This is a genomic window from Bacillus sp. T33-2, assembly GCF_002860205.1.
Taxonomy (GTDB): Bacteria; Bacillota; Bacilli; order Bacillales; family Cytobacillaceae; genus T33-2.
In genome coordinates, this window is record NZ_PGVB01000002.1 from 1 (window position 1) to 53,536 (window position 53,536).

At 33.3% G+C, this 53,536-nt stretch carries 88 protein-coding genes; 1 reads left to right on the forward strand and 87 read right to left on the reverse strand.

Annotated elements, in window-relative coordinates; all coding sequences use genetic code 11:
- Window positions 1–124: 124 nt before the first annotated feature.
- The 83 genes from CVD19_RS24325 to CVD19_RS00355 all read right to left on the reverse strand — a co-directional run bounded on the left by CVD19_RS24325 (window position 125) and on the right by CVD19_RS00355 (window position 48,926).
- Window positions 125–265: a hypothetical protein gene (locus tag CVD19_RS24325; protein WP_180953432.1), complete on the reverse strand. Its 141-nt coding sequence runs from the start codon at window positions 263–265 to the stop codon at window positions 125–127.
- Window positions 266–310: 45 nt separating this feature from the next.
- Window positions 311–850, reverse strand: coding sequence for a hypothetical protein (locus CVD19_RS00010; RefSeq protein WP_101579817.1), 540 nt, complete (start codon window positions 848–850; stop codon window positions 311–313).
- Window positions 851–1,087 carry a hypothetical protein gene (locus tag CVD19_RS00015; protein ID WP_101579818.1) on the reverse strand — a complete coding sequence of 79 codons (237 nt, stop codon included), beginning with the start codon at window positions 1,085–1,087 and terminating at the stop codon, window positions 851–853.
- Window positions 1,088–1,112: 25 nt separating this feature from the next.
- Entirely contained in the window at window positions 1,113–1,310 is a 198-nt protein-coding gene (locus CVD19_RS00020; RefSeq protein WP_101579819.1) for a hypothetical protein, read from the reverse strand.
- Between the two features lie 45 nt (window positions 1,311–1,355).
- The gene (locus CVD19_RS00025) at window positions 1,356–1,547 is read right to left on the reverse strand and encodes a hypothetical protein (protein WP_101579820.1); all 192 of its coding nucleotides are present in this window, start codon (window positions 1,545–1,547) and stop codon (window positions 1,356–1,358) included.
- Window positions 1,548–1,738: 191 nt separating this feature from the next.
- Window positions 1,739–3,082, reverse strand: coding sequence for an RNA-guided endonuclease InsQ/TnpB family protein (locus tag CVD19_RS25230; protein WP_101579821.1), 1,344 nt, complete (start codon window positions 3,080–3,082; stop codon window positions 1,739–1,741).
- Window positions 3,083–4,101: 1,019 nt separating this feature from the next.
- On the reverse strand, window positions 4,102–4,290 hold the full coding sequence (locus CVD19_RS00035; protein WP_101579822.1) for a hypothetical protein: 189 nt from the start codon (window positions 4,288–4,290) through the stop codon (window positions 4,102–4,104).
- Window positions 4,291–4,307: 17 nt separating this feature from the next.
- Window positions 4,308–4,478 carry a hypothetical protein gene (locus CVD19_RS24330; RefSeq protein WP_219620070.1) on the reverse strand — a complete coding sequence of 57 codons (171 nt, stop codon included), beginning with the start codon at window positions 4,476–4,478 and terminating at the stop codon, window positions 4,308–4,310.
- A 36-nt stretch (window positions 4,479–4,514) separates the two neighbouring features.
- Window positions 4,515–4,736, reverse strand: a complete 222-nt coding sequence (locus tag CVD19_RS00040) for a hypothetical protein (protein ID WP_101579823.1) — start codon at window positions 4,734–4,736, stop codon at window positions 4,515–4,517.
- 27 nt (window positions 4,737–4,763) lie between these two features.
- Window positions 4,764–5,591, reverse strand: coding sequence for a GIY-YIG nuclease family protein (locus CVD19_RS00045; RefSeq protein ID WP_180953434.1), 828 nt, complete (start codon window positions 5,589–5,591; stop codon window positions 4,764–4,766).
- 39 nt (window positions 5,592–5,630) lie between these two features.
- The gene (locus tag CVD19_RS00050; RefSeq protein ID WP_101579825.1) at window positions 5,631–6,209 is read right to left on the reverse strand and encodes a macro domain-containing protein; all 579 of its coding nucleotides are present in this window, start codon (window positions 6,207–6,209) and stop codon (window positions 5,631–5,633) included.
- A 21-nt stretch (window positions 6,210–6,230) separates the two neighbouring features.
- Entirely contained in the window at window positions 6,231–6,431 is a 201-nt protein-coding gene (locus CVD19_RS00055; protein ID WP_101579826.1) for a hypothetical protein, read from the reverse strand.
- 107 nt (window positions 6,432–6,538) lie between these two features.
- Window positions 6,539–7,384, reverse strand: a complete 846-nt coding sequence (thyA, locus tag CVD19_RS00060; RefSeq protein WP_101579827.1) for a thymidylate synthase — start codon at window positions 7,382–7,384, stop codon at window positions 6,539–6,541.
- Between the two features lie 75 nt (window positions 7,385–7,459).
- Complete coding sequence (locus CVD19_RS00065; protein WP_101579828.1) at window positions 7,460–7,984, reverse strand: HAD family hydrolase; 525 nt, start codon at window positions 7,982–7,984, stop codon at window positions 7,460–7,462.
- A gap of 11 nt (window positions 7,985–7,995) precedes the next feature.
- Window positions 7,996–8,967: a class 1b ribonucleoside-diphosphate reductase subunit beta gene (nrdF, locus tag CVD19_RS00070; RefSeq protein WP_101579829.1), complete on the reverse strand. Its 972-nt coding sequence runs from the start codon at window positions 8,965–8,967 to the stop codon at window positions 7,996–7,998.
- Window positions 8,955–11,048 carry a class 1b ribonucleoside-diphosphate reductase subunit alpha gene (nrdE, locus tag CVD19_RS00075; protein ID WP_101579830.1) on the reverse strand — a complete coding sequence of 698 codons (2,094 nt, stop codon included), beginning with the start codon at window positions 11,046–11,048 and terminating at the stop codon, window positions 8,955–8,957. The genes nrdF and nrdE overlap by 13 nt, the downstream gene beginning before the upstream one ends.
- Before the next feature lie 6 nt (window positions 11,049–11,054).
- Window positions 11,055–11,420, reverse strand: a complete 366-nt coding sequence (nrdI, locus tag CVD19_RS00080; protein WP_101579831.1) for a class Ib ribonucleoside-diphosphate reductase assembly flavoprotein NrdI — start codon at window positions 11,418–11,420, stop codon at window positions 11,055–11,057.
- On the reverse strand, window positions 11,417–11,641 hold the full coding sequence (locus CVD19_RS00085) for a glutaredoxin family protein (protein ID WP_101579832.1): 225 nt from the start codon (window positions 11,639–11,641) through the stop codon (window positions 11,417–11,419). The genes nrdI and CVD19_RS00085 overlap by 4 nt, the downstream gene beginning before the upstream one ends.
- 36 nt (window positions 11,642–11,677) lie before the next feature.
- Window positions 11,678–11,992: a hypothetical protein gene (locus CVD19_RS00090; RefSeq protein ID WP_101579833.1), complete on the reverse strand. Its 315-nt coding sequence runs from the start codon at window positions 11,990–11,992 to the stop codon at window positions 11,678–11,680.
- 17 nt (window positions 11,993–12,009) lie between these two features.
- Window positions 12,010–12,231 (reverse strand): hypothetical protein, encoded by a 222-nt coding sequence (locus tag CVD19_RS00095; protein WP_101579834.1) that lies wholly within the window; start codon window positions 12,229–12,231, stop codon window positions 12,010–12,012.
- 184 nt (window positions 12,232–12,415) lie between these two features.
- Complete coding sequence (locus CVD19_RS25235; RefSeq protein WP_257984977.1) at window positions 12,416–12,544, reverse strand: hypothetical protein; 129 nt, start codon at window positions 12,542–12,544, stop codon at window positions 12,416–12,418.
- A gap of 390 nt (window positions 12,545–12,934) precedes the next feature.
- Entirely contained in the window at window positions 12,935–13,141 is a 207-nt protein-coding gene (locus CVD19_RS00100; RefSeq protein WP_101579835.1) for a hypothetical protein, read from the reverse strand.
- Complete coding sequence (locus tag CVD19_RS00105) at window positions 13,134–13,448, reverse strand: hypothetical protein (RefSeq protein WP_101579836.1); 315 nt, start codon at window positions 13,446–13,448, stop codon at window positions 13,134–13,136. Before CVD19_RS00105 ends, CVD19_RS00100 begins: the two co-directional genes overlap by 8 nt.
- A 12-nt stretch (window positions 13,449–13,460) precedes the next feature.
- Window positions 13,461–13,817 (reverse strand): hypothetical protein, encoded by a 357-nt coding sequence (locus CVD19_RS00110; protein ID WP_101579837.1) that lies wholly within the window; start codon window positions 13,815–13,817, stop codon window positions 13,461–13,463.
- A 188-nt stretch (window positions 13,818–14,005) separates the two neighbouring features.
- Window positions 14,006–14,206: a hypothetical protein gene (locus tag CVD19_RS00115; protein ID WP_101579838.1), complete on the reverse strand. Its 201-nt coding sequence runs from the start codon at window positions 14,204–14,206 to the stop codon at window positions 14,006–14,008.
- Window positions 14,207–14,210: 4 nt separating this feature from the next.
- On the reverse strand, window positions 14,211–14,534 hold the full coding sequence (locus CVD19_RS00120; protein ID WP_101579839.1) for a hypothetical protein: 324 nt from the start codon (window positions 14,532–14,534) through the stop codon (window positions 14,211–14,213).
- 176 nt (window positions 14,535–14,710) lie between these two features.
- Entirely contained in the window at window positions 14,711–14,887 is a 177-nt protein-coding gene (locus CVD19_RS24335) for a hypothetical protein (protein ID WP_180953435.1), read from the reverse strand.
- A gap of 60 nt (window positions 14,888–14,947) precedes the next feature.
- The gene (locus CVD19_RS00125; RefSeq protein ID WP_101579840.1) at window positions 14,948–15,751 is read right to left on the reverse strand and encodes a DNA adenine methylase; all 804 of its coding nucleotides are present in this window, start codon (window positions 15,749–15,751) and stop codon (window positions 14,948–14,950) included.
- Window positions 15,748–15,900 (reverse strand): hypothetical protein, encoded by a 153-nt coding sequence (locus tag CVD19_RS24340; protein ID WP_180953436.1) that lies wholly within the window; start codon window positions 15,898–15,900, stop codon window positions 15,748–15,750. The genes CVD19_RS00125 and CVD19_RS24340 overlap by 4 nt, the downstream gene beginning before the upstream one ends.
- 140 nt (window positions 15,901–16,040) lie before the next feature.
- Window positions 16,041–17,267, reverse strand: coding sequence for a hypothetical protein (locus CVD19_RS00130; protein ID WP_219620071.1), 1,227 nt, complete (start codon window positions 17,265–17,267; stop codon window positions 16,041–16,043).
- 76 nt (window positions 17,268–17,343) lie between these two features.
- Window positions 17,344–17,865, reverse strand: coding sequence for a sugar-phospahte nucleotidyltransferase (locus tag CVD19_RS00135; RefSeq protein WP_101579842.1), 522 nt, complete (start codon window positions 17,863–17,865; stop codon window positions 17,344–17,346).
- A 78-nt stretch (window positions 17,866–17,943) separates the two neighbouring features.
- Window positions 17,944–18,249, reverse strand: coding sequence for a DUF3850 domain-containing protein (locus CVD19_RS00140; RefSeq protein WP_257984978.1), 306 nt, complete (start codon window positions 18,247–18,249; stop codon window positions 17,944–17,946).
- 111 nt (window positions 18,250–18,360) lie between these two features.
- Window positions 18,361–18,660, reverse strand: coding sequence for a hypothetical protein (locus CVD19_RS00145; protein ID WP_101579843.1), 300 nt, complete (start codon window positions 18,658–18,660; stop codon window positions 18,361–18,363).
- A 252-nt stretch (window positions 18,661–18,912) separates the two neighbouring features.
- Window positions 18,913–19,629: a metallophosphoesterase family protein gene (locus CVD19_RS00155; RefSeq protein ID WP_101579845.1), complete on the reverse strand. Its 717-nt coding sequence runs from the start codon at window positions 19,627–19,629 to the stop codon at window positions 18,913–18,915.
- Window positions 19,630–19,633: 4 nt separating this feature from the next.
- Window positions 19,634–19,843: a hypothetical protein gene (locus tag CVD19_RS00160; RefSeq protein WP_101579846.1), complete on the reverse strand. Its 210-nt coding sequence runs from the start codon at window positions 19,841–19,843 to the stop codon at window positions 19,634–19,636.
- A 1-nt stretch (window position 19,844) separates the two neighbouring features.
- Window positions 19,845–20,009 (reverse strand): hypothetical protein, encoded by a 165-nt coding sequence (locus CVD19_RS24345; RefSeq protein WP_180953437.1) that lies wholly within the window; start codon window positions 20,007–20,009, stop codon window positions 19,845–19,847.
- Window positions 20,006–20,278, reverse strand: coding sequence for a hypothetical protein (locus CVD19_RS00165; protein ID WP_101579847.1), 273 nt, complete (start codon window positions 20,276–20,278; stop codon window positions 20,006–20,008). The genes CVD19_RS24345 and CVD19_RS00165 overlap by 4 nt, the downstream gene beginning before the upstream one ends.
- A complete protein-coding gene (locus CVD19_RS00170) occupies window positions 20,275–20,571 on the reverse strand; it encodes a hypothetical protein (protein WP_101579848.1) in 297 nt (98 codons plus the stop codon). The genes CVD19_RS00165 and CVD19_RS00170 overlap by 4 nt, the downstream gene beginning before the upstream one ends.
- Window positions 20,572–20,701: 130 nt before the next feature.
- Entirely contained in the window at window positions 20,702–21,151 is a 450-nt protein-coding gene (locus CVD19_RS00175) for a hypothetical protein (protein WP_101579849.1), read from the reverse strand.
- Window positions 21,152–21,349: 198 nt separating this feature from the next.
- Window positions 21,350–21,970, reverse strand: a complete 621-nt coding sequence (locus CVD19_RS00180) for a Mom family adenine methylcarbamoylation protein (protein ID WP_101579850.1) — start codon at window positions 21,968–21,970, stop codon at window positions 21,350–21,352.
- Window positions 21,971–22,023: 53 nt separating this feature from the next.
- Window positions 22,024–22,257 carry a hypothetical protein gene (locus CVD19_RS00185; protein ID WP_101579851.1) on the reverse strand — a complete coding sequence of 78 codons (234 nt, stop codon included), beginning with the start codon at window positions 22,255–22,257 and terminating at the stop codon, window positions 22,024–22,026.
- Window positions 22,258–22,313: 56 nt separating this feature from the next.
- Window positions 22,314–23,009 carry a hypothetical protein gene (locus tag CVD19_RS00190; protein ID WP_101579852.1) on the reverse strand — a complete coding sequence of 232 codons (696 nt, stop codon included), beginning with the start codon at window positions 23,007–23,009 and terminating at the stop codon, window positions 22,314–22,316.
- Between the two features lie 12 nt (window positions 23,010–23,021).
- A complete protein-coding gene (locus tag CVD19_RS00195) occupies window positions 23,022–23,594 on the reverse strand; it encodes a 3D domain-containing protein (RefSeq protein WP_101579853.1) in 573 nt (190 codons plus the stop codon).
- Between the two features lie 201 nt (window positions 23,595–23,795).
- On the reverse strand, window positions 23,796–27,095 hold the full coding sequence (gene dnaE / locus CVD19_RS00200) for a DNA polymerase III subunit alpha (protein WP_180953438.1): 3,300 nt from the start codon (window positions 27,093–27,095) through the stop codon (window positions 23,796–23,798).
- Between the two features lie 33 nt (window positions 27,096–27,128).
- Entirely contained in the window at window positions 27,129–28,811 is a 1,683-nt protein-coding gene (locus CVD19_RS00205) for a DHH family phosphoesterase (RefSeq protein WP_101579855.1), read from the reverse strand.
- The gene (locus CVD19_RS00210; RefSeq protein WP_101579856.1) at window positions 28,812–29,858 is read right to left on the reverse strand and encodes a toprim domain-containing protein; all 1,047 of its coding nucleotides are present in this window, start codon (window positions 29,856–29,858) and stop codon (window positions 28,812–28,814) included.
- Window positions 29,859–29,866: 8 nt separating this feature from the next.
- Window positions 29,867–31,282: a DnaB-like helicase C-terminal domain-containing protein gene (locus CVD19_RS00215; RefSeq protein WP_101579857.1), complete on the reverse strand. Its 1,416-nt coding sequence runs from the start codon at window positions 31,280–31,282 to the stop codon at window positions 29,867–29,869.
- 13 nt (window positions 31,283–31,295) lie between these two features.
- The gene (locus CVD19_RS00220; RefSeq protein WP_101579858.1) at window positions 31,296–31,952 is read right to left on the reverse strand and encodes a hypothetical protein; all 657 of its coding nucleotides are present in this window, start codon (window positions 31,950–31,952) and stop codon (window positions 31,296–31,298) included.
- 69 nt (window positions 31,953–32,021) lie between these two features.
- Entirely contained in the window at window positions 32,022–33,164 is a 1,143-nt protein-coding gene (locus CVD19_RS00225) for a hypothetical protein (RefSeq protein WP_101579859.1), read from the reverse strand.
- 53 nt (window positions 33,165–33,217) lie between these two features.
- The gene (locus tag CVD19_RS00230) at window positions 33,218–34,252 is read right to left on the reverse strand and encodes a hypothetical protein (RefSeq protein WP_101579860.1); all 1,035 of its coding nucleotides are present in this window, start codon (window positions 34,250–34,252) and stop codon (window positions 33,218–33,220) included.
- 68 nt (window positions 34,253–34,320) lie between these two features.
- Window positions 34,321–34,494: a hypothetical protein gene (locus CVD19_RS24350; RefSeq protein WP_180953439.1), complete on the reverse strand. Its 174-nt coding sequence runs from the start codon at window positions 34,492–34,494 to the stop codon at window positions 34,321–34,323.
- Window positions 34,495–34,515: 21 nt separating this feature from the next.
- On the reverse strand, window positions 34,516–34,854 hold the full coding sequence (locus CVD19_RS00235; RefSeq protein ID WP_101579861.1) for a hypothetical protein: 339 nt from the start codon (window positions 34,852–34,854) through the stop codon (window positions 34,516–34,518).
- Between the two features lie 89 nt (window positions 34,855–34,943).
- The gene (locus CVD19_RS00240; RefSeq protein WP_101579862.1) at window positions 34,944–35,465 is read right to left on the reverse strand and encodes a 5' nucleotidase, NT5C type; all 522 of its coding nucleotides are present in this window, start codon (window positions 35,463–35,465) and stop codon (window positions 34,944–34,946) included.
- Complete coding sequence (locus CVD19_RS00245; protein WP_101579863.1) at window positions 35,462–36,001, reverse strand: guanylate kinase; 540 nt, start codon at window positions 35,999–36,001, stop codon at window positions 35,462–35,464. The genes CVD19_RS00240 and CVD19_RS00245 overlap by 4 nt, the downstream gene beginning before the upstream one ends.
- 33 nt (window positions 36,002–36,034) lie before the next feature.
- The gene (locus CVD19_RS00250; protein WP_101579864.1) at window positions 36,035–36,412 is read right to left on the reverse strand and encodes a DUF6915 family protein; all 378 of its coding nucleotides are present in this window, start codon (window positions 36,410–36,412) and stop codon (window positions 36,035–36,037) included.
- 12 nt (window positions 36,413–36,424) lie between these two features.
- On the reverse strand, window positions 36,425–36,835 hold the full coding sequence (locus CVD19_RS00255) for a hypothetical protein (RefSeq protein WP_101579865.1): 411 nt from the start codon (window positions 36,833–36,835) through the stop codon (window positions 36,425–36,427).
- A 27-nt stretch (window positions 36,836–36,862) separates the two neighbouring features.
- Window positions 36,863–37,216, reverse strand: a complete 354-nt coding sequence (locus CVD19_RS00260) for a hypothetical protein (protein ID WP_101579866.1) — start codon at window positions 37,214–37,216, stop codon at window positions 36,863–36,865.
- A gap of 45 nt (window positions 37,217–37,261) precedes the next feature.
- Window positions 37,262–38,035 (reverse strand): DNA-methyltransferase, encoded by a 774-nt coding sequence (locus CVD19_RS00265; protein ID WP_180953440.1) that lies wholly within the window; start codon window positions 38,033–38,035, stop codon window positions 37,262–37,264.
- The gene (locus CVD19_RS25240; protein WP_257984979.1) at window positions 38,032–38,163 is read right to left on the reverse strand and encodes a hypothetical protein; all 132 of its coding nucleotides are present in this window, start codon (window positions 38,161–38,163) and stop codon (window positions 38,032–38,034) included. Before CVD19_RS25240 ends, CVD19_RS00265 begins: the two co-directional genes overlap by 4 nt.
- A gap of 38 nt (window positions 38,164–38,201) precedes the next feature.
- Window positions 38,202–38,417, reverse strand: a complete 216-nt coding sequence (locus CVD19_RS24355) for a hypothetical protein (protein WP_219620072.1) — start codon at window positions 38,415–38,417, stop codon at window positions 38,202–38,204.
- Window positions 38,418–38,445: 28 nt separating this feature from the next.
- Window positions 38,446–38,700, reverse strand: coding sequence for a hypothetical protein (locus tag CVD19_RS00270; RefSeq protein ID WP_101579868.1), 255 nt, complete (start codon window positions 38,698–38,700; stop codon window positions 38,446–38,448).
- Between the two features lie 33 nt (window positions 38,701–38,733).
- Window positions 38,734–38,970 carry a hypothetical protein gene (locus CVD19_RS00275; RefSeq protein ID WP_101579869.1) on the reverse strand — a complete coding sequence of 79 codons (237 nt, stop codon included), beginning with the start codon at window positions 38,968–38,970 and terminating at the stop codon, window positions 38,734–38,736.
- Window positions 38,971–38,982: 12 nt separating this feature from the next.
- Window positions 38,983–39,138 carry a hypothetical protein gene (locus CVD19_RS24360; protein WP_180953442.1) on the reverse strand — a complete coding sequence of 52 codons (156 nt, stop codon included), beginning with the start codon at window positions 39,136–39,138 and terminating at the stop codon, window positions 38,983–38,985.
- A gap of 49 nt (window positions 39,139–39,187) precedes the next feature.
- Window positions 39,188–39,361 carry a hypothetical protein gene (locus CVD19_RS24365; protein ID WP_180953443.1) on the reverse strand — a complete coding sequence of 58 codons (174 nt, stop codon included), beginning with the start codon at window positions 39,359–39,361 and terminating at the stop codon, window positions 39,188–39,190.
- Between the two features lie 88 nt (window positions 39,362–39,449).
- Window positions 39,450–39,695, reverse strand: coding sequence for a hypothetical protein (locus CVD19_RS00280; protein WP_101579870.1), 246 nt, complete (start codon window positions 39,693–39,695; stop codon window positions 39,450–39,452).
- Between the two features lie 42 nt (window positions 39,696–39,737).
- A complete protein-coding gene (locus CVD19_RS00285) occupies window positions 39,738–40,334 on the reverse strand; it encodes a hypothetical protein (RefSeq protein ID WP_101579871.1) in 597 nt (198 codons plus the stop codon).
- A gap of 30 nt (window positions 40,335–40,364) precedes the next feature.
- Window positions 40,365–40,928 carry a hypothetical protein gene (locus tag CVD19_RS00290; RefSeq protein ID WP_101579872.1) on the reverse strand — a complete coding sequence of 188 codons (564 nt, stop codon included), beginning with the start codon at window positions 40,926–40,928 and terminating at the stop codon, window positions 40,365–40,367.
- 20 nt (window positions 40,929–40,948) lie between these two features.
- Complete coding sequence (locus CVD19_RS00295; protein ID WP_101579873.1) at window positions 40,949–41,128, reverse strand: hypothetical protein; 180 nt, start codon at window positions 41,126–41,128, stop codon at window positions 40,949–40,951.
- 33 nt (window positions 41,129–41,161) lie between these two features.
- Entirely contained in the window at window positions 41,162–41,404 is a 243-nt protein-coding gene (locus CVD19_RS00300; protein ID WP_180953444.1) for a helix-turn-helix domain-containing protein, read from the reverse strand.
- Between the two features lie 62 nt (window positions 41,405–41,466).
- Complete coding sequence (locus CVD19_RS00305) at window positions 41,467–41,787, reverse strand: hypothetical protein (RefSeq protein ID WP_101579875.1); 321 nt, start codon at window positions 41,785–41,787, stop codon at window positions 41,467–41,469.
- A gap of 524 nt (window positions 41,788–42,311) precedes the next feature.
- Window positions 42,312–42,581, reverse strand: coding sequence for a hypothetical protein (locus CVD19_RS00315; protein WP_142383488.1), 270 nt, complete (start codon window positions 42,579–42,581; stop codon window positions 42,312–42,314).
- Window positions 42,582–42,625: 44 nt separating this feature from the next.
- On the reverse strand, window positions 42,626–42,769 hold the full coding sequence (locus tag CVD19_RS24370) for a hypothetical protein (protein WP_180953445.1): 144 nt from the start codon (window positions 42,767–42,769) through the stop codon (window positions 42,626–42,628).
- A gap of 36 nt (window positions 42,770–42,805) precedes the next feature.
- The gene (locus CVD19_RS00320) at window positions 42,806–43,087 is read right to left on the reverse strand and encodes a hypothetical protein (RefSeq protein ID WP_101579878.1); all 282 of its coding nucleotides are present in this window, start codon (window positions 43,085–43,087) and stop codon (window positions 42,806–42,808) included.
- A gap of 41 nt (window positions 43,088–43,128) precedes the next feature.
- Window positions 43,129–44,214, reverse strand: a complete 1,086-nt coding sequence (locus tag CVD19_RS00325; RefSeq protein WP_101579879.1) for a hypothetical protein — start codon at window positions 44,212–44,214, stop codon at window positions 43,129–43,131.
- 76 nt (window positions 44,215–44,290) lie between these two features.
- A complete protein-coding gene (locus CVD19_RS00330) occupies window positions 44,291–44,626 on the reverse strand; it encodes a hypothetical protein (RefSeq protein WP_101579880.1) in 336 nt (111 codons plus the stop codon).
- Window positions 44,627–44,774: 148 nt separating this feature from the next.
- Complete coding sequence (locus CVD19_RS00335) at window positions 44,775–45,806, reverse strand: hypothetical protein (protein ID WP_101579881.1); 1,032 nt, start codon at window positions 45,804–45,806, stop codon at window positions 44,775–44,777.
- A 46-nt stretch (window positions 45,807–45,852) separates the two neighbouring features.
- Complete coding sequence (locus CVD19_RS00340; protein ID WP_101579882.1) at window positions 45,853–46,248, reverse strand: hypothetical protein; 396 nt, start codon at window positions 46,246–46,248, stop codon at window positions 45,853–45,855.
- Window positions 46,249–46,275: 27 nt separating this feature from the next.
- Complete coding sequence (locus CVD19_RS24375) at window positions 46,276–46,434, reverse strand: hypothetical protein (protein ID WP_180953446.1); 159 nt, start codon at window positions 46,432–46,434, stop codon at window positions 46,276–46,278.
- A 61-nt stretch (window positions 46,435–46,495) separates the two neighbouring features.
- On the reverse strand, window positions 46,496–46,618 hold the full coding sequence (locus tag CVD19_RS25245) for a hypothetical protein (RefSeq protein WP_257984980.1): 123 nt from the start codon (window positions 46,616–46,618) through the stop codon (window positions 46,496–46,498).
- 69 nt (window positions 46,619–46,687) lie between these two features.
- Window positions 46,688–47,257, reverse strand: a complete 570-nt coding sequence (gene yyaC, locus CVD19_RS00345; protein WP_101579883.1) for a spore protease YyaC — start codon at window positions 47,255–47,257, stop codon at window positions 46,688–46,690.
- 1 nt (window position 47,258) lies between these two features.
- Entirely contained in the window at window positions 47,259–48,032 is a 774-nt protein-coding gene (locus CVD19_RS00350) for a DUF3603 family protein (RefSeq protein WP_101579884.1), read from the reverse strand.
- 257 nt (window positions 48,033–48,289) lie between these two features.
- A complete protein-coding gene (locus CVD19_RS24380; protein WP_180953447.1) occupies window positions 48,290–48,454 on the reverse strand; it encodes a hypothetical protein in 165 nt (54 codons plus the stop codon).
- 226 nt (window positions 48,455–48,680) lie between these two features.
- Window positions 48,681–48,926 carry a hypothetical protein gene (locus CVD19_RS00355; protein ID WP_101579885.1) on the reverse strand — a complete coding sequence of 82 codons (246 nt, stop codon included), beginning with the start codon at window positions 48,924–48,926 and terminating at the stop codon, window positions 48,681–48,683.
- A gap of 242 nt (window positions 48,927–49,168) precedes the next feature.
- Here CVD19_RS00355 and CVD19_RS00360 point away from each other — a divergent pair, with 242 nt between their 5' ends.
- Window positions 49,169–49,390, forward strand: a complete 222-nt coding sequence (locus tag CVD19_RS00360) for a helix-turn-helix domain-containing protein (RefSeq protein WP_101579886.1) — start codon at window positions 49,169–49,171, stop codon at window positions 49,388–49,390.
- 294 nt (window positions 49,391–49,684) lie between these two features.
- On the opposite strand, the gene CVD19_RS00365 is transcribed toward CVD19_RS00360, so the two are convergent.
- The 4 genes from CVD19_RS00365 to CVD19_RS25250 form a co-directional block, all read right to left on the reverse strand.
- Window positions 49,685–50,674 (reverse strand): phage lytic cycle repressor MrpR family protein, encoded by a 990-nt coding sequence (locus CVD19_RS00365; protein WP_101579887.1) that lies wholly within the window; start codon window positions 50,672–50,674, stop codon window positions 49,685–49,687.
- 35 nt (window positions 50,675–50,709) lie between these two features.
- Complete coding sequence (locus tag CVD19_RS00370) at window positions 50,710–52,044, reverse strand: DNA sulfur modification protein DndB (protein ID WP_101579888.1); 1,335 nt, start codon at window positions 52,042–52,044, stop codon at window positions 50,710–50,712.
- Window positions 52,045–52,147: 103 nt separating this feature from the next.
- Window positions 52,148–53,227 carry a tyrosine-type recombinase/integrase gene (locus tag CVD19_RS00375; RefSeq protein ID WP_101579889.1) on the reverse strand — a complete coding sequence of 360 codons (1,080 nt, stop codon included), beginning with the start codon at window positions 53,225–53,227 and terminating at the stop codon, window positions 52,148–52,150.
- Between the two features lies 1 nt (window position 53,228).
- Window positions 53,229–53,363, reverse strand: coding sequence for a hypothetical protein (locus CVD19_RS25250; protein ID WP_257984981.1), 135 nt, complete (start codon window positions 53,361–53,363; stop codon window positions 53,229–53,231).
- Between the last annotated feature and the right edge of the window lie 173 nt (window positions 53,364–53,536).

Below are 53,536 nucleotides of genomic sequence, written 5' to 3' on the forward strand. Positions count from 1 at the left end.
GGAGCAGCCTTAATCATGGCTGCTCCGTTTTTACTATGATTGCTGAGTGTAATAAACTTCCTCAACAGGTTATAAACATATACAACGATATATAGGTAAAAATTTAGAGTAGGAATTATCCTACTCATTTTAACATTAATTTAATAATTGCTTTATTTTTTTCCATATAGACTGCTTCGCTCTCTACAGTTTCGTTAATATATATGTGGACTTTGCACCTTCCAACTATTAGTGTTTCAATTGGTTTTGTCTCCGTTTTTTCCATTACTCCTCTCACCTCAATATGTATGTATGTTTATTTATGTTTGTCCTATGTCCTGTATTTTTCAATCAGCTCATCCAACAACTGATTTATGTAATATGTGTACCTGACTTTCTTTTTAAAGTTCTTAATTTCAATTCCAATCTCTTTACAAATATCCAAAGAAATACTACTTTTATTAACTTTTGATATATAGTTATGTCTAGTTATTTTATTTTGAGCAACGTACTTATAATCAAGAAAATCATTTATATGTACAAATACAGTGAAATTTTCGTAATTGCGGAAGTTGAAAATAAATCCGGCAATCAAACCGTCATATTCGACTGCTTCTTTCAGTGCTTGAATCTGATGCTTCTTAATGATTTTCTCGCTGAATGAAAATGATTTCTGTGCAGTCGATTTAAGTTCAACTGGAAATAAATTAGGTTTCCTATATATGAAACTATCGAAATCATTTTTTGATACTCTAGCATCCGGTTTTAACATCATTGGGCTAACGTCTTTTATCCTGTAGAAGAAGATGTTTTGATCCTTTGCCGATTTCTTTAAATCTTCTTCAAATTCTTTACCTGGGTTTTTAGCCAATCAATCACCTCTTTCAGATAGACTTTTGTTCAACTCTTCCATAAAACGTTTGGCAGAATTTTGATGTTTGAGATCATTTAGTTCTTTTTCCAGTTTTTCAATTCTGTCTTCTAAGCCAGCAAGATAGTTTACAAATTCATCTGCAGGATTATCTGTCACTACTCTGTCCACATAAATTCCATTGTCATTTAAAATTACTTGACCATCTTTCCTTGTAGTTTCAATACCTTTTTTCATTTATATATACCACCCTTAAATTAATTTATATTGTAACACCTTTTGTTCTTAATCCTTTTTCCAATGACTTATATATTTCTTCTGCATTTTCAGCATTCGTATTGGCAGCAACATTAATCGTTGTGTTCGTGATGGTTTGTTCTTTTATCGCTTTCAACTCATGTAAAATTTCATGTAAAGCTTCTACTACTAAAACTTCAAAACATTTATTCTCTTGACTCATATTATCACCTCCTTAATGTTTGGTCGTTACCCTAAGTTTAATTTATTAGTTTTGAATTGGCTCGATTGATACTTTTACTGTTAACGGCTTACTTCCATTTTCTAATTTTAGTTTCCCAAGTGTAAATTCATGCTGACAATCTTGCATTACAGCCTTTAGTACAGAGTCATCAAATCTTAGTCCTACATTATTATGTACACCACATTCACAGGTTGCAGTTAATTGCTCCTGACTCACTTTCATCACCTCCCTTCAAGCATATGAAACTACCGTTTTAATTTAATTTCATTACTACCTTATTTCCTCTTCCACCACGAACTTCTGTATGTTTATTGAATAACTTTTTTAGAAATTTCATCATATTCTTCACCTCCTTCCAGTTTAACAGCGTGACATTACGTTACTCAATTGTATATGTATAATTAATTTTACATAGCATATTTCATATTATGTTTTAACTCTTTTTCCTGACTTTCTAACTGTTCTTTAATTATGTTCTCAATATCCTTTGTTGCAATATTCTTAGCTGCGTTCCAGTCTGCATTAACATAGAACTTGCTGCCGTATCCACAATTAACACAAATAAACTTATCTTGACCGTTCTTTTCTACATCCCGATTTTCCTTTGAAATATGCCCACAACACGAGCATCTTTGTGATGTGTAATTTGGTTTGATGAACACCACATTAATTCCTTTTTCCTCAGCTTTATATTTAATCTTTTGCTGCAGATCATAATATGTCCAGGTCTTTAAAAATGTATTTTCTTCTGCAATTCCCGATAAGTCTTCCATCTGAATAATCCCGCAATTATGTTTAACTGCTTGGTCAACTATGTATCTACTCCAATTATGATTCTTTGTATCTTTGAATCTCTTAATCTTGCCTGACAATACTTCTAACGGTTTAATTCTTGTTTTTGTACCGTGACCAATGCTACCTTCACCACACCATTTACGCTGTTTTTGGAGTTTCCGCTTACGTGATTCAACTTGTTTTTGAAAATTACTAATCTCTGTTACATCCCCAACTGCTTCTCTATAGTATTTATTATCAGATATAGCTAACATTGCTGGAATATTAATACCCAAGTCAATTCCCATAATTCTATTTTCATCCAATGTTTCAACTTTGTCTGATTCAAAACTATATGTAATGAGTAAATAGAATTTATTTTTATTTTTGGTGATTCGACTATCACACAGTTTATAACTACCTTCAATAATCCTGTCTAAGATTTCATATGCTCCTTTTCCCGTTCGTAACTCTACGTCCATTTGACCATTTTTCATTTCACGTTCTTTTGCGCCTTCTCTAGATAATAGTGATAATTTACATGTATATGTTTTACTGTTAATTTTGGTTAAATGATTAATTTGTTGTGATCTAATAGGGAAGCTTCCGTCACGCTTATATCTCATTATTGATATTTCACCTTTTAATATTTTTGACTTATCGCTTGTAAATTTTTCAACTGCTTCTTTAACTGATGAAGCAACAGTAGCAGAAGATACAAATTTAGCTTGCACTTCTCTTAATTCACCTAAAATATCATTTGTCAAGGTTACGCCTGATAATTCTTTTATTTTTGGGTATTCGCCAAATCTACTGTGATATGAGAATGAAAAGTTTTGCCAATCATATGCAATTGATGTTGCTTTATTTTTTAACATGAATACTTCGAATTGAATGTCACTAAGTAGATTGTAAAGTGCTTTTTCAAATCTAATTTCATATTTCATAGTTTTTGTTGTCATTTTATTTTTTGTCATTTTACTTTTCTACCTTTCAGTTTATTTTGTTTTAGTGCGAATGAATCCGGGATTTCGTGATTGCTTATGGTTCGCACTGTTCTTTTTGTACGTATGTAGATTGTCTACATTTTATTGAGAGTAATCCAATGCTGGGATGGTTCTCCCTATTCATATACATATGTAGATCGTTCCTTACTGCGTAAGTATCAAGAGGTGGCGTTGATCTCCCTATTCATACACGTATGTAAATTATTACTGCCAGAATAGAGTTGCATATGAATATTTTATTTTTACCGAGTGTTGTGAGTGTCTATATCGAATACTCACACTTCTACGACATCTTATTGATGTACTGGTATAGCTGGCGGAGAGTCGCCACAGGTAGTTTCTGTTGTTGCCAAATCGGATGAATCGGACATATCCGAAGACTAGATAGGATGTGCTGGATTTTATCTTACAATTTATACACCCATATAAGTTGTACGTTTTTTACCATACACCTTACAACGTTGTTTGCTTACAATTCATGCACCTATATAAGTTGTTTATTTTTTGCTGACAATCTTAACCCGTCTGACGAGACCTTACAATTCATATACCTATATAAGTTGTTACAAGTCGTGTTCAAAGCGGGCGATCGTCGGTTCGTCTTACAATTCATATACCTATATAAGTTGTTACGGCGATAGTAACTTGAATTGCCTAGTCGGTATTTGTGACTAGGGTTTCACCTAACTAATGTTAGGAAATTCTCTTTCGAGAAATACCTTATCGAGTGTTTAAATCGTGCCATTATTACTTATGTACTGACTTCACTTTCTCGATATTAGGACACCCATATGCAATATGCACTTAGGGTTCAGTTCAACTGATCTAAGTCGCCCTTTTAGTTTTAGGAGGAAAGGTGATCCTCCTTATTTATTATTATATTAAATTATTTTATATTAATCAACTGTTTTATTTAATTATTTTATTTTAGATGGTCAGGGAGGCTGCGCAGCACTTACACAACGTTATGTTCCTAATTTTGTATTTGATTATTTATTTTTAATGGTTTCAGCATTCTTCAATGCCTTTTTCAAATGAGCAGCTCTTTCTTCTAGATTAAACCCTTTATTGTCCTCTTCAATTAATTCAAGTATCTGTTCATATGTAACATTATTTTTCTTCATACTTTTCTGTATCCTGTCTCTCATTCTAGTAAAGGGATTTCCTTCTTTTTTCATTTCAAGCTCCTTTCAAATCAACGTTTTAATTGGAAAATCTGCTGTTCTAGTTTAATTATTTGTTGTTTCTGATCTTCAACTATTTGCAACAAACAATTAAACTCGGAAATTCTCGGTGCGTATGTTCCTTGTAATTCTCTGTCAAGCTTTCTATTTTTAATTATTTCTAAATTCAATTTCTCCAACATTATTATCTCCTTATGAAAGACATGTTTTATTTTCAACTATTCTTCATTTTCATCTTTATCGTACTTCCACCACTCTCGAACTTTGTTAAAGTCTATCTTGGAAGATGCACTTCCCATGTGGCTTTTTAAGATTTCTTTCTTTTCTCTTGTTAAACCTTGTATTGTTCCCTCTCTAGCCTCCATTGTTTTCTTATTTACAATCTGAAGCATTTCTTCTGTAGCGTTTTCTAATAGATTGGTTCTCTTTTTATTTGTCATTTTTATCCTCCTTATAAAAGATGTGTTTTATGCTGTTTCTAAATCATTATGTATTACATTGTATTTTGGATTCAAAGTTTTAATAATATCTTTTTCGATATCATTGACTTCTTCATCATACTTCTCCATATACAACAATGAAAATGCGAAAAATTCTTTGTAAATATCTCTAGTGTGAGTTGCACCAGTTAAGTGGGAAGTTATCCTTGATCTTAAATCTTTTGCTTTTCCGATATAGCATATTTCTGAGTCTTCGTTGTAAAATAAATATATTCCAGATTTATTCTTAGGTACTTTTGATTTTTCATTTAGTGTGTAAAAGTCTTGAAAGTCATAGATATTATGAATATTAGCTATTTGTTTTGCATCTATCCCACTAGAGTTAATCCTATCCTCTATTAAAGTTTGTTTTTTAGATACTCGTAGGCTATCTTCTTTCCTTCTTCCGACACCTTTTGATTCATATTCACCTATTTTTTGAAACCTTTCCCACACTACCGTCTTAGGGACACCAGATAAGTCTGAAATTTCCTTCATTGAAACATTGTTTTCTTTATAGTAGTTGTAAAGGGAATAGAAATCTATGTAAAAAAATTTACTGCGATTCTGATATACGCCCCCTTTTTCATTTGAATAACGCAATTCATAGTTAACATCTGCCAACCTATTAATCTCTGAATAATCTGTGGTCAAGCCCATATTAATTCCTGTTATATGTTTATATACTTCTTTAATGTTTTTCTTGAGTTCACTATATTTGTGTAACTCTTCCTTTACTTTTCTTAAATTTAGAATTCCAAATTCAAGAAGTTTATTTTCCCATTCTTCTTTCCACGATTTTTCAATAGCCTCCACTTTATTTAACCCACTCCCTTTTACGATAAATGTGAACATTTATTTCAATATTTCATAATCCCTGAACCTTGCAAAGTTCCAATCTATTGTCTTGGGTGGATTCTCAAAATGCTTAAACGCTAAAGACATTTGATAAGCAACATCTACCGGATGAACTTGACCACACCCTGCACCAAAAGCTGGAAAAGCTACTGTATCAATTTTTTCTTTAAACTTGTCAATTGCAATTAAGGTTGCCTTTGTAGCCATATATACATTGTCGGTATTCTTAATAATTTTTGGTATCCTCATAGTAGGGCTGTGTGCTAAATATTTGATTCTTTCATTATTCGTTTCAACGATGAATGACGTTCCAATTGGCTGTTCTCCGTAGTACTCATTTATAATGTGTTCTTGCACTCTTTTTTGTAACTGATCCCCGAAGTAGTTAGTTATAGCAGCGTCCATTCCTCCATCCATTAATCCAAATGAATTGGCAGGACTAACTAGACAATCGATTTGTTCTAGTTGTTCAAATATGCCAAGATGGACTTTCACATTATCGAACCTGTGAAACGCATTGGTAAAGCATTCATAAAGATATGTATTTGTTGCCAATAGCACATAGTTTCGTTTCATTTTAAACCTCCTAATGCTGTACTATGTATGCTTAACCAAACCTTGCTGCCACTCTATGATTTCATTGCTGTACCATTGCTCCAGCTCTACTCGTCTCGCAAAATCGTAAACTTCTCCAAGTAAATTTTTTTCGTGGTCAGTCAACTCTCTCTGCCACAGTTGTTCCATATGCAAGATAGCTTCATTTTTCCAAATTTGATCATGCTTATGAATTGTTCTCATTGCTTTACTCACCTCCTTATGAAAAAAGAAACAGATATTTTTCTATCTGTTTCCATTGTATTAAATTATTTTATTTTGGTCAATACTTTATATTTAATTATTTTGTATTAAATTGCAACTTCCAACTTCATCTGTGGATGAGGATTATATCCCTCTAATTTGAAATGTTCTGGTTTAAATCTATAGAAATGTTTAATTGTATCATCAATGATTAATTTAGGTACTGGTCTAGGTTCACGTTTAATTATTTCTTTCGCCTGATCTACATGTCTTGTATAGATATGACAGTTGTTTATGTAATGTATAAACTCACCAACCTCTAAGCCAACACTTTGAGCAATCATATGTTGTAACAAGGCATATTGTGTAGCATTTATATTTCCGGCTACAAGATAATCTGAACTTCTTTGAGTTAATGTCATATTCAATTTACCTTCTCTTACATCAAACATGGTCATAAATGCACAAGGATAAAGTGTCATGTCATGTAAGTCGTGATGATTGTATAGGTTTAATATTAATCTTCTTGATGAAGGATTCGTTTTTAAATCATAAATCAGTTTATCAATTTGACTCATGTATCCTACTTTTTCCCCATACCAATGAACTTGCCTCATCTGATACCCGTAAGCTCGACCAAGATTGCTATCCTGATTAGCCCATGCATCCCACCAGTGGATATTATACTTGTCTTTAAGTAGTTGGACATTGTTACTCTTGTCTTGGTATATCCATAAGATCTCTTTTAATCCTGAATAAAATGCAGTTGGTCTAAGAGTGATGATAGGAAATTCTTCTTGAAGATTGTATCTGTTTACTACTCCGAAAACACTTAATGTATGTGCTGGAGCACCATCTTTCCATACTGTTCTGACTTGTTGCTCTTCATCTGAAACTCCTTCATCTAGTATCCGTTGGAGAGTTTCTTTGAAAACTAAATCTGCTTTACTCATTTCACACTACCTTTCATATAAAATCAGGAAGAGTTTTCACCCTTCCCGTGTAAATATTCTAATCAAATGACTCTTTTACTGTCCTTCTGATTGTCGTTTTATTTCTGCAGCCAATCTTGGTTCAGGAGCGAAATCTCTTTCCCAATTTTCCGGTTTCATTATCTTACCATCACTTTCACGGTATTTAGGAACGCCATTATGTAATTTTCCCATGTTAGCTTGTTGAACGATTTCAAATAACTCGAATGGTGTAATTCCCATTTGCACAAATGAGCCGAAGATGAAATACAATTGATCAGTTAATGCGTCTGCTTGAGCTACTACCTTGTCACTAACTGGCTTTTTCTCAGTGATCATTTTGTTAAATGCCTTGTCTAAACCAGATAAGAACAGGTCATACACCTTTGAAAATTCCTCTTCGTCACCTTCTACAGTTGCATATAGTGACTCAATTATTTCTTCACCAGTCCATACTCCTCTGTTTAATGCAGTTTGGACAGACAAAGCAGTTGGTCTATCTGAAACTGGATGCTTGAATGCAGAGTGAAATTGTTGAACCATGTAGTACATTTCATTTTGTAGTTTCTTATTTTCTGTCATTTAAAATCTCCTTAGTTTATATTGTCGAATTTAAAAGTGTCATCAGTGATGGGTTTTACCTTCGCAATCGTATATGAGTTCCCTTTCTGTGAAAAGAAATCATGTGTAACACTGTCAGTACGGATGCCGTTCATTACGATAGGATCAATTACCTCGTCATCAAACATCTTATCTAACCCTAAATTCATAAGTGCTTTGTTAGCATTATACCTTACATATTTTTTCACTTCTGAAGATAAACCAATATCACTATAAAGTTCCTCAGTATATTTCATTTCGTTTTCGTATAAATCGTAAAGAAACTCAAATGCCCATATTTTTAATTTGTTCTGAGTTTCAGCATCAAAGCTTTTCAAGAGATTTTGAGAAAAATATCCAACAGCAACTCCGTGTAAAGCTTCATCCCTAAGAATAAGAGAAATTACCTCTGCGCTATTCTTCATCATTCCGTGACCAGCAAGGTATAGAGGATAGAAAAACCCACTATAGAACAAGAAAGATTCAAGTAGCACAGAAGAGTACATTGCCTTCCACAATGATTCCTTATCAGTAATACTTTGATATTGCTCACTAATTTTGCTGGCTTTGTATTGCAAATGTTTATTTTGTTTAACCCAATCGAATACTTCATCAATCTCTTGGTTTGAGCAAAGAGTGGTAAATATATAACTGTAACTCCTTGCATGAATAGCTTCCATTGCACCAAATAATGAAAGTACAGCCTTTTCTTGCAGATCATCAATGTGCTTAGATATTTCATTCATTCCAATATTGGTTTGGATAGTATCTAGAAGTGTTAATCCCCCAAGGACTTTCTTATATACATCCTGATGTTCGAACGATTTCCATTTTAGAATATCTTTCGAAACTGGCACTTCTGTTTCCAGCCAATATTGTTTTGTTTGTTGCTTCCAAAATACATCTGCCAATTCACTTGTAGGTCTATTCCAGTTGACTGCTTCATAGTGTTTTAAATTGAACATGCTACACATTCCTCCAACGTCCTCATTCTTTGGCGAACATAGTAAGTTGTTTTAATGCCTTTTTTCCAAGCATAGTAATACAACCGTGTAAGCATCTCAGTATCCCATTCGTCAGTAATGTAAAGTGTCATTGATAAACCTTGATCAACATGTTTTTGTGCAGTTGCATATAGATCAACCATTTTGTACATATCCATTTCATATGCTTCCTGATATAGATTGACGTTATCTTTTGTTAGAAATGGCATGGGATAAATTGTGCGACTATCTCCATAATCTCGTACCTCAACACGTTCTGTAATTGGTGATAGTGATGCTGTTGCTGATCTTACGTAAGATATGCTGCCTGTTGGAGCAACGCACAGTCTGTATGAATGATAAAGCCCATATTTCATTACATCTTCTTTTAATTCTTTCCATTGTTCAACGGTAATTGGTTTAACATTTCCCAATGCTTTCCTTGTCTTTTCATATTTAATATCAATTGGGTTATTTATGTACCAGTCGAAATATTCTCCGGTTGCATAATCAGATTTCTCAAATCCCTTAAATACTTTTCCTTTTTCTTTTGCAATTTTGTTGGAGGATTTAAGGGAGTGATAATTGAATGCTGAGAAAAAGACATCTACAAAATTAAGAGATTCTTGTTCTCCATATATAATGGAATTTGCCATCAAATGACCATGTAAATTCATTACACCAAGTCCTACCGAATGCATCTCTTTGTTACCCTTTGACACAGAAGGTACATTGGATATATCAGTTGCATCGGAGACTGAAGTTAATAATTGCATAGAGGTTTCAATTAAGTCACCAAAGTCTTTTACCTTCACTGCATTGTGTATATCTGTTGATCCTAAGTTACAAGATACATCCTGACCAATGATATCAATTTCATCATAGTCGTTAATTTCTGATGTTTCCTGCAGCTGGAGCACCTCGGTACAGAGATTGGAAATTTTAACCTTACCTACACTCTTTAAAGGATTTCCTTTTCTCACGTTGTCCTCAAACATTTCAAATGGATAACCTGACTCAATCTGAGTCTTCTTAACTTCTGTGTATAATTTCCTTGCACTTATCTTCTTTATTTTACGAACATTTGGATCATCGAGGAGTTCATAATAAACCTCGGACATATTTATTTCAGACATTCTCTTACCATATTTCTTTTTAATGTCATATGGACTAAATAAGAAAATATCCTTATCTTCTTCCATGAGTTTAAAGAAAATGTCAGGAACAACTATACCCGTAGACAATGTTGCCAGTCGTATTTTTTCATCAGCATTTGGCTTTTTTGCTGATAAAAAATCAATAATATCACCGTGAAAAATATGTAACCAAACCACTCCTGAACCTGCTCTTGCTCCTAATTGATTTGCATAACTAAAACTATTTTCAAGTAGTTTGGCAACTGGCATTACTCCGCTGGCTCTATTATCAATTTCTTTGATTGGATCTCCTGCACATCTCAAATCAATTAATGAGACTCCCACGCCCCCACCGAGTTTTGACAATTGGAGAGCATTTCCAATGTTGTGTGAGATACTGTTCATTGAATCATCAACCATTAGCTTAAAGCAGGAAACAAATTCTCCTCGTGCTTTTTTACCGCAATTCAAGATGGTTGGAGTAGCTGGCTGATAAGACTCTATCATATGTTTAACAGACTTCTCAGCAAGTTGTTCATTACCATCAGCCAGGTATAATGCACAAACAACTATACGATCTTCATACCGCTCCAGGTAGTTTTGTCCGTCTCGTGTTTTTAGTGCGTAGTTATTATAAAATTTGAATGCACTCATGAATGAAGGAAAACGGAATTTATAGCTATACGCCAAGTTGAACATTTTCTTGATAAAACGGAACTCATACTTTTTCAAAAATTCCTCTTCGTAATAGCCTTCCTCAACCAGATAATCCAGTTTTTCTTTTAGATTGTGGAAGAAGACTGTTTGCTTATTAATTTCATCCAAGAAATATCTTCTTGCTGCTTCCCTATCCTTTTCTCGATCAATTTGCTTTGTAAGTGTGTATGTGTTTAAAACCTCATTATTAAGTTTCAGGTATTCTTTCATCTAATACTATTCACCCTCAATATATTTTTTATATTGGTCTTTAATTGCTTGAATGTCTTCCTTTGTTCCACGTAAGTCTATCTTTCTGATAATGGGAATATTAAATTTCTTACTGATTGATTCTGCCGGTTTACAGAAGTATTCTCCAAAATTGATATTTCCAGTTACAATTACCCCTACTATGTGTTGTTGGTTTTCCTGAAATAATAAAAACTCATCTACTTGTTTGGGTATTTCACCTAAACCATCTGTATAAGTAAACAAGAAATAGGGCTGATACAAAACCAAGCCCTTCACTATTTCCGAACTTGGTAAACTCAATTCTTGTATGATTGATCTAACATTCCCTGTTCTTGATGTGTAAACAATCATTTCAAATTAATAAGTAAGTCTTCAAACTCACCCATATTTGTGTAAAAATTGTTTTCATGTTCAACTACTGGAACAGACATGAATCCTAAATCGACCAATTTTTGTTTCGCTTGATCATCATGTTCAATGTTTACAATGTCAAACTGTACATCATTACCTTCAAAAAATGCTTTTGCTGCAATACATTTAGGACAAATTGTTTTTGTATATATTGTTACCATCCATAAACACAACCTTTAGTATTAATATATTTTGTTTTATAACGCCTTGTTTGGTTCAAATATGTAATTCTCATCTTTCTCATTTGATTCTTTTACTAACTGTCCCATCTCAGCATAACCCTTCATCATCTCATCGAGATTGACTTTCTTTTTCGGTTTAGCTTCAATCTGTTCGACCGGGACATAATATTCGTTAAATCGTGTTTCTCTTTCCACAAATGTATTTCCATCTAAATCCGTTAAAATCATATCCCCAGGAAACACAGGTATGCTTCCACTATAAGTTTCTAAAACACCTTTTTCTTTCACACGATTAACCGTCACTAAAAACTTTCGATGAGCATACTGCATTTCCCCACCCCGATTTTTTAATTTTTTATACTACCCACCATTAACACTTTCCCTTGATCCTTCCGAGCTTCCCTTTCAATATCCCGTATAACTGCACTTCTTACTCTACCTTCAGCCCTGTACAATTTTTCTACTCCATCCACTTCGACTATCGCATACCATTGTCGGTTAGGATTAAATTGCTTCTCGTGAGTGTTATCGAATACTGTCCTTACTTCCTTCTGATTCCTATATTTCATCTACTATTCTCCTTGTTTTGTATTTTAATATGAGGGTGTTTCTGAGTGGTTACATTTTGTCCACCGCCTTTACTAATATAATCCTATTATATTAAATTATTTTATTTTAAACAATAGGTATATTTAATTATTTAGTTTTAGAATGAAAGTGCAATTTGATTCGCTTTATATTTCGAACTGCGCATTACTTCTTACTATTGTGTTCTATTTGTTCCATAAATCGAAGGACACCATGTTTGTTTAATTCTCCGTAAGAAGGTGTTAAACTGACCATTTTGTCCTTTAATTCTTTCCACATTTTTTCATAGTCCATCTTTAGTCCTCCTTCGCATTTTGTGTCAAATATTCACGATATAATAGAACTTTGATTCGCTTATTTAATCAAACTTCTTTAAACTTCGACTATATAAACAAACTTTTTTTAAAATGACGGTTTTATGGTAAATAGTTTGTGAAATGATGGTTAGAAACGTTGATATATTAACCTTTTCATTTTCAGTTTTTCACAAACTTTTATGATTTTTGCACCATATTCTCGTACTACGCAATAACTTTTATCTCTTGTTGACCATTGCATTCGTCGCATTCAACTAGTTTTTCTTTTCCCAACGCCATTGTTTCATCATGATATTCTCCCATTCCATCATTTGGGACATTTAATGTAATCAGTCATTTATATACCTCCTTTCCTGTCGCTTTTGTGTCAACTTTGTACCAATCCTATTTCCTCCAACACCTTTTTTACAGGCAGTTTCTTTAAGTCTGGTAAGTTCTTAATCTTTTTATGTAAATCAGTAATACAGTCTTCGTGACCATTAATCATCACAGATTGTTTATCATCGGCAATCTTTAGAACATGATTATGTCCTATATTAAATTCATTGCAAATATCACAAAATCTTTCACTCATTGTCTTTGTCCTTTACAACCAATTTGATGTTCTCTCTTTTTACTACACTCTCAATATGTTTACTTAATTCGTTTAATTTGTCAACCAGTCGTGAAACATCGCAATTTTCTTCTGACCGGATTGATTCAGTGACATACCGTTTTAGCGCATGATTTAGATTTGTGCCAAAAAATCCAACTGTCTTCCATGTGTACTTGCCCGTTGGTTCTTTTGATTGACGATCAACGACTTCATCATAATGTTCTAGTATGAAATTCAGTTTGTCAGTTATAATCCTAAATTTATCATCCAATTGTAGTTCAAGCATCTCTTCACCTCCTTAAAGATATTTACTCATTCTTTGTTTAAGTTTATATCTAATGGCGTGTCGCCAGTAACGCATTGTACCTTCTTTATATCCACCATTCACCTTCTGGTAATAAGGGTACTCTACAAATTCCTTGTCATCGTCCTCTACAACGTCAAATATTTTAATTCCGTTTTTTACAAGGTAATCCTGTGTCTGTTTGCGTTGCTTGATAGTGTTCTGAATTAGATTATCAAGATGTTTTGAAAATCCTTCGTTGCCTTGTTTTTCTGCTTCATTCATTTTCTTCGTAAGTACGTGGAGTTCTAAATCCAAATAAATTCTTTCGTCTATTGCATTTATTAATTCATTAGAAATATTCGCTCTCAATGTTCATCACCCAGGATGATTATATCAGTTATCCAGTTGTTTCTCCATCTCCTCATCTAACACTTTATCACCTCACTTATGTAAAAGAGTGACTGTTTTTGTTTCAGCCACTCTTTAGTTTTGATAGTTTTATATTAAATTATTTTATATTAAAGGTCAAGTATAATTTTGGAATTGTTTAAATTATTTTATGTATAGGAAACTTCTTCTTTTAGTTTGTTCAATAACTGATACAATCCATTAATTGCCGTTTCGTATTTATGCCAGTCATAAGTTTCAATGTCGTGGTTGTTTTCCAATTTTGCAGAAACTTCTCCGACACCTTCTTCAAGTTGACTGATCAGCTGCAAAAGCAATTCCCGTTTACCTTCTGACATTACCGGACGCATAACATCACCCATCTTTATATTTTTTCTTTTCGTTATTTAACCTGTTCACTTCATCATATTTCTTCTCACCTAAGTTGACATCAATCATTAGATTCAAAAGTCCTTGTTCAAATTTATCATCAAATGAATATCTCTCCAATGACTCAATCTGATCACCGTTGTACCATGCGGTTTGATATGATCCAAAATTAACACTATATGTAATCGTTTCTCTTACTTGTCCTTGATATTTATATGTTTCTAGTTTCTGTCCGTTTATTTCCCCTACTTTTCCATTGGCTTTGACCTTCACCTTCTCATCCATGATAAATTTAAATTTGCTGCTCACATTGATTCTCCTTTTAGGGTTATTTAGGATTCATATGAAAGTTATCTTTTATCCAGCATGGTCGTACAATTTATCAGTTTTTTTCATCTGGATTACACACTGGACAAGGTACTCGCCCGTCACCAATCCAACCGTCATCATCGCAATACTCACACTCGTACATATGCAATACTCCTCTATGCGTTAATACCTTCAATGCTTTCATTCAAAATACATAATGTTTTTCTGATAGCCTGCATAGCACCTGAATTAATGTCCATCATAGATTTATCCTTTAATTCAGTATGTTTTTTGTACGCATTAGAACAGTCTTGATAGTACGTTAATATTTGTTTCTTCTGTTCATCTGTCATAAATACTCACCTTTTCTCCATGAATGGCAGGGTCTACTGTTCATTTAATAAAATTTATAATTATTTTGCTATGTATAAAAGTTCTTTTACTTTACCTCTTTTTTCACTATCTTGGTTTACTACGCCTCTCCGGTTTAATTCAAGAGGCGCAATGTTATTAAATGTTTTCCTCACAAATTCAGTATCAGAATTGCATATGTATAAAACCACTTCTTTATCAATCGAATTTACAGCTTCATTCAATCTTTGTAAATCCTTTTGGTTCCATCCTTCTTGTGTATAATTGCTTTCAGTTGAATCATATGGTGGATCAATAAATACCCAATCTCCTTCATTTAAATAATTTTTTATTATTGAAATCGCATTTTCATTTCTTATCTCAACATTCTGTAATCGATCTCTTATTTCTTGAAAGTGCTCAAACGTAATATCCTTAAAACCAATCCCCCATCCATCAAGAGGTCTACCATAAGGAGTATTGACTTTACCTTTCTTATTCACTCTCCATAGACCGTTAAAGCCACATCTATTTATATAGAAGAACCATTTAGCTTTGTCTAAGTTAGTAGTTAATTCGTTTTGCTTACTCCGATAATCGTAAAATTCTTCTTTAGTGAAACTATGTGAGAAAAACCATTCAATGAATTCCTGGATATCATTATCTGTAAATTTTTTCACAGTGTTATAAAAATTAATAAGATATGGATTACTATCATTATTTAAAGCTGGTATATTGCTATCTAATGAAATTGCTGCCCCTCCACAAAATGGCTCTACAATTCTGTTTTTTGGCTCCCAACCTAAGTTTTTATAGTGATGTAGCATATTTCTCTTGCCGCCTACCCATCTAATTATTGGTTTCAAGATGTCACTCCACTACTATATGAATTTAATTGATTTTGATTCATTACTTGATAAATAATTCCACCACTCGAAAATGTAACTTTTACTCTGGATAATTTTTCTTTGGTGTGGAAGTGTACAAACGAGCGTTCTACTTCATACTTTGTCATTGCTTCTCTCCTTATAAAATTGAAGTTTTATCTGAATTTAAATCAATATGTAGTATCGTTTCTTTAATAACTCAAATATATAAATAGTATGCCATTTGATTATTTTTGTTTAATTCAGAAGCAAACACATAAATCAGTGTCTACTTCTGAATTGATAAAGCATATTCTGCATTGCTATCAACAATATTAATCCTTTGTTCCAATCTAACGACATATCCTAAAAACTGAATGCTTTCTTGACTGCCAAGTTTAAATGAGTTTATTACGTTCTTGATAGTTTCTTTTTGTTCAGATGTAAGCTCGTCAATAATAAGCATAATTCTCAATTGTGAATTAAAAGCATCGAGCAACATCTTACTAAACTCATATGATATTTTTTGCTCATTAATGTTAGGATGTATTGTCTTAATCCACCTAGAAACTTTTGTAGATATGTCATTATCTTCATAAACAAAATCATTCATAATTTTATCAGCCCAAGATTTAACTGTGCTTTCTCTAATTCTAGTGTCTGTAACAACACTAAAGGCTGAAGCAAATCTCATTAACTGTGGAATAATATGTCCATTTAGATAGTTAAATTTATCCATTGGTTTTAACCGTTTTTCTCCATAGCACTCATATTCAACGAGATTAATCTGCAAGGGAATTTTTCTTGATTTATTAAAGCTAATTAATAGTGCGTCTGGTATTCCACTAATACCATTTATATTTTTGTTGGTCACTTCATCTGGAATAGTGGAAGTAGAGAACTTCCTATTATCTGTAATTAATATTGTGTTCTCTGGCTTAAACTCTTCAAATAAATTATAAAAGTTTCTATTTACTAATGTTTCTAATCCTCTAGCTTTATGTTGTTCGCTATGGAATTTAACAGTTAGAAAAGTACCCATTATATCAAGTTCATCGCTATCCTGAATCTCAGGACTATCAATTTCTTCTGATTCTTCTATATTTACTTCGTTTAAGAAGCTATGAAAAGCATTTGATATATTTTTGGTAAATTCGTCATTAAGCAACATAGTAGCTCTTGTATCTTTTATTGCTTTGGAAGCTTGAGTGTACTTAATACCCCATGACTTGCCACCGACAGTAGATAAAATACTAATGTCAAACGGATCACAGTACTCAACATTTTCAATATTAAATGCTTGAACATATAATTCCGAGTTATCCCAAGGCTTGTAATCCGTTGCTTCTCCAACAATTGCTCTTGCTCCACAATATGCAACCTTTTCATTTCTTACGACGAGGTAAATTAAATCTCCAGTATGAGCTACTCTTTTAGAAAATCCTATGACTTTCTCATTAATACATATATTATAATTTTCTATTGATTTACCGCAATGTAGAATCCTTATATTCATTATGTTAGACTCCCTAATTCATTTTATATAAGAATTCTACATTGTTACTTTATTTCCTTTTATATGTATAATCTATTTAACTTACTTTATTAATTTCTTCAAATATGATTTGTTTTGGTAACATTCCTTTGCATAAATACACACTTGAAAACGGAGGATTGAGTGACGGCTTTTGTTCATTAATATCTTTAAAGTATGCAACTCGTCTGTTCATATAAAGAATTTCAAACTCGTTATCTCTGAACATCTCGAAACGTTTCTGGCTCTCAAACAGCCCAACTACACCAATCAACATAGCAAATGGTATATTAAGATCAAACAAACGTTGTAAGACTTCTCCTTTTTTAGAATACGGCGGATTACTGATAATGTAGTCGCACTCTATATTAGTTTCAAAGAAATCTAGTCCTTGATTTATATGAGTTGCTATTACATCGTGTCCTGCTTCTCTTAACATTCTTACAAAATGACTATCCTCTGTATCAAATGGACACCATACAATTGATTTAGGCTTTAAATATTTCATGATTGGCTTGACAGCATACTCCGGTGTGTAAAATTCATCATTTCCACTTCCTGCTACTTTATCCATTTTCATTATATAAACATCCCCTTGCATATTAATATATTAAATTATTTATTTTTTACAATTATTAGATAAAAACCAGATTATATTCTAAAATGGTATTGCAATGACATCATCAACCATGCCTAATATTACATATCCTTCCGGCACATATGGCTGATCAGTCAGCATGTATGTAATTCTTCTAGTAACTCTTTTACCTAATTGATTAGTTTCAGGGTTATAATGCACTAAGTCCAGAAAATCACCTATTTGATAATCTCTATCAAACTTTCTAACTTCGAATGTCTTATCTCCTCTTACTACTGCTGCAAAATAAGGCTCTACTGTTTTAAGTTGATGCATACGGTAATTCTTTTCATCGGTATAAATTATAATAGGCTCTTCTTTTTTCATATCTAAACACTCCATTCGAATCAAATCTTGATTTTATAGTATTTCAAATCAATATATAGTGGTATATCAACCTAACACACCACTATATATTGATTGATATTTGTATATTTTTTACTCTTCGTCCTCTGCTTCGTATTCTTCACTGTCCTTATCCATAAAAACATCTTCAATTATTACTTCCATATCATATCTGTCTAAATGATCACTTAATGTTCTAACAGTGTCCTCAAATGTTTCATATGCCAGTTCTTCAACATTTAGCTCCTGTGTCTGCTCAACCAATTGCTTTGCTACTTCTAATCCTTGAATAAAGTAATGGACTTCTTGTTCTGATAATTTGTGATTACTTGGGTTTAACTTTTTATGATGTTCGATTGTAGCGTTAATACTGTCAAGAATAGATTGATACATTTTTCTTCATCCCCTTATAATTTTTTGATTTTACAGTAAACCATTCTTCCTCATCTTCTTAATACTTCTATTGCAGAGTGCTACATACTGCCACCAAAACAAATATCCGGCTATATGGAATTGATAATATAACCAACCTTCGCCTTCTTTACCTTTGCATTTTATGTATTGACTAATAAATACTTTTTGCTGATAGATGCCTAGTTTAGCAAGAAACCGAATCAATCTCACCTCCTAATTGCCAAGATTAACTTATTTCATTTTACTTACCTGAAATTGTTTAAACTCACCGTCTTTAATCTCCAGGCAATTTAACTGACCACCATAAGCACACGCTCCATCAATTCCAATTTTCTTATTACCAAAATAAATATCATGCTTCTTATGTAAGTATGTTGCAGGTGTATGTCCATGAATAATAGTCTGTTTATGATTGTGGTCGTTATGAAGGAATTGATCCCTAATCCAAATAAAATCATTATTTTCTGTGTATTTCCAGTCTCTTAAATAAGGATTAATCCCTGCATGAACAAAAATGTAGTGTTCTGTTTCATGATAGTATGGTAAGTTACTTAGAAAACTAACGTGTTCTGAATAATTCTTTAAAATGAATTGTTTTGCCTTACCCATTAAAACTTCATCGTATCCTTCATCAAACCAGTTATAACCTACGTAACTCGTAACTGTGGAAAATCCACCATTTCTAAAGAAGTTGACTGCAGATATATAATCATCTGATGTTAACCAATCAAGAAACATTTCGTCATGATTGCCTCTGAGAGCAATAGCACCATTGTTAACAAGTTCAATCACTTTATATAGTACGTCCTTACTTTTCATTCCCCTGTCTACATAATCTCCTACAAGAATTAACTGGTCAGAAGATAATTTGTAATCGACAAGCTCTAGTAGTTTCTTAAACTCATCGTAGCAGCCGTGTATGTCACTTATAGCAAGAATTCTTTTCATGTATTCACCTCACTTTAACCTGATCAAATAATTCATTAATTTCCTTCGTATATGTATCTACCTGTCTAACAATAGATAGTGTGTAATCCAGCAAATCATGATACTGTTCATATGTAACTGGCTTTCCATTCTGCTTTTGCTCATTCATGATTAACCCGATGTTTTGGAGATTCATCATTGCTTCTTCCATTGAGCCTTTTTCAACTTGAAACAATTTAATCCCTCCTTGCCTCGTTGATAATGCCCTTGAAATAAGCATCAAGCTCATCGAGAGTCATATTCTCCAGGTCTTTAACTGTGGTTGGTTGCCAATCAAATAGCACGTTACCTTCTTGGTCTACAACAGTTAACGGATTGTTTTTATCAATGATTACTTTCATAATGGTGAATACTCCTCTCTAAAATTCTCCTGGTATTCAGCTCTTTTTTCTTTTACCTCTTCCGGCACAACTATTTCCCCTGCTGTCACCAACCGTCTGAATGCTCTGCAGATTGCTTCTGGTGATGAGCATCTACCCGTGTCATCAAACCCCTTCGCTCCCTCAACATGCTGCCAATAATATGAAACTAAAAGATTATAATTCTCAACCAGGAATGGGAAACGGTCTACTAACTGCTTAACTAATTTTTGTCGTTGTGATGATCTCATTTATTTTTTTCCTCTAATTCATTTCGCTTACCATCCCAATCGCTATTGTCTACCTTGATTAACAACCACATATTGTCTTTTCCACCCCAAGCGTCAGGAAGTGAAGTTCCAATGAATTCTTCTGGCATTAGGAAAGTTGCTTCTCCTAACTTGATTCCATCTGGGTTCTTTTTCGTTGATTTAACTTTCGTAGTTGCTTTGATGTTTTTTAATAATTGCTTTGCATTAAATACTGATGCTTTTCCTTCCGTCCACAATTCAGCCAAGATATTGGCATTTGTTACTTCACTCATATGTGATACCATCCTTTTAATTAATTTAGTTTAAAAGACAAATTTTATAGGAAAAAGATTGTGAATTCGTGTTTTAAAACGTTGGTTTAAAGCCATTTCTTTTACAACAAATTCACAATCTTTTCTCCAATTACTTGATTATGTCTGTTAGTACCGCAAACATGTAAATAAAGTATGTTAGATATGCTATTTTACTGAAGAATCCATTGACACTATATTTCTTTGATACCTTGGCTAAGTATTTTGATCTGCCCAGTTCGGTAGCTAGATCCTTTCCTTTCTTCCCAATTGAAACTACAAAGACTGTGAATATGTGAATCAGGATAGCAGCAGTGGGATACAAATTTGGATCAATGCTCAGTGATTTAACTATGTACGTGAATTGCACAATGAGAACGACCAACATGTAAAGCACCATCAGACCAACTTTAGTAGTTAATTCTTTTGGTAATTCATTAATTTCTCCCCTAGCTTTCTTAACTTCGTTTTCTGCCAGTTCCACAAGTAAACTATAAAACAACTTTCCCTTCAATAATCCGTAAGCAGTTGCAAATATAAAGAACAGTGTTAAAAATAACATTTAATCATTCTCCTTTGTTTTTAATTATTTTGTTTTGTATCAATAAATAAATCCTACAATACACTTTTAATATGAACGTTCTTATGACTCACCCCTCCTTTCACCATCAAAGAGTTGCTTTATAGCTTTTTTATTAATATGGTATGTATTTCATGTGCAAATACTGCGCGTAGTATTTATTTAATTATATATGTATATTTATTTTTGACTATGCTTTTCTATGTAATCCTTTGATAACTCATTCAACTCTTTCTTGTGTCTTTTATCATCTGGGAGAAGCCACATAAATCTAAACTTACCTTCACGTTTTACTGGAGTCCACCCCATCTTTTCAGCTTCTTGTTTAGATATGTTCTTACCACTTTGTCTTGGGTGCCTAAGTCTTCCCGTCTCATCTAAATAGAAAGTACGTTTTGTACTTGCACCTAATCTGAGAGCATTTGTTGCTTTGTATATCGTTCCATTATGTCCTTCTGTTTGATCTGCAAAAGTTAATACCGCCCAAATATGCGGTCTTATTTCTTTGAGTAATTTCAAACACCTGGATATGAACCAACTTTCAGTATTTTTGGGAGTGCCATCTAAAATATGTAATCTGTGCAATTCAATTACACTTTGCTTGTATTCTTCCCCGAAGATACTCGATCTTACCATTTCACTACAAGGTGTTGCGAACATTAGTACACCAATAAGATTCTGCCCATCGTACAATCCAAAACAAGGTGAGGCACCGTTATGACATCCATGTGAATAATGATTATTTTTTATGTATTCTTTTGCTAATGTAAACTTAATTTGTTTTATATGATAATCTATCAATAACTTAATAACCTCCTTAATAAAGGGTATTTTACTAGCAGTGTGATATAGCACTAAAAATGTGGAAACTTCTTAGGCGGTTTCTCATGGTAGTTGAAAAACCCCTCTTTTTCTAATTCTTCCTGATAAGGTTTCCATTCACCAATTATCCCTTTACCTAACAAAAATTGTAATTCTGTGCCACATCTTTCACACTTTGTTCTTTCAACATTTGAAAATGCATACTTTACAGTAAATCCCATTCGTTTATGACCCACTATTAAACAAGCAATTTTATTAATATTCAACTAATCTCCCCCACCTTTTTTACTGTTTCATTTAAAACAATTATTTTTTGGTAAAATTAATTTGTATTACCCATTCTTCCACCTAGCATTCCATATCCTGAAATGTCGTCATATGGACTCTCGTCCATTAAATCACCTTTCGGATTACTGAAGAGACGATTTTGTTTGTCTATAATTCTTACCTGGAGTAAAATATGGTCTAACAATTCTTTAGGAAAAACATATGTATCACCGTACTCATAGTCTTCTAAATAGACCTTCATAAGTTTACTGGTCTTTGCGATTGAGTCACCATATGCTGCCTGTTTTCGATCCACCAACTCCCCTAGCTTCAATCCCTTTTCTGCAAAGTACCCCTTTTCTTGAATCACTTTCTCACCCTTCTCTTCAATTGGTCTTAGGCTGCTCAAACTCACTACTCTCATTGCCCCATCTACTACATGACGTATCTCAATCTGTTCGTACAGAAAATCTGCCCCAATGACTTCGACTTCTTCGCCACTTGGCTCATAAATTGCTTTCTTATGTTCTTTCATACTGAGATGTAAATCTACCAACTCTTTACTCACTTTATTTAATTCAGATTCCTTAACTTTAAGTAATTCTGCGTTGTCAGTTTCTACATAATAATCGTAAGAGCCACTGGTCAATAATTCATGAACAGTTACCAACTTTCCAATATCGTTCGGCAATCCTTTAGCTTTTCGATTAATAACTGCATATTCTCCTATAGAAAATTGCCAATCCCTCATTTAGCACCTCCATTATGCTTGCTTTAAGATTCTCACCATTAAAGTTTTTCTTCCAAATGCTAAAGCTTGCTGCAAATCGTCCATATACAAATCAATCTTACCTTCAGTAATTTTTGAACCCCTGTCCTCACATGTTCTAATTCCTACATTTTCTATTGCTAAAGTTGTGCCAAAATCCAGAGACTTAGGACACGCAATTGTCTTTCCTTCCTTAACGGTTTCCCCACTTGCAGTAATGCCATAAGATTTATCTCCAGGATACTTACCAGTTGATTCATATCCTGCAGTATAGGCTGTGACTTCGAATATGGCTGTGTTCTTTTTTATCTGTTCAATTTGGTTCCTGAGACTGTTAATCTCCTGATCTTTTTGGTTAATAACCTCTTTAAGTTGTTTTATCTCTGAACGTTGTTTTAAATTCAAACCCTCAACATTATGTATTCTTATTTCGTTTTGTTTAATTATTTTATCTTTACTTTCTATCTCAATCTTTAATTCTTCATTTTGCTTTATGTAATAGTTCCCTACAAAGATGCTTGAAAACATCAATAATACAAGGGCAACAACGGCTATAATATTTCGCATAAACTTTCTGTCTTCCCAGTGAAACAAGATAAGGGAAAGACTTCATCACCTCGCTTTTATATTTGTTTATTTTAGTTTACATTAAATTAATTTATTTTACAACATATTTTTGATAAAAGTTTGATTTGATTGGAAAATATGTTTTAAGTTGGGTAGTATCCAAGATTAATATAGAGAAAATAAAAGTTGTGAAAATTTAATTTATTTTATTTTCCTTTCTATTTTCCATTGATCCAGAGTTTTTATTTTGTCAGTTTTGAATTGTCCACCATTCTTTTCTGCAAGTATTACAACATTATTCCCTTTGACAATTATTTCTTGATATCTCATTAGTTGAGTATTGAATACTACTCCTTCAACTATTCCCTCTTCAGGAGTTAAAATTTCCAGGTATGCATATTGCTTTCCATTTTTTTGCTTCTTGCGTTTAACAGAAGTAATCGTTCCACATACAACACATTTTGAATTATCTTCATAATGGTCAAATCTTGTGAAGTGGTGCTTCACGCCATCAAAGGGATTCCCATTAATGAAAATTGACAAAGTTTCATACTCATACATTTCTGGAATTGACATGTACTTTTCTTGAAATTCATCAAAATGCTTCTTTGTTCGTTTATTAAACTTTTCCCTATACTCATTCTTTTTGTACTCATTATATATCGATAGGCAATATTCTTTATCTTTAAATTGTTCATCGGTTGTAATTAGCCCTAACTCTATCAACTTCATTTTTGTTGGAATGGTGGACACTGGCTTAAAGTTGTTAATTGGCGCATCTAGTTCTGCATATTTTAATAGCATTCTTTCTTTTTCAGATCCAAAAGCTCCACTCTTAACAAGGGCAATTACAGTAGATGAGTCAACCTTGCACCTGTCAACAAAGTCTTCAAGTGAATTAAATGGAGAGGAATTTCTTTCATTGATTATTACTTCAGCTGCGCTTCCACCCACTCCTTTGATTGACTCAAACCCAAAGAGGATACCACTATCAGCAACTGTATAGTATTTGTCGGATAAATTTATATCGGGAGGAAGAACTTTGATCCCCATTCGATTGCACTCGTTTATGTACTTTGTTGTTTGTTCATAATCGCCTATTTCTGATGTCAATAGTGCAGTCATAAACTCTTTTGGGTAATAATATTTTAAATACGCTGTGACGTAAGATAATAAGCCATAGGCTGTAGAGTGACCAAGATTGAAACTATATCCCGCTTGAGCCTCAATGAGTCTCCACATTTCATCAATCTGTTCTTTGTGCCAGCCTCTTAACTCAAGCCCATTTGAAAATTGTTCAAAAAAACTTTTCATTAAATTTTCTTTCTTTTTCCCAATCGCCCTACGAGCATTATCCTGTTCGTCTTCTGCAAATCCTGCAATACCAAACACTTTCAGAGCTTGCTCTTGATATAACATAACGCCATGCGAACTGTCCAAGACTGGCTCCAAGTCAGGATGAAGATACACTATCTTCTGGTGGCTAATTTTATTCCTTATATACTCCTTATCTTTGCCGACAGCTAACACTGCCGGACGGTTCATTGCATTTACGGCAAATACATCATTAATGTTATCTGCTTTCATCCCCTTAAACATATCTTGGGCAACGTATGCCTCCATTTGAAATACTCCAAGTGTGTTTCCTTTTTGATAAATTTCTTGAAATACATTTTGGTCATCCAGATTTAATCGGTTTAAGTCGATATCATCCCATGTCAATCCTGAATAAGTTAGTGTATTGTCTACCACATCCAATGTGTTAAGTCCCAAGAAATCCATTTTGACTAACCCTAAGTCGTCCATAGCATTGTACATGTCCATTTGCATCATTATATTTCCATTTTTATTTAGCATCAATGGAGCGTAATCTGAAACTGGGGTTGGTGCAATAATAACTGCAGCAGCATGACACCCTACAGATTTAGGGAGATTTTGCAGGTACTTGGTGTATTCAAATAGCAAAGGATATTCTTCTTGGTACTTTTGTAGTTCGGTTGATGCTTCCAATGCTCTTTCAATCGTCATTTTCTTATTTGGATCATCAGGAATCAATTTAGCTATTTTATCCCGGATGGCATATGGAAGTTCATATACACCTTCTGCATCAAACACTTTGCCCAAATCTTTAATACACACCTTTGGAGAAAGTGAGTTAAATGTAGCTACCTGGGAAATCATTTTTTCACCAAATAACTCTATGGCAATCTCTAATACTTCTTGTCTCCTGGCCTTGCTAATATCGATGTCGTAGTCCGCTGCCGACCCTTTTCTACCCTTATTGGCGAAACGTCCAAAGTCAAGATTCCATCTTATACTGTCTACCTCTGTAACCCCTAAAACGTAAAGAGTTAAAGAGTTTGCACCAGATCCTCGACTATAACCAAGAGGTATTTGTCTTTCTCTAATCTTACTAATAAGCTGACTTAACATGATAAAATAACTACAGTAGCCTAAATAATCAAGTACCTCAAATTCTTTTTTTAATCGCTCGATATATTCCCTTTTCTTATTTTTCTCTAGGCGATTTAATCCCCTTCTTTTCCATCCCTCATTTGTGAGGTGCTTAAGATATTCCTGTTCATTTTTAAATTCTGATGGAATAGTAATATGTGGCATTAATTCTCCGTGTAATTCAATTTCAACATTACATTGCGCTGCAATTTCATCTGTAGTATCGATGCCAACTTCAACAGCATCATATCCGATATGATGATCCATTGTTTTATGAATCGTTTCAATATCTGTTTGCCAACATCCTTCATAAGTTTCTCCAACTTCTCGATCTTGGCCTATTTGTATAAATTTTCGGTGTACATCTTTTTGCAAATCAGACCCATCAATTATATGAGTATCAAAAGTAATCGTATATTTTGTATTAGTCTCTTTTGCAAGTTGATATAGGAGCTTATTCGCAACCTCTTGATCCTTGGTATTGTGACTTTGCAATTCTATGTAATAGTTGTCTCCGAAAGCGTCCTTGTACTTTTGTATCCAATTTTTAGCTTCTTCCCAATTAGGTTCATAATTTTCACAAGCATCACCTCCACAGCAATGACACCATCCTCTATACAGTAGTCTTGATATCCTGCCACCCAAACAAGCACTCATAGCTATTACATCCTCTGAATACTTTGCAATTGTTTTTAAATCAACCCTCGGTTTCCCGTAAAACCCTCTAATATTACCTTCTGATACAATCTTGAATAAATTTTGCAATCCCTTATTTGATTTTGCTAATAGAATCAGGTGGAATCTGTCACTGTCCTTTTCTTTATAGTCCATATCTGTTGTTTCATATGCTTCTACTCCAGGAATAAACTTTATGCCCTTTTCTTTTGCAATTTTATAAGCGTTCAAATATGAGAACATATTTCCATGCTCTGTAACCGCAACTGCAGAGTAATTAAAGTCTTTAGCTTGTTGGATTAGTGTTTCTGCGCTTATTGTTGCATCAAGTATGCTATCTGGTGTGTGATTATGGAGACTTGAAAATCTCATCATTATCTCCTTTCGTTGTTAGATTAATTAATTTTATTTTAATAAGACCATTTTATCAATTGCTATTTGAGGTGTTAGAACATCTTTATATATATTCACCTTTGCCTTACCAACGACTGAAACTTTTTTAGCATTAAGTACCTCTTCATAAGTTTCCTGATTTGTTTTAAACTTCATGTACTTAATGCCATTAAACACAATGGCAATAGTATCTTCTTTCTTGCCCATTAGGGTAACTTCCGCATCCGCAATAGGGATATCTTTTACTACAAGATACGGCTCATCAATGTCCTTCCCCCAATAATCCTCCAATTCATTAATTGTATAAATTAAGTCTGGACTCAAGGAAGAAGCTTTAATATCAAAGTCAACATTGTACTTGTCATCAATATCATAATCGAATAACATCTCATTTAGCTTGGCATTTACCTTATCGAAATACTTCTGATGGATTTTAACACCAAATGCTCCCTGGTGACCTTCTGCATATTCAAATAATCTTGTTTGAATTATCTTATCTTTAAAATTTTCTATTCCACCTTTGTCATATCCTCGACCACTTCCTTTGCCAAAACCTTTATCATCAATATTACTTAGTATGATAGCAGGTCTTTTATACTTTGCAGCAATCACATTCGCTACTAAGCCTGTTAAGCCTTTTTCGGCAATAGCAATCCCACTAACAAATATTACTTTATTGTTGTATAATTCATTTTCCTCTATGTAATTTTCAATCTCACCTACTATTTTGTCCCTAATTCGATTTTGTTTCGCTCTTGAATTTGCACACCTTCTTGCTACATCATCAACCAAAGGAACTGAAGTTTCTTCTCCCCCTCTAGGCTTGTATTTAACCAGTTCTTTAACCCCCAGAAATGCTTTAAACATCTCTTTTTTTTCATTCAGATTTGATATTCTAATAACAGAATTTATTAGGGGGGCAATGTAGAAACTTACTGCGGTAATATTCAATTTTCCTCCCAAGGAGTATTCCTGTTTTTTTATTAATGCATTGAAGAAGTCATTGTTGATTTCCTTTAAACCTTCTTGAACATAGTATCGTGTTTCCATTTCTTTCATGGACATTGAATCTGCAATATTGCCAAGTGCAACTAGGTCATAAAAGTAATTAGAATAATCTACGTTTAAACTTTCATCTAACGCTTCACAAAACTTTATCACAACACCAGCTCCACTTAGATTGAAGTTTGGATAGTTGCAAATCTGAGGATTAACTATAATAGCGTTCTTGCTTTCCTTTTTAACTTCGTGGTGATCTAAAACAATAATATCAATACCTTTTGTTCGAAGCTCTTTATGCCTGTCAAAGTCACCACTTCCACTATCGGGAAGAATGATTAAATCTATCCCTTCTGGTATTGTAATCTTTTCAATGCCATGACTTTTGTCATCATGCAGTATCCATGTAACGCTTGTTGACTCTTCTATTAGTTTAATATATTGATATACAATTGTTGCGCTACTGAAGCCATCTACGTCAGGGTCAACAACAATTAATATATTTGATTTATTATCTATATGCTTTAGGAGACTTTCAACTGCAAGATCTATATTTTTTAAAAGTTTATAATCATGGGAAGCTTTTTTATCTATATTCAAAAATAGTTCGGTGTCTTCAATCCCTCTATTTGTGAAAATCGTTCCAATGGGATCAAAAATATAATCATTATCACCCATTAATTCATATTTTAGCATTTATTCACCCCTCACTTTTATTTTGTAATCATCATAAAGTATCTGCCACTTCTCAGGATCGTCACTTGGACTCTCTTTCTTGTTAAGAATTTTTTTGGTCTTGTCATAAATGCAATAAACAGTTTGTTGTTCTAAAAATTTACTAAACTCATCCCTATAAAAGCTTTTGTCGATATTGCCATCCTTCCCAATTTCGCAACCTTCGTCATAAGCTATAACAATAGGAACATTCAAATGTGTTAATTTCTTCACCTGTGACTTTGATAATTTATGACCGGATATAGCAACTGCATTTTTAATCCCCAATGACCATAGTTGCAAAACCGCCTTCTCACTCTCAACCACAATGACTTCGTTCTTCTGTTTTATAAAATTTTTAGTCTTATCTAATCCGTATAGGATACTACTTTTTGCACAAGGTTGTATGTAGAAGTATTTACTTTCGCCTTCATCTATCTTTTCTTTATAAAGTCTTCCCTTAATACCACATAGAGTTCCAATCTCATCCCTAATCGGAATAGTTATCATATGATATTTTAAATCAAAACCCAAGCCAAACTCCCATTGAGTCTCATAATTAATTCCATCTTTAAAGAACAAAGGATTGCCGTATCTTCCAAAGTATTTGAGTATATTTTCATCTATTGGCTCAACCTTTTCATCATCATCTGAACTGCCCTCCTTGTGTATCTTCCACATAGAATTAATCCACTGTAAAGCACCAGAATGAATATTGTCTTGTTGGTAGTAATCAAAACTGCAAATATCGCATATCCATTTAATACTCTCCGAAAAATATGTACCTTTTATAAAAGTAACTAAGGATATTATGTCTGAAATACCGTACTTATCTTTGATATTCCTGGTATGAGCATCCACATACAAGCTATCCTTGTATATGATTGTCGAATTTTTTCGACTTCCATCCGGCATCCCACAAGAGAAGTATTCATCGTGTTCCTTGATACTGTGCATTCCAAGTTGCTCTAATACGTGATCAATTTTTTCTTCCATAATGATTCGTTCTTTTAATTCCTGTGCGTCCATTTAAACACCTAACTTCTGATTAAGTATCCTCGCTCTATCCACAGGTTCTTGCCCAGGTCTACTTCGGTAATCAGTTCAAGACCTGTAGAACCTCCCCTGTTTTTATCAATCTTCTGCATGTAATAGGTTTTTCCGTGTGCCAGTTCTATTTCCCCCCAATTGCCATTCCCATTTACAGCCTTAATTTTGTATTTGTTAAACTTTGAAGGGTCAATCTTTTTTTCAAGTACTAAATGGTCAACAACATGTTTAAGTTGCTTTGCATTTGCAATATTCATCGATGTTAACTCTTCAGTCATTACTGTATCATCAGTTAATTGGATAGTTGCGTATCCTCCAATTTTCAACTCTTTACATAAATCCTTGAGTTTAGTTGTAGTCTGTTTTACAGATTCCCAGTTGTCTGTCTTGTAACCCTTTAATGTGTCGTAAAACATATACTTAACCCCAAGTCCTAATACGTGCTTTTTAACCTCTCGTTCAATGTCTGCATCTGAATACTTATCTAAATCCAAGAAATAAATCTTAGTCTTTTTTTTAACCCATTCAGCAATTTCATCTAATCTCGCATATTGTTCATCGGTACACTGTCCGAGGAGTATGTCTGTTTCATCAATTTCATCTCCTGGAGACTTCCAGAATCCAAACTCTTTATTATTGGCAATAACACTGGCCATCATTGCATCCCATTCTTCTTTTTCCTGCTCATTAACAAGAACAAGAGTGGGGATAGACTTTTTAATACCTATATATGCAGCAATTTTTGATGCTCTTCTGGATTTGCCGTTACCACTCATCATTCCATCAACAATTAATTTCCCTTTTCTCCAACCACGAAATAATGAGTGCCATATAGGGAATGGGATCTCTTCACCAATGTCAGGGGATGTCTTCCACTCCTCGATTTTGGCTTTTAAGTCTTTCCCTAAAAGTACAGACGATTTGCCCCCACCTATTACAGTATTTATATTGTCAACATTAAATCTCATACTTCGGACAATATCTTCTGCTTTCATTTTTGGAAAAGCTTTATGCTGTACTACTTTTTGAATGGGGAAGCCTTTTCTCCCAAATTCTCTAACTAGCGAATACTTTTTTATGCTATCAAAATAATTTTGAATATCACCTGGGTCGGCTAAATCCATTTGCTTTTCAAGCGTCTTCCAACCACCGTATGATTTGAATTTCTTTAATCTTTCCGGTTCTTTTGACATAAACATTTGTACTTTTGTTTCGCTGATTTCTTGGGAAAATGTCGTATAATACATTTCAAAGGAATCATACATGAATTTCATGGCTTCATCTTCAAAGTCATATTTTGATTTCATTAATTCTGCATAATCTACAAATAGAATTGGATTTTTAAAAAGGCTGCCTATAAATAATGCTTCACTTGTATAGTCTGCCATTAAATTTTCTGTCAATATTCACACTTCCTCACAAAAGTAAATCTTGAATTACGTCAGTAATGTCGAATTCTTTGTTGTGGTCTTGATTCTTGTTTGCTTTATCAATGTTTGATAATTTATTATCTATCTTAATTTGTTTGTCAACCTCATTCTTCTCGGCTGAGAATCCCTGTTGTTTATGTTTAAATTTTTTGTAATCACCATAATTGCCGAGTACAACAGCTAAGTCATAATTCATTCTCTGTGAAACATTTTCAATTTTCTTTTTGGCTGCTATTTTTAGCAAGTATCTTTCCATGTATTGATAAATGTCTAACAATGTTCCATAGGCAATTGGTTCATTTATACTCTCATGTGTTCCATCACGAACGCTCTGTAACTTTTTCAGAAAATAAGATGGTAGAGAGCCATCATAAAAATTCATTATCCACTTTAAAAAATGATCCTTTTCTGTATTTTCTTTGGCTACCAATTGTGTTTTTGCAGTTAATTCCTTGATGATTAATTTTATTTCATCCTCATCTATAATTTTCTTTCTTTTGGATAAGTGGAGTTTGAAACATTCCAGATGATAATACTTGCCCTTGTCATCTTTTATGAATGTATCTCTTTCTGTGTCAACTGATTTTATAGTTTTTTCCCCCTTTTTTGCTACTGGATCACAATAGTTACACTTGTATAACACAATTCGCACCCCTTAAAGAAATAGGAGAGAATATTTCATCTCCCCTATTTAATTTATGTATTTAATTATTTAGCCACCAATTACTTTCAAGAATTCTTTAAGTGTTTCAACATCCTCTATTCCATTAAAGTCAATTGGCAATTTTGCTTTTTTTACCTTTGGAAGCAACGACTTTTTCTTTGCCGCATCAAGTGAATCCATAACCTTCTGAATTTTATCCTTCAAGCCATCTACCGTATCGAGAGATGTGGTTTCTTTTTGATTGTCAGACACCTCTTCTTTGTTGATGCCTTTTGCGATAACATCTTCATCACGATAAACGCTTTGCTCTACTGACTCTTTAATAACGTTTGTCTTTTTCCCTTTATTGCCCTCAATAACTGACTGCCAGTAGAGTGGTGTTGGCTCGTCAATAATCTCATTCTGAGCAAATACTTTTGTTCTATCTTTTCTCATAATTTGAGATTTAATAGAACCGTCTTCATCTTCAAAGTTACGCAACACAGTGTAGAATTCATATTCAGCTCCGTCCCAAGTATCAGGCACTTTTCCAACCGGAACTAATTGCATTTTCCCATCTACGTTACGCATTTCCTTCTTAACCTTTTCCCTTGATGTGACAGCAATATATTTGTCAGTTCCGGTAATCATGCTTCGTAGAAGGTTTTTACCTTTCATTTTAATTTTGTCATGATCCTTAAATTCAAGCCCTGCAGTGGCCTCAGCTACAAACTGTTCGGTTGCATTCTTCTCTTGAGATTTTGCTTTCAATTTTGCACGTTTTTCCGACACGTTAATTGCTGCAAATTTCACATTGTCGCTAATGACTGTAATTCCATCTACAACAATTGCATCTGCAACAAATGGATTTCCATCTGCATCAAGAACAGGTTCAAGTTCTTCACCTTCACCCTGAATCAATAACTCTTCTTCATTCATTGCCTTCATTACCCATTCCTCAACTTCGGAATAGGAAGTTGTATAAACCAACAGGAGGTTATTTAAATCAATTCCTTCATTCTCTAAGTCTTCAAGATAGTTATCCACAGATCCTGTCTCACAGTCTATGTAAATAACCCTCAGTGGTCTACCATCTTCATTTTTCATTTTTAAAAAATCTAATGCAAAAGATGACTTCCAAGTTCCCTGTTCACCATATAGAAAAAACTTTAATCCTTTTTTTACTGCGCTACCACGTTTAGCTACTGCCAAGATTAATTCCTCCAATTCTAAATATAATTATTTTATTTTATATTTTCCGTTTTCTACCAGGGGAGATCTTCATCGCTGATATCGATAGCAGACGAATCGCCCCAAGCGTTATTTCCAGCACTCTGATTAGACTCTCCAAACTCTTTAAGTGCCTTCATTGCTTCATCGATAATTTCTTCTGTATAAGTTTCCACATCAAGTGTTTCTGGGTCAGCACCAGTAATAACCAATTCACGAATATATGTATTATTTACACGTTTAAATTTATCTTCCTCGCCCCAAGATGCTTTTTTATCGGTAGCAGGGACTTCATCGGCGTCTAATTTATTGAAGATCTTACCCCATACCTCGATAGCGTTGTAAGGCTTCAATTGGCTCCTGAAGGTGTTTGCCAAGGAGGTATTGCGAATAATAAAATCTGCATCTTCAACTGAGTTGTAAGTTACAATTTTAGCCTCCACTTCAAATCGTGGATCATCTTTATCTTCCACCTTTTTAATGCCCATGAAGATGATTTTTTGTTTAAAGTCGCTTGTTTCTTCAAATTTTTCGGATTCAAAGTCAATATCTTTAGCGTTATAGATTCGATTTACAACGAATTTTTTATTCCTTCTAACTTCGTCCTTTTCATTTTTAAAGGAGGAGTATTCAATTCCACCCTGAATGAATACTTGGTCTTCGTCATTCAATTTGTTGTACAATTCTTCTGCAGCATCGAAGTCATGCAAATGTTTCACAATGTTTTTACCTTCCGCATCTTTATCAATGCCAACACTTAAACCAATTAGATTAAATCCTTCTCCTTGATTTTTTTTACGATCTGCAAAGGGAACACGCTTTAATTCTCCAGGTTGCCCTTTTACCTCAGAACGCTTGCTAAAGAATACCTCTTTTTGTTCCATCCCCTGCACTGTCACATATACTGTTGATTCTGGAGCTGTTTGGACTCCGAAATTGAGAACTCGTCTTTCTTTCTTTGTCTTTGTCTCTTTAGAGGTGTATGTATTGTCTCTCCCCATTCCAGTTACAAATCCTCTTAGTTTGAATTGACCTTTAGTTTCCGGTAATCCGTGTTTTGTCTTTGCCATATGTATGATTTCCTCCTTATTTAACTTTTAATTATTTCATTATGTATTGCGATAAAAAGTTCATTTGATTAAATCTGACGTAAAAATTCTCCGTCTTTCCATAATTCAAGTTGAGCGTTATATTCCTTATGTTGCTTGTAGTAATCATAGGAATTAAAAGCATATTCTGCTGTGGTTCCCACATAACCAACTTCTGTGTCATTGCTCTCTTTGTGCTTTGCAGTTACAACGAAAATCTCCATAGCTATACCTCCTTTATTTGATTAAGCATAAAATGCAAACTTATCATCCTGAATACCTAATTCTTTTGTCAGTTGTTCATACTTACGCCTATCCAGTTTCCATCCACCATAATGCTTTCCACTCCGATGATTTACAATATGTATGACCTTGTTCCATCTTACAGTTATGTGTAGATTGCCATAGTGGTAAATCTTCGTACCTATGATTCTTTGAATATCATCTTTCGGTACAACTTTCTTTGCCAACATGACGTTACGGGTTAATTTCCTTCGTGCTTGATCTAAGGTGATGTCTTTGTTGCCTCGGACATTTTCTTTGTAATACTGAAAAACATCATCTGTAACTTTTAGCAGCTTCACTTTCTCACCTCTTTCTAAATGGGATACTTTGATTATATTAAATTATTTTATATTGGTCAATACATTTAATTAATTTATTTTAATTTCTTTCAACTTAGCAACAAGTCTTCAATCTGACCCCAGTCTCTTACCCTTGTGAATCTTGTTTCCTGGCGATTATGAGGAGCGTCAAATAGCAATTGCTGCCCACCAAATTGCTCCAAATTATGTATTCCATCATCGATCATAATGTCAGCTTTGATTATGCTTTTATCTCCACATAGCACCACATTACTCATCGGCATAAAATCAAAATGCTCTTTAAGCCATTCAACTTTTGCCTTGAGTGATTCTGGATGATTGGTTGCAGTTGTCACAACATATACATCATACTTTTCCATTAGTGCCTTAACAACACGTTGGCTGTCTGGAATTACTGGAAGGTGTCTGAATAAATCATAAGTTAAATATTGATAAACCTTATTGCCACACTTAACATACTTAAAGATATCCCAGCACTCTATATCTTCTGTTCTTAAGTTCTCACCTTCGTATTCATTGATTTCTGCAACCCAGTCATGCAATAAATCAGCAAGGACTTGATCCATGTCAATTGCTATTACCTTTTTCAAATGTTCACCTCTGATTCAATAATTGACATAATTATGTTTCTTGTATTTTCAAACTGACCTGAATTATTTCTTATTACATAATCGTAATGCTTTCTGTTTTTCAATTCTTCATTATATGTGTGCAACCTTGAAGCAATCTTATCCTCGGCATCGCCTCTATTAAGCATCTGTTTATAAGCCTGTTTATATGGAGTGTATAGAAATATAGTGCAACAGTTAGGGTAAAAAGCTTTAAACTGTGTCATGCCATGATAATCAACTATACAGAATGCTTCACCTGTACTTATTTTACTTTCAAACTCCTCTGCATCAATGCCATAGAAGTTACCACTGTATTCAACCCATTCAATTAATTTGTTTTGATATTTCATTTGATTGAATTGATCTATTGAGATGAATTTGTAGTCCACACCTTCTTGTTCACCATTTCTTCTTTCCCTGGTTGTAAATGAGATAACTTCATTATCCATGAGCGATTTCATCAATGTTGTTTTTCCGCTACCACTATGTCCAGATATCAGAAATAATTTATTCACATGCTGCCTCCTTTCATTCCTTTAAAGTATAGTTTACAATAATCTTTCAAAACTCTTTGGTAACTTTTTACCCATCTTTAGAACTCGCTTGTCCCTATTCATCATCCAGTCTTGCATCTCCATATTCTCAAACCAATCCTCTAATGTGGGGATAAATCCTAAGTCCTCCAATACGTGTTGCTCTCCTACATATCTTGTATATACCGTTTTACCTTCTGTATTAATAAACGACTTTCCAAAAACTTGTTCGCATTCATATATTCCTGCTGCATGATGCTTTAACGCCCTGTGTCTCATATCAGCCATATGCGATTTACTATCATCAAACCACTGGTGAATGGGAAGATAATCTCCCACAGAACCACCGAATTTTCTCACTGAGTTTTTGGCATGAATTTCAGGATGTGACATTATTATCTCTCCTTAAAATATTATCTCTTCAATGTCATGCTCATATAAATCTTCTCGATAATTACAAACAGCCTCATGAATTTCTTCATCTAAAGAGTATTCATATACATTGTCACTATACTTTGATTTCTTCTTAGTTTTATATTCTTCAAGTTCTATTGAATCACCATTCTCATCGAATACACGAATATAGTTTGGATAATAGTCTGTTCCACCCTCGTCATCGTACTCTCCGTGAAATTCCCATGAAACACCAGATGGTACTTCTTTAACGTTATAAGTAATAAATAGTTCTTGCAGATCATTTTTCAATCCAGTAAATACAGTTGCAACAACAACTTCTCTTAATTCCTTTTCCAAAATTCTTCTTCTTTCCTGCAAGTCCTCTACTGGTAATATTAGTGTTGATTCAAATTTACTCATTATTATCTCTCCTTTAAAAGTATAGTTTTACAGTAATTCCTTTTTTAACTTTTCAATCAAAGGCTGTTTAGCCCACTTAGGGATCATGATACTACTTTCGCCCAGACCAACTCTCATGGTAAGTAAAACCTTACCTTTGCTACTCTCCAATGTTGACAATACCTTCTTTACTTCTGACCAGGTTATCGGACTGAATAAACTATGGCATTTACCAAATCTACAGATATAAATATTAAAGCTGTCTTTATTTTTAATAAGTTCGCCATCAATACGCTCATGGACATAATTAATGTGTAAATCAACTTGCTTTTTAAAGTAATTAATACCTGTTTCAACAATATTCATCATTCTCCGTAACACTCTTTTTAAATATAATTTCACTTACCTATCCTCCCTTTAAAATCATCATTTTATTATGTAATTAATTTATTTTAAAACAAGATTATGTATGCGGTCTTCAGATAACTTATGGTATTCTTGTTCTAGTTCGAACCCTATGTAGTTTCTTTGAGTATTTATACACGCTATAGCAGTAGTTCCTGAACCCATGAAAGGATCTAATATTACATCATTCTGATTACTGCTTATTTCTAAGAACCATTTGATCATCTCAACGTTCTTTTCAGTTGGATGGATTATTGCGTCTTTTTGATTCGAAACATTTACTGTTGATTTCGGATATGTATTATATTCAGTATCAAACCATACATTGGGTAATCTCGTTCGAAATTCCGCAGCACCTTTTCTTCCATCAGTTTTTGCTAATTTTGTTTTATTAAATTTACGCCTTCCCTTGTTAGCGTAAATCAGCATTTCACAATCATTAGAATATTGAGCCTGTAAATCTCCATTTCCTCCTTTCTGTCCTTTTTGTACAATAAGTAAATTTTTAACCTTAAATCCACTTTTGATTAAACAGTTATACATTTGTGGATATACATCAAATCTAGTGAAGCAGTAAAATGCAGAATTATTTTTCAATACATTAAAACAAACATCTGAGAAATCCTGAAACCATGTTAAATCTCCGTCATTCACTATCTTTTTTAGTTTACTTCCTTCTCTCCCCCAATTACTTTGATAATCAATTCCATAAGGAGGATCAGTGATACATAAATCGATACACTCGCCGTATTCTTCATAGACTGCTTGTAGTCCTTTTATACAATCATCATTAATTATTCGATTAAGTATATTCAAACAGTAACCTCCTGTTCTTCTCCTTCTTTCCAAGCTAGAGTACCAGTAAATTTACATTTTGGACAAGTTTCTTCTCCTAGTTCTACTAATCCATCAAAATCACAATTGCAACATTTTACATTATCCATAATCTCACTCCTTATAAAATTGATTATTCATGTAATTCCTACTCGCTTACTCCATCATTAAATCCTTCATTGTAAGCTGTCTGGTATTCATTTTCCATATTCTCGACAGTCACAATCTGAAGCAATTCATTCAATTCCTCTTTGGTTAATCCACCATCTTGATTCTGTCTACCATACAGCAACCATCCGAAGTCTCGAAGCATTTTATGTTCACTGTTTATTAAATTATTAATCTCCAGGACTATTATAATCACCTCCAGTCCAACAAAAAATGATTCTCACTCACTTGAATTCATTAATAGCCCATTCTTGGATTCTTTTATAAATATTAAATAGTTCATCCAAAATTTCTTTTGGAGGTTCAACCTGAAGTGTTGTTCCGTATGCAATTTCTTTTACGCCAACACGTTGAGTGTGATTTATTCTTACTTCGACCTTACAATCCGGTTTAGTTACATATTTTTCACTATAAGCATCTATTATTTCCATTTCTTGATATGTTTTAAATTTTAATTCTCCGACAGAAATTGTTTTCATTTACTCGTCCTCCTTCCTTTTAAAATTCACCTTTTAAAACGATATTTCTTGCTCACCATTATGTTCTCCAATCCAGATAGTATCTTTCCAAACACCTTCATCTTGACAGAATCGTTCACAGTAAATATCGCCATCTACATTAACTCTTGGTGCTGTATATGTGTCATAACAAGGTGTACCACTTTTCCAATAAGTCATCACCATGCCTAATTCAGGGTGTTCAATTTCTCCCCATTCAGTCCCATTTGACCATTTTAATTCTTTATCCACTTTATCTTCTCCTTAATTATCTTGAAATTTAAAGAAAATAACACCGTTAGCATCGTGACAAACTCTAATTCCACTATAGAAACGAGTATTTTCCTTTTCCGCCAAATGTTCTGCGACAATACGACTTATATCATTTAAACTCAAAATAACTACGTTTTGTTTTTTCACTCACCAAGCCTCCTTCATTTTATTTCTATAAAACTCAACTTTTACCGTGTTACATCAGTACTTCTAGCCAATCGTTCCTCCTGATTGCCTCAGTAATGTCAAACCAATGTTCTTCCGAGACAATTAGATGACCTTTAGAATTAATGTCCAGTTCTTTGTATTTTCTTTCAGAAAGTATTACACTTGTTCCATCCTTATAGTTAATGATCCATCCACTATCCATGTTCTTTTTTCCTCCTTTTTATTTTATACTTTTATATTAAATTATTTTGTATTAAACCACAAGCATTATTTTCCATAAAATATTGCTTTTATGGTGTAATTAAATACACCTCTTCTGCAAATGATCCATCTCTTAGATACATATGAATATCAAAATAAGTGTTCTTTTTAACATTAAGGATCATTTCATTTAACCTATTGATAAAGCAGCCTTTGTATGACTGGACTTCACCTTCTTTAGAATTATACGAACCCTTTCTCCACTTTACTATTAGAATATCTTTCTTTGTAATCTTGTCAAACTGCTCTTGAGATTCTAATTTAATTAATTGCATTATTATCCTCCTCCCTCAAATCAATTATTGTTTTATATTAATTTATTTTTCTTTAATGTAATAATTCTTCCCTTTATATTTAATGTATCTCCCATTTACCGAGCAATACACTTCTTTCATTTCCTGCTGTATTAAGTTAGTTCCATAGTTTACAGCTATATTTGTTTTTAAATCTTCTACCATAACAATATGTCCTATATCATCAAGCTGCTGTGGAACTGGTGCATTAAATTGTTCTCTTTCCTCTTTGGTAAACCATTGGTGAAGATGATTATCTTTCATTTTAAATTTCATGCCTTTATAAATTTCATACCGTAAATTTTCTTTAACTGGTCTATTGTATGTGCCTTCGTTTACGTATGTATCGCTGTCTCTCTTGAAGGCTACACACTCATGTAACTTAATGTCTCTAATATAATTGCCTTGCGCAGAAACCAATTGCCCTACTATGTCATGGAAATGCGTATAGTAATAACTTTTAAATTCCTTATACCTATTTCTCAATTCCTCACTAGACTGATATTCTATTGGATGGAAGCTATTTGGCTTATCATAAACTTTTATCCCAATTAAATCTTTAAATGGATCATCTTTTTTAATATCATAATTGTACTTTACATTTGGTTTTATAAATTCCACTTAATCTACCCTCCCTATAAAATATCGTTTTTATTCAATGATATCCTGCCAATTCCGACCATATTTTCTGAATAGCTTATTTGTTAATTCATAATAATATCCTTTATATCTCTTTGCTTCCGCTTGATGTCTATTTATTTGCCTATTCATATTATCAATTACATTAGGGTTTCCGCTTTTATATTGCTTAGAAAATTCCCTGGAGAGGGATCTAATCAATGAATCCTTAAGTACCTGCTCATCAACTGTAAGATATTGCTTCTTTGCCTTTTTAATTGAATAGTTTCCTATATAAACACCAACATGAGCAGGTATGTCTTCTTTGACTTCTTCATATAATTCTTTCGGCATTACAAAGTAATTAAAGTGTCCTACAAATGTCTTCTTTGCCTTACTATAAAAATCAGCCTTAGAAACTTTTATTTCACAGCAACGCCATATTCCTTTAGTATCATAAGTTATATAATCGACTCGCTCCTCTCCAAACCAACCGATTGTAACTTCAAAGCATCCGAATGTACCTTGCTTATTCGTTGCTTCCCATATCTTCCTTTCAAGTTCAATTGTTAGTTCTGTCTTGGCAATATTGATCACTCCCCTGTAAATTAATCGCTTTAACGTAATTGCTCAAATTCCTGCTCCAACTCTTCCCTGGACAAATTCAATTTATCAACTAGAAATTCAATGAAGTCATCCTGCCACTGTATGTGGCGATCCTTGCCACCATTTTCCCATTCATATAACTTCATTAACCCAGGTATTCCATTTTGTTTTCTCCATTCTTTAATGTCCATTTTGTCACCTCGTTTTCCATCCTACTCTCCGTTTCATAGTCCAGGTTTCCCTTTCTTCCACTTACTCCACTGGTCACTGAAGCCATCAATCAACTCATTCAATTTAGTTACATTATCACCAGAAGGATTCACAGCTCCATCTTCCCATCTCTGCACTGTGTAAGTACTCACACCAATAATAGCAGCGATATCCGGCTGGCTTAATCCTGAATCCTTCCGGTATTTCCTAATTGGATTTTCATTTTTCCACACCTGTAATTTCTGTTTGATATTCATATCCACCACTCCAAAATGTGTAATTATTACATTATATGTTGGTGGTGGTTGTTTGATTTTCATTACTTCAATAATCCAAGCATTAAATTTCTTTTCCTGGTGAGTTCAAGAAACCATTTCTTATCATTAGTCTGAAATGCTAACTCAAGCATTGTATCTATATCAATGACCATTTCCTGAATGATGTTTAAATTAATTATCGCCTTATAATACTCAACAGAGCAGCCTTCCTTTTCACGTTTGTTGAATGTCTGCTTGGTGATTTTTCTTTTTGCTCCCCACATATCGAACTCGGATAAGTAAACCCGTTTGTAATAATCCTCAATGCCCAGATCCTTGTTTATTTCACAAATATACTTTACCTTTTGTTTAGACAAGTTCATACCAATCACCTACCTTAACTTCACATTCTTCACAGATGTAATTGTCGCCCCTTTTGACTGCTTCTCCCCAGCAATACGGACACTTATATTTTTTGCACTCGCTCTTTGTTAGTTTATTTAGTATTGAATTGAAGTTTATCATGTACTATCTTCCTCCTCGGTTTTGATAGTACATTGTATGTGGTTGTGGTGGTTGTGTGTTTGTCTAGTGCAATTTAGGCGAGTGATGAGATAATTTACTTAAACTTCTTTGGATTAGTTTTATATTGCTCCTTGGCTACATCGTTCCATTTAAACCTATGTATAACAAAACCCTCAAACTTAAAGTAATAATTATCAAAAACAGCGTTATCAATTTGGTCGGCTAATCTTCCCAAGAAGTAGAATAATAGTAATGGCAGCCGGACAGGTGAACAGATAAATGACGATATGATTCTTAGCAGTCGCACCCGTTTTAGTTTTGTGGTTATATGCAGGGTGTATGGTGTTGGTTTTTGCATAGGATCATTCCTTTCTATTTTACTTTATTCAATCACATTATCTTTCCACCACTTTGAATTTTCAAATTCAGGTTTAATTATTTTAATAATTTCATCTCGTTTACTAAAATCCCCATAGACCATACTTAATTCATTGAATCGCTGGTGAAATCTTTCTTTATCCTGGATTGCTTGACAACACTTATCCGTACCACAAGCACATTTTTCTTTATATACAAAACCTTCTCCACCCTCTTTTGCATAACAGAAAGTTACACTTTCAATCTTCTCCCTCACCCTTTTAGAAAAACTCATGCTCATATTTTCACCTCATTTCCTAATCTAATCTGACTTTTACTTTAATAAAGCTGATACGTTCCTTCAGAAGTTTCATTAATATTGCTTTCCTCAATAGGCACTGATGGATAAGTTGAATCGCAAATCTCTACAACATAGTCTTGTTTGAGTGTTCTTAAGTATTCGATTAATTCAGAAACTGTCATTCGCTCCACCTCATTTCAAATCAAATCGGAATTTGATCATAATTTTAAAAATGGTTTAATTGCTTCAAATATCTCTTCAACTAACTCCTCATCAATTTCAACAAAATCGTCCAGGGTCATTGTTCCAACATTAAACGCTTCCTTAACTCTTGTTAAGTTGTATAAATATGTACCATCTTCCCATTCATCTGTTAAACCTAGTACGCCAGCAATTTTTTCTTTAACTGTAGATTCAAGTTTTTCCTTCCTCTTTTGTTTAGCTTTTTCACTCCATGATCCGTATTCGTTCTCCCACGCTTGACCGTCAGATAGACTCATGATAAACCTCCTTTTAAAATTCGCATTTTATCATATATTATTTAAGCAACTTTTTCGCTTACTTTCTCAAGCCAATCCATCCATTTTACAAATGCGTTTACAAATGGTTTTACGTTATAATCAGATGCCCAGCCAGCAAAACCAATAAAGCCATTTTCATTAAAGGTAATACCTTCTCTACCATCAAAATATGAACCGTTAACTTTTATTGCTGCATATTTCAAACCTTTAGTTTTTAATACTACAGTATCTTTTTTAAGTGGAACTTTAACTGACATATTAATTTCTTTATCATGATCTACTAATTCCTCTGAAATTAGCAGTCTTAAATGGTTAATATGTGTTTCTCGTAACATCAAATAATTAAATTGTTCATTAAAACGAGTTCTAGCTTTTTCTACTTTTATTCTTTGTGGGATATTGCGATTATAAAGTTTAGGAATAACTTCTTCACCTTTAACTAAATCAAACAATTGAAATGATGCCACATTCGTATATTCATATTTGTTTAAAAGTACCCACCACATGTTATTAATATTGTGATAAACTGTGCCACGTTTCAATCTACCCTTGTGATCACGAAAATACTTCACTTGACCATTGTAAATTTGTTTATCATCTTTATCTCTTGCGTTATATGATGGTATCTCATAATCAGGCAATTCTTTTCCTTCTTTATAGTGCCAACAGCTTTTTATCCTGTTCATTACTTTATCTGCTGCATACATAAACTCTGGTTCAGTTTTGTTTATGTAGCCTTCTAACTCTAATAAGTGACTAATATATTTACGTGTAATAATAAATTCACATTTAATCAAGTATGGCATTTTCTTAAATTTGTCGAAATCATAATAGCCACCATGTCTATTTTCAGTTACTACTTCTTGATAGAACTCTAATTGGAATCCTGCTGGATAAATGTTTGCTTTGAATAGTAGATTACCTTTAGAACCTTCCCAATGTGTATTTGCTAAGATCGGGTATTCCTCTAAGATACGTTGATCTGCTTGAATATTAAAACCTCTCATTCTCAACAATTTAAATATTTTATCTAAAGTTTCTTGTTTACCATTTCGGACTGTAATTGTAGAACTGTCATTATTGGCAACAAAAGTTTTATCCACCATTAGTAACTCCTTTTTATCAATTTATTTTCGAATGAAATCAACTTTTCATTCAGATTTCTTCAATACTAATCTCGTACTATGCAATAACCTTCTTAGCTAGTTCTTTCCATTGCTGACCCCATTTTCGAACACTTTCAATAGCTTCTCTAAGTTCTTCAACGTCATCGTCTAATCCAGAAATGTCATATTCAATGCTTTTTAATTTATCTTTCAGGTCTTCAAATTCGTCATGTCTTCCTACATTTGCTTGCTTATTGACTTCATTGATTGTTTTAATTACTTTATCTATTTTGGGACACTGGTGCTCTGGTGGAATATCAATATCGAAAATTTCTTCAGTCGTTTCTACTCCACCTTCCCTTTTCAGCCTCTCCCACATTGCATAAGCCTTCTCTTCGGCATGGGTAATCATTTATTTTTCCTCCTTCAACCTTCCTTGAGTTAATTTTAACTTTCTCCCACAGTCACAAACGTTCAACCCCTCTTGGAGTTGATTGACCATCTGTTTTCGCTCTTCAAATGTCCTACCTTGCTTCCTGGCGCATTTACCACAGGTTATTCTATTCATCATCTATACTACCTAACAATTTCAAAGCAATCTCACTTAACAATTGCACTTTCTCTTTATTGCTAATATCCATACTTTGAACAAGTTCAAAGCCATACCTGCTATGCCTATCTGATTCATTTAATACAAATTCCTTTTGCATATCAACTGGATAATTTAGATAGTGAAATTCAGAATAATGATTATTTCTGATTCTATCCTTAAATTTGACTGCTAGGTCTTTTCGTATTTTAAAAATACCCTTATTTTTGCTTAAGAAATTTGTATGATAATCATAAAAATGCGTAGTCGGCAGTTGTTCTACCATCATATTAATCTGATCATCTGTTAACTCTTGATAATTTTGTATCATGAAAAAGTATTCTGAGTGTGAACTCTTATCTTGTAAAACTTTAATTATCTTGGAGAAGTACTCATCCGTTGTCAACAATGGATTCTGTAAAAGTAGATTCCATGGTATTTCTACATACGATTCTCTATTGAATAATAATTTTAATTCTCCTTTGTATCTGTTTTGATATGTATAATAGAATCCCATATTTCCACTAAAAATCTGCCCATTGCAAACATACATTTTTCCCATATGGTTAAATACCAGATCCAACTCTTCTTTTCCATAATCAAATGGCATTTTGAATGATTTTGCCCAAATAGGATATTCAATATTAAGCATATCCATAAGAGTAAACAGTCGTTCTTTATCACGATAATACGTACACAATAACTTAAACCATACTGGAATCCTATCTGCATCCATTCCATTGAAATCAATTTCTTGTTGCTCTAAATTTAAGTGAGAAACAATATATTCTATATTGTTTTGATTAATTAAGTCCTGAAACGTTTTGAATTCGTTCATTTGATCTTTAAGTGCCATTAAAGACTTGACTTCTTTTACCTTCTCTTCATATCCAGACTTATATCTTTTTAACTCGTTTGATGTTTTTAAATAGTCTTTTTTATACTCTTCAATCCCTTTGTCTATTTCTTCTTGTATTAATTTATCAAGTGTTTCTGCAAGCATCCCTATTCTCCTTTTTATTAATTTAATTTACTTTAAAATGTATGTTTTAAGACAACTTGAAAACGCTACTGATGTCTTTCCTTAGCTTCTCATTGGCTTTATTTGTTTCAATCTTAACCATTTGATTTATTTTAGGTTCAACATCTTTAAGCAATCTGTCACTTAACCCTTTTATATATTCGCTGTTGAGCTTTGTATTAACTTTATTTTGAACCTTTTCTTTAATATCCTCAGTAACAATTAAACTACTCAAATCTTCAACTACTTGATTTACAATACTTCGTTTTATATCTTTAGCGATAGTCTGAATTGTGCTACTGTACTTTCCACCTAGTTCATTCATGATTCTATAACTCAATTGTTCTGCAATTTTATCCTTTATAATTTCATCAAAATCTTCATATTCGTCATGATTGTATTCGACTGTAATGTTAAATTTCATATTCGTTCCTCCTATAAAACAATCTTTTTATTCAGTATCCGTTATTGGTTCAACTAATGAGTATCCCTTACAAGATGCAGGTTTAATAGTTTTATACCCAGCTTTATTTAAAGCCTCTTCAAACTCTTCTTCAGTAACACTGTCAAAGTAGTCATCGATTTCTTTCAGCTTCTTTTCAATATCCACTTGGTTCCTTCTCCCTCCTAATAAACCTTCACTTTCATAGTGTTGTATTTCGAATATCTCATTACCGTATTCTTGTGCTTTTAGGCATCGCTAAGTCCAACGCTTCATCTTCATTCTTTGCTTCTACTTCAATTTCAACGGTTGTTCCATTCCAAAACTCAACTTCAACTGTATAGGTTTCCATTTATTCCAATCCTCCTTTAGTGAACTACATATGTCTACTGCGTTCCAATCTAATGCATCTTTTAAAGTATCATACGCTCATCATGTATGTTTCAAATTCACTCTTCTTATCGACTAGTGGGAATGCCGCTTGAATTGCTGTTACGGTTTCATTCACCATATTCATAACAAGGCTTAATCTGGTATTCTGCAAAACAAAGAACTCCATGAAGCCAGAAACGTTGACCACTCCTTGTATATTAAAATCTCCAACTTTAGTTAAATCTTTTCCTACTCCTGCACCTGGAGAAAGGCTACCTTTGTTTAAAGAAATTGTACCGACACTTTGGTGAAGACCAAGGCAAGCATCAATTGCAATTACAGTTTTTCCTTCCGGTATCTCAGCAATTTTCTCATCTAAATTAACCGCATGAGCTGGATCATGAATACAACCAATTACATTTGTGTATCCTAACTCTTTCAACTTCATCCCGACAAATGGAGCATAACTGTCACCTGTTGACCTGTCTGTTCCTACGCAGAAGAAAACCACATCATTTAAGTCTTGTTTAATATATTTGGTTATAGCTTTAGCCAGTTCCTCATTTTTTGTGAACCGTCCGAATTTTACCCCACCTGTCAATTTATCTAATGCAACCATACTACTTACCTCCCTTATTTATTTTTGTAGTTTTAACTGTTTCACTTTCATAAATCTTCGCCAGAAATGGATTCCCATATGTAAGTACCTTGCAGACAGATTCGTGTTTCTCACCCCATCCTTGTGAGACTTCTTTAACCAACAGTTTATATACACTCTCCAAGTCCATGTCTTTAACATCATTGAAATCATTATTAAACTCAGTATATAAATATTTAATTTTACCGATGTTATTATCATTATATGCATCATCCAATCCCATAAAGAGCATTTGCTTTAATGTCCTTTCTCTCCTGGTCAATCCAGCCATGATATGTGGATGTGGAGATAACATATTAAACTCTTTTTCTTTCTTTAACTCTTTAGGCAACTTAAAATCTATTTGTTGGTTATCTGTTAATTCATACACTAATTGTTCCTGCCTGGGAATGAGACGGCTTTTCCTGATGGGAATACCAGTACTTATTGTATCGACTGCGAGAATACCATTTCCGTCCGTTAACACAAATGCATACTCCAACTGCATTCTGGTTCCATTTTTTCTCAGATAGGCTTTCTTATGTATTGCTTCTAGAAGTCCCCTTGGAATTTCCCGTAAATCATTCTCAACATAGTCATATAGGTTTGAATCAACTTTCAACAGTGGAACTTGATCAAGTAACGCTATTACATCTTCATCTTTACGCCACTCATGGTAGTCAAATACATTGTAGCCGTTTTCTTGCCCCTCAAACCAATTGACCCATACATCCGACATGAACTTTAATTGTGCCATCACGTCTTCCCCTCTCTTATTTTAAGTTCTTCCCTCAGAATGATTTTAGCTGCCATTACTCTCTCTTCTACAAAATCCAAATCACCAAGCGTCCTTCTAATATCATCCATTTTCAAGGTCATTCAAAGCCCGTTGGCAACTTGCTAAGGCTTTCTCTATATACTCCTTCGCCAACAAGTTATCGCCTCCTAATATTTTTTATTAATTCTTATATTAAATTATTTTATTTTAAAAGTCAACCGGAAAATATCCGGTTTTTAATTATTTTTATTTGTAGTCCACTTATCCCAGTATTTCTGCTTAAAGTCCTCGGCAGCTGCGTCGCCATATTGTCTGCGTATCAGTTCATATGTCGCTTTATTCTCATCAAATTCATGTGAAGTAGACTTCTTCAATAATTCATAGTTACTAAGTTTACACATGATGATCCCCTCACATTTCTAAAAAAATTAACATAAAAGGTTTAACTCGTCAGTATGAGGGAATTATAAGTTTAGATAAAACCCTCATTTCATCTTACAAATACACCATTAAATCGCCCCCTATTGCTAATTCAATGGTGTATCGTAAAAAATAATTTACATAAGTAGTGACACATTGTAGTTTCAATTTCGATTGAAAAATGTTATCATTTATCTGGACAGTACCCTATTTACTGTCGATATCAACGTCACTAGGCTTACGCTTAGTGGCTTTTTCATTGAGTTCACATTCAGTCCAAGTTAATTCAAGAACATCTCCATGAATCTCAAGTTCTGTTCCATCAGGAAGTTTTAAAAATAACTTGGCTCCATTGATGTTTTGCTCAGTTACTTTTTCTTGAAAAGCCCTCATTTCCAAATTGGTCTTTGCAAGTAAATATATTTGAGCGATGCCGTGCATAAGGTTTCTCAATTCTCCAGCCCCTTTTTAATTTTTGTGGTTTTTCTTTACGTATTGAGAGCCTGTCCTGTTTTCGGGCAACACCTCCTAAAATGGGAACGTTTGTTCTTAAATCTATTATAAATCTTCATTATTCCGAAAGGCAACATTTATAATAGTAAATAAGTACAAATTAATTTTTATATTTTCCTAACCATTATTTAGCAACAAATGGTATTATTAAACTAGTACAATTGAATCAGGGAGGCTTTCCGATGTCCAGTCGTGATATTCTCGGAAAGTGTTTACTCCTAGAACTCCTGCAGCGATCATATATGACACAGGCAGATTTAGCGACAAAAACTGGTATATCTAAGTCACAGATTAACGAATACATAAAAAACACTCGAATGATGACTCTTCCTAATGCAAAACTTATCGCTAATGCCTTAAAGTGTCATATTGATGATTTGTATGAATGGAACATATGGGAGTAAACATGTGGTTATTGCTACTTTTGTGGCATAACCATACTCCCGTGTTCACTTTTTCGTGAACTTTTGATAATCATTTTACATTACATTTCCATTCTTGTCTTTGTATTTTTTTGTCGAAAACATGCAAACCTTTACAAAATCCTACTAATTACCCTGATAATTGTGACAATAATATTAAAATTTATTCCGATTTTTCATTTTGTAAAAATCGGATTGTTTTCAAATGTAACCATATGTCTAATTATTTTTTATTGGAATATGTAAATATCCCTGACAACCAGGGATATTTTTTTATTATACTTCAGCATCTATGTTGTAAAGTTCTTTTAACGTGGATGGATTGACAAATTCTCTGAGAAGCGTTGTGTTGTAATATGAGTAACCTTTGTTGTAAACCTTGGAGAATTTATACTTATCGCCAATTTTCTCAAAATCCTCATATTCTAATTTGGGTTCTTTGCCTTCCTCGATTTTTTCTTTTAATAAATCCGCACTCATTTTTATCATACCGCTTTGTCTAATACTATTCGGAGTGAGGTATTCAAGATCAAAAGCTTCTCTAATATTATTCATACGAGTATAGAATACAGAGCCATTAACTTCTCCATTTTTCGCACGAGGACTTTTAATATTCTTGAAAATATAATCGCTTTGTAGTAATTCTCTTTCGTTATAATTCTGGGTTTCCTCATTGAAGGTGCTATAAGTTCGTTGCTTGTACGCTTGCTCCACATATCTCATTACTCGATCAGAAACCTGTACTTTTTCACCATCACGTTCTGGTACAGTAATTTCATTTGTATTCCAATTAATGTGATTATAATGCAAAGGTTTTAATTCACTAAATCCCTTACCAATGATTCCTTCAAATATAAGAGCAATTAAAGCTTGATCCTGGGCATTTTCTAATTGTTCAATTACACCGTTAAACAATTCATCTTCGCTAAAATGGATTTTCTTTGTTTTATCACTAAACTGATCATACCACTCATTCGTAACACCTTTAACGGGATTTAAGTTGCTTTTCCTATATGGTGCAGCCCATGTAATATATTGTGTCAAAAAACGACCAGTTGACCTTGCAACTGACGCTGAAAGAGGATTTGAATTCTTAATTACATTGCCAATTTCGTCTAGATTAAAATTATACAGATCCTTATCCAATACATTCTCAATTGGCTCTGACTTATAAAATACGTTTCTGATGGTTTTCCTAGTTTGTTCATTCTCATAGTTCTCTGAAAGAAATTTTTCTTTAATTTCCTCATTATATAATCTACTCATAGCTAACCACCCTAATAACTATTCTTAACACTGAATTATAAGTTAATCTCCTCAAAGTACTGTTTAATGGCTTTACGAGCTCTTACAGTGTCAGATATATTGCCTTTATCATTTAATATTCCTAATTCTACCCATAAAGGATTATCCCTGATAAAATTTATATCCTTAATATAATTTCTTACTTCCCTAGGTTTAATTTTATGCTCCATCATTCTTCTTGCTAAAACTAAATAACCAACAAACATATTATTGTCATTAATGAGTGAGGTTTTTTTATTTTCTTCTATATCATTTATAAATGCCGATGGATTAGAGTCTATTAAGAAGTTAAAGAATTCAACCAGATAATCTCCTATATCTGCCGCATCAGCTCTAGTTTCCATCCTGAATTGTTCATCGATAGTATCTGCCAATACATTATAAGAAACTAACTCTTTGTTAATTGAATGAATTCTATGCGTTTGAGATATTTTCCCTTGAAGGTCACTTTCATCTTTTAGTTGTTGAACAACGGTATCACTTAAACGATTAGCCTCTAATTCCTGGATTCGTGTTTTAGAAATAGGCGTTGCTTTCGCCAACTGTGCTTGATACTGCTGCGCTCTCTTTGTTGAATAATTTGTTATTAATACGATAAAGTTGAAATTTAACTCTGGATTAGTCTGTAAAGCATTTTGCAATCCCATACATCGATGATATCCATCCACAATATCCATTCTTGTTCCTTTAGTTATGGTTAACTCTAATTTCTTTGGATCATAAACTAATTCCGTTCCACTCTCTGCTGTTCTTGTTGCCGCATTGAACACTAACTTAGTTGGAACTAAAGTGCCCTCTAATAAATGTTGAGTGATTTCTTTAACATTATTCATGCTAATAGTTGGTTCAATAATTACCTTATCTTCTCTTCTTTTGAATTTTGCTTCTCTTTGAACTTCAAAGTTGTAAGACAATAAATGATTAGAAAGCAATTTGTTGATTGTTTTAATATCCATTATAGTTGCAAAAGCACTGTTACCAACTACTGTAGCGTTCGTAATTGTAATTGGGAAGTTTATTTCATCTTGCCTTTCTAAAACTCCACTAAATTGCCTAGCTTCTTTTACTTCTGATTCAGTAAAGTACACTTCAGGATTAATTTCTAAATTTCCGGTCTTTAAATAAATTTGTTCTGCAAATAAAAACATCTGACGGATATCTAAGTTTGGTAATTCACTTTGTGGATCATTAATCCATCCCTGAATATCTCCAGCCAATATATCATACGATGCAAGTTGTGTTTTTATGTCATTGATGACTTTCTTCTTAGATTTGATAGACTTAATAGAAGGAATCAAATTTTCTTCTAATTCTTTTCGATCTCTAAGCATAGTCACCCTCCTTACTGTCTAATTTTCATCACACTATCTTCATATTATCTAATTAATAACGGAAAGTAAACATTTATACTAATTATTTCGTATTGAAATTTCCTTAATTTTCATGCTTTTTCTTAAAATAATTGTGAATTTCTACATGTAGTTTATAATTACCTTGTCTTATAAAGTCTTTAAAATCATCCACTGTAAGACTATCTAGGAAAGATAAATCAATCTCTTGTTCCATTCTAACGCCTGGAGTTTGACTAAAATCCCTTTGCTTGTTTACATAATGCTTCCACATTGTATCTATGTTTGAATGATTACCTTGTAGAGCTGCGCTTTTGACATTCCCAGTCATCTCAAGTTCCCAGTCTATCGCCACTTTACGAAATGAGTGAAAAACAATATTTCTTTCCTTTGGTATTCCCAATCTCTCTCTAAGTCTTTTCATCATTTTGTTTATTGGATCTTCAGTAATTTGAAAAACTAACTCAGGATCACCGTTCCATTTAGTTTGCTTATTCAACTCTTTAAGAACTAAAATTTGCTCGTATAGTTTTGCTGAGATAGAGTTTGTATTAATTTTATTTCCCTTACCTATACCAGTAACTTTATACACCCCATCAACATATTCAAAGTCCCTCCATTTTATATTCAAAATCACGTCAATACGAAATGAGCTTCTTATTGCAAAGAGGATAAGCATCTTTTTTGCATACGGCTTTTCTCTTTCTGTCTCAAATGCAACCTCAGCAAACCTTTCAGCTTCAGTTTGAGAAAGATGTCCATAAGAATTGGGATTGTCTTTCAGTCTTTTCAAGTTAAAAATTGCAGTATTCAATTCATATTCCGCACTGAGAAAATTGAACAAACTTTTTACTGAAGATAGCTTTTGATTAACTGTTCCATTAGCATTTCCATTGTCCAAAAGCTGCTTCCTGTAAGAAATAATATCTCTTTTCTTTAAATCCAAATCGTGAATTATTAAGTGTTCAATTTCTTTGTTTAATACAATCCTAAAAAATTCTCTAATGTTCTTCTCATAAGAAATTCTAGTTGGGGATTTTTCTTGTTTATTGTTTTTCTTATAACGATCATCATTTAATACCTGGTTATCTAACTCATCAAAATAAGCCATTATGTCATCGTATAAGTTAGTTTCCTTCAACTTAATTACATTTTCAGCCAACATGTTAAATCACTCCCCTTTTCAAATCTTTCTCTAAAACCATTTGTATTTGTTTAATTTCATTTAATGCTTTACGTTTTTCAAAATCATTCATCTTCTTAACATTTCTTCTGAAATATCCAAGCAAATCTGTCAGCATCTTAGTAATTCCCCTTTATCACGGTATTTTTTTATCTTTATTTATCCCCTTATCCTATAGTGTTAAACTACTTATATAAAATTATTTTATTTTAACTACCCTTATTATACATTTAATCCGATTTTTCATCAAGTAAAAATTGGATTAATTTAGTACAAAAGTAGACAAAAAGA

Coding starts and splice junctions, on each gene's coding strand:
- CVD19_RS24325 (WP_180953432.1), bottom strand. CDS start 265: ATGGAAAAAACGGAGACAAAACCAATTGAAACACTAATAGTTGGAAGG.
- CVD19_RS00015 (WP_101579818.1), bottom strand. CDS start 1,087: ATGAAAAAAGGTATTGAAACTACAAGGAAAGATGGTCAAGTAATTTTA.
- CVD19_RS00020 (WP_101579819.1), bottom strand. CDS start 1,310: ATGAGTCAAGAGAATAAATGTTTTGAAGTTTTAGTAGTAGAAGCTTTA.
- CVD19_RS25230 (WP_101579821.1), bottom strand. CDS start 3,082: ATGACAAAAAATAAAATGACAACAAAAACTATGAAATATGAAATTAGA.
- CVD19_RS00035 (WP_101579822.1), bottom strand. CDS start 4,290: ATGAAAAAAGAAGGAAATCCCTTTACTAGAATGAGAGACAGGATACAG.
- CVD19_RS24330 (WP_219620070.1), bottom strand. CDS start 4,478: ATGTTGGAGAAATTGAATTTAGAAATAATTAAAAATAGAAAGCTTGAC.
- CVD19_RS00040 (WP_101579823.1), bottom strand. CDS start 4,736: ATGACAAATAAAAAGAGAACCAATCTATTAGAAAACGCTACAGAAGAA.
- CVD19_RS00050 (WP_101579825.1), bottom strand. CDS start 6,209: ATGAAACGAAACTATGTGCTATTGGCAACAAATACATATCTTTATGAA.
- CVD19_RS00055 (WP_101579826.1), bottom strand. CDS start 6,431: ATGAGAACAATTCATAAGCATGATCAAATTTGGAAAAATGAAGCTATC.
- thyA (WP_101579827.1), bottom strand. CDS start 7,384: ATGAGTAAAGCAGATTTAGTTTTCAAAGAAACTCTCCAACGGATACTA.
- CVD19_RS00065 (WP_101579828.1), bottom strand. CDS start 7,984: ATGACAGAAAATAAGAAACTACAAAATGAAATGTACTACATGGTTCAA.
- nrdF (WP_101579829.1), bottom strand. CDS start 8,967: ATGTTCAATTTAAAACACTATGAAGCAGTCAACTGGAATAGACCTACA.
- nrdE (WP_101579830.1), bottom strand. CDS start 11,048: ATGAAAGAATACCTGAAACTTAATAATGAGGTTTTAAACACATACACA.
- nrdI (WP_101579831.1), bottom strand. CDS start 11,420: ATGATTGTTTACACATCAAGAACAGGGAATGTTAGATCAATCATACAA.
- CVD19_RS00085 (WP_101579832.1), bottom strand. CDS start 11,641: ATGGTAACAATATATACAAAAACAATTTGTCCTAAATGTATTGCAGCA.
- CVD19_RS00090 (WP_101579833.1), bottom strand. CDS start 11,992: ATGCAGTATGCTCATCGAAAGTTTTTAGTGACGGTTAATCGTGTGAAA.
- CVD19_RS00095 (WP_101579834.1), bottom strand. CDS start 12,231: ATGAAATATAGGAATCAGAAGGAAGTAAGGACAGTATTCGATAACACT.
- CVD19_RS25235 (WP_257984977.1), bottom strand. CDS start 12,544: ATGGACTATGAAAAAATGTGGAAAGAATTAAAGGACAAAATGGTCAGT.
- CVD19_RS00100 (WP_101579835.1), bottom strand. CDS start 13,141: ATGAGTGAAAGATTTTGTGATATTTGCAATGAATTTAATATAGGACAT.
- CVD19_RS00105 (WP_101579836.1), bottom strand. CDS start 13,448: ATGCTTGAACTACAATTGGATGATAAATTTAGGATTATAACTGACAAA.
- CVD19_RS00115 (WP_101579838.1), bottom strand. CDS start 14,206: ATGCGTCCGGTAATGTCAGAAGGTAAACGGGAATTGCTTTTGCAGCTG.
- CVD19_RS24335 (WP_180953435.1), bottom strand. CDS start 14,887: ATGACAGATGAACAGAAGAAACAAATATTAACGTACTATCAAGACTGT.
- CVD19_RS24340 (WP_180953436.1), bottom strand. CDS start 15,900: ATGACAAAGTATGAAGTAGAACGCTCGTTTGTACACTTCCACACCAAA.
- CVD19_RS00130 (WP_219620071.1), bottom strand. CDS start 17,267: ATGAATATAAGGATTCTACATTGCGGTAAATCAATAGAAAATTATAAT.
- CVD19_RS00135 (WP_101579842.1), bottom strand. CDS start 17,865: ATGAAAATGGATAAAGTAGCAGGAAGTGGAAATGATGAATTTTACACA.
- CVD19_RS00140 (WP_257984978.1), bottom strand. CDS start 18,249: ATGAAAAAAGAAGAGCCTATTATAATTTATACCGATGAAAAGAATTAC.
- CVD19_RS00145 (WP_101579843.1), bottom strand. CDS start 18,660: ATGTATCAATCTATTCTTGACAGTATTAACGCTACAATCGAACATCAT.
- CVD19_RS00155 (WP_101579845.1), bottom strand. CDS start 19,629: ATGAAAAGAATTCTTGCTATAAGTGACATACACGGCTGCTACGATGAG.
- CVD19_RS24345 (WP_180953437.1), bottom strand. CDS start 20,009: ATGAAAGTAATCATTGATAAAAACAATCCGTTAACTGTTGTAGACCAA.
- CVD19_RS00165 (WP_101579847.1), bottom strand. CDS start 20,278: ATGAGATCATCACAACGACAAAAATTAGTTAAGCAGTTAGTAGACCGT.
- CVD19_RS00170 (WP_101579848.1), bottom strand. CDS start 20,571: ATGAGTGAAGTAACAAATGCCAATATCTTGGCTGAATTGTGGACGGAA.
- CVD19_RS00175 (WP_101579849.1), bottom strand. CDS start 21,151: ATGTTATTTTTAACACTGTTCTTTATATTTGCAACTGCTTACGGATTA.
- CVD19_RS00190 (WP_101579852.1), bottom strand. CDS start 23,009: ATGAGGGATTGGCAATTTTCTATAGGAGAATATGCAGTTATTAATCGA.
- CVD19_RS00195 (WP_101579853.1), bottom strand. CDS start 23,594: ATGCGAAATATTATAGCCGTTGTTGCCCTTGTATTATTGATGTTTTCA.
- dnaE (WP_180953438.1), bottom strand. CDS start 27,095: ATGAGATTTTCAAGTCTCCATAATCACACACCAGATAGCATACTTGAT.
- CVD19_RS00205 (WP_101579855.1), bottom strand. CDS start 28,811: ATGCTAAAATATGAATTAATGGGTGATAATGATTATATTTTTGATCCC.
- CVD19_RS00210 (WP_101579856.1), bottom strand. CDS start 29,858: ATGGACGCACAGGAATTAAAAGAACGAATCATTATGGAAGAAAAAATT.
- CVD19_RS00230 (WP_101579860.1), bottom strand. CDS start 34,252: ATGGCAAAGACAAAACACGGATTACCGGAAACTAAAGGTCAATTCAAA.
- CVD19_RS24350 (WP_180953439.1), bottom strand. CDS start 34,494: ATGGAGATTTTCGTTGTAACTGCAAAGCACAAAGAGAGCAATGACACA.
- CVD19_RS00250 (WP_101579864.1), bottom strand. CDS start 36,412: ATGTCACATCCTGAAATTCATGCCAAAAACTCAGTGAGAAAATTCGGT.
- CVD19_RS00255 (WP_101579865.1), bottom strand. CDS start 36,835: ATGAGTAAATTTGAATCAACACTAATATTACCAGTAGAGGACTTGCAG.
- CVD19_RS25240 (WP_257984979.1), bottom strand. CDS start 38,163: ATGGATAATGTAAAATGTTGCAATTGTGATTTTGATGGATTAGTAGAA.
- CVD19_RS00270 (WP_101579868.1), bottom strand. CDS start 38,700: ATGAAAACAATTTCTGTCGGAGAATTAAAATTTAAAACATATCAAGAA.
- CVD19_RS24365 (WP_180953443.1), bottom strand. CDS start 39,361: ATGGATAGTGGATGGATCATTAACTATAAGGATGGAACAAGTGTAATA.
- CVD19_RS00280 (WP_101579870.1), bottom strand. CDS start 39,695: ATGCAATTAATTAAATTAGAATCTCAAGAGCAGTTTGACAAGATTACA.
- CVD19_RS00295 (WP_101579873.1), bottom strand. CDS start 41,128: ATGGACATTAAAGAATGGAGAAAACAAAATGGAATACCTGGGTTAATG.
- CVD19_RS00300 (WP_180953444.1), bottom strand. CDS start 41,404: ATGAATATCAAACAGAAATTACAGGTGTGGAAAAATGAAAATCCAATT.
- CVD19_RS00305 (WP_101579875.1), bottom strand. CDS start 41,787: ATGAACTTGTCTAAACAAAAGGTAAAGTATATTTGTGAAATAAACAAG.
- CVD19_RS00315 (WP_142383488.1), bottom strand. CDS start 42,581: ATGAGTTTTTCTAAAAGGGTGAGGGAGAAGATTGAAAGTGTAACTTTC.
- CVD19_RS24370 (WP_180953445.1), bottom strand. CDS start 42,769: ATGACAGTTTCTGAATTAATCGAATACTTAAGAACACTCAAACAAGAC.
- CVD19_RS00320 (WP_101579878.1), bottom strand. CDS start 43,087: ATGAGTCTATCTGACGGTCAAGCGTGGGAGAACGAATACGGATCATGG.
- CVD19_RS00325 (WP_101579879.1), bottom strand. CDS start 44,214: ATGGTGGATAAAACTTTTGTTGCCAATAATGACAGTTCTACAATTACA.
- CVD19_RS00330 (WP_101579880.1), bottom strand. CDS start 44,626: ATGATTACCCATGCCGAAGAGAAGGCTTATGCAATGTGGGAGAGGCTG.
- CVD19_RS00335 (WP_101579881.1), bottom strand. CDS start 45,806: ATGCTTGCAGAAACACTTGATAAATTAATACAAGAAGAAATAGACAAA.
- CVD19_RS00340 (WP_101579882.1), bottom strand. CDS start 46,248: ATGAAATTTAACATTACAGTCGAATACAATCATGACGAATATGAAGAT.
- CVD19_RS25245 (WP_257984980.1), bottom strand. CDS start 46,618: ATGGAAACCTATACAGTTGAAGTTGAGTTTTGGAATGGAACAACCGTT.
- yyaC (WP_101579883.1), bottom strand. CDS start 47,257: ATGGTTGCATTAGATAAATTGACAGGTGGGGTAAAATTCGGACGGTTC.
- CVD19_RS00350 (WP_101579884.1), bottom strand. CDS start 48,032: ATGGCACAATTAAAGTTCATGTCGGATGTATGGGTCAATTGGTTTGAG.
- CVD19_RS24380 (WP_180953447.1), bottom strand. CDS start 48,454: ATGTGTAAACTTAGTAACTATGAATTATTGAAGAAGTCTACTTCACAT.
- CVD19_RS00360 (WP_101579886.1), top strand. CDS start 49,169: ATGTCCAGTCGTGATATTCTCGGAAAGTGTTTACTCCTAGAACTCCTG.
- CVD19_RS00365 (WP_101579887.1), bottom strand. CDS start 50,674: ATGAGTAGATTATATAATGAGGAAATTAAAGAAAAATTTCTTTCAGAG.
- CVD19_RS00370 (WP_101579888.1), bottom strand. CDS start 52,044: ATGCTTAGAGATCGAAAAGAATTAGAAGAAAATTTGATTCCTTCTATT.
- CVD19_RS00375 (WP_101579889.1), bottom strand. CDS start 53,227: ATGTTGGCTGAAAATGTAATTAAGTTGAAGGAAACTAACTTATACGAT.
- CVD19_RS25250 (WP_257984981.1), bottom strand. CDS start 53,363: ATGCTGACAGATTTGCTTGGATATTTCAGAAGAAATGTTAAGAAGATG.